This window comes from Paenibacillus taichungensis, assembly GCF_003287275.1.
Lineage (GTDB): Bacteria > Bacillota > Bacilli > Paenibacillales > Paenibacillaceae > Paenibacillus > Paenibacillus taichungensis_A.
Genome location: NZ_QEVW01000002.1, coordinates 1 through 57,671 on the forward strand (window position 1 = coordinate 1; position 57,671 = coordinate 57,671).

General features: G+C 46.3%; 56 protein-coding genes. 45 read left to right on the forward strand and 11 right to left on the reverse strand.

The features are described from left to right. Positions 1–105 precede the first annotated feature (105 nt). The 3 genes from DC345_RS02355 (at position 106) to DC345_RS31580 (ending at position 2,522) form a co-directional block, all read left to right on the forward strand. Positions 106–1,086: a glycoside hydrolase family 43 protein gene (locus tag DC345_RS02355; protein WP_113051749.1), complete on the forward strand. Its 981-nt coding sequence runs from the start codon at positions 106–108 to the stop codon at positions 1,084–1,086. A gap of 193 nt (positions 1,087–1,279) precedes the next feature. Then, a complete protein-coding gene (locus DC345_RS02360) occupies positions 1,280–2,128 on the forward strand; it encodes an EcsC family protein (protein ID WP_113051750.1) in 849 nt (282 codons plus the stop codon). 232 nt (positions 2,129–2,360) lie between these two features. Further along, on the forward strand, positions 2,361–2,522 hold the full coding sequence (locus DC345_RS31580; RefSeq protein WP_181586444.1) for a hypothetical protein: 162 nt from the start codon (positions 2,361–2,363) through the stop codon (positions 2,520–2,522). A 166-nt stretch (positions 2,523–2,688) separates the two neighbouring features. On the opposite strand, the gene DC345_RS02365 is transcribed toward DC345_RS31580, so the two are convergent. Next, the gene (locus DC345_RS02365; RefSeq protein ID WP_113051914.1) at positions 2,689–3,957 is read right to left on the reverse strand and encodes an MFS transporter; all 1,269 of its coding nucleotides are present in this window, start codon (positions 3,955–3,957) and stop codon (positions 2,689–2,691) included. A gap of 215 nt (positions 3,958–4,172) precedes the next feature. Here DC345_RS02365 and DC345_RS02370 point away from each other — a divergent pair, with 215 nt between their 5' ends. Continuing rightward, on the forward strand, positions 4,173–4,385 hold the full coding sequence (locus tag DC345_RS02370; RefSeq protein WP_113051751.1) for a hypothetical protein: 213 nt from the start codon (positions 4,173–4,175) through the stop codon (positions 4,383–4,385). Between the two features lie 150 nt (positions 4,386–4,535). On the opposite strand, the gene queF is transcribed toward DC345_RS02370, so the two are convergent. The 6 genes from queF to DC345_RS02400 form a co-directional block, all read right to left on the reverse strand. Further along, positions 4,536–5,027, reverse strand: coding sequence for a preQ(1) synthase (queF, locus tag DC345_RS02375; protein WP_062323912.1), 492 nt, complete (start codon positions 5,025–5,027; stop codon positions 4,536–4,538). Positions 5,028–5,180: 153 nt separating this feature from the next. After that, the gene (queE, locus tag DC345_RS02380) at positions 5,181–5,933 is read right to left on the reverse strand and encodes a 7-carboxy-7-deazaguanine synthase QueE (RefSeq protein ID WP_113051752.1); all 753 of its coding nucleotides are present in this window, start codon (positions 5,931–5,933) and stop codon (positions 5,181–5,183) included. Beyond that, entirely contained in the window at positions 5,926–6,417 is a 492-nt protein-coding gene (gene queD / locus DC345_RS02385) for a 6-carboxytetrahydropterin synthase QueD (RefSeq protein WP_113051753.1), read from the reverse strand. Before queD ends, queE begins: the two co-directional genes overlap by 8 nt. Beyond that, positions 6,414–7,103, reverse strand: coding sequence for a 7-cyano-7-deazaguanine synthase QueC (gene queC / locus DC345_RS02390; protein WP_113051915.1), 690 nt, complete (start codon positions 7,101–7,103; stop codon positions 6,414–6,416). Before queC ends, queD begins: the two co-directional genes overlap by 4 nt. Before the next feature lie 363 nt (positions 7,104–7,466). Beyond that, positions 7,467–8,171 (reverse strand): AIM24 family protein, encoded by a 705-nt coding sequence (locus DC345_RS02395; RefSeq protein WP_063564567.1) that lies wholly within the window; start codon positions 8,169–8,171, stop codon positions 7,467–7,469. Positions 8,172–8,189: 18 nt separating this feature from the next. Then, positions 8,190–8,645, reverse strand: coding sequence for a hypothetical protein (locus DC345_RS02400; protein WP_113051754.1), 456 nt, complete (start codon positions 8,643–8,645; stop codon positions 8,190–8,192). A gap of 340 nt (positions 8,646–8,985) precedes the next feature. Here DC345_RS02400 and DC345_RS31585 point away from each other — a divergent pair, with 340 nt between their 5' ends. From DC345_RS31585 to DC345_RS02410, 3 genes are all read left to right on the forward strand, one after another. Beyond that, a complete protein-coding gene (locus tag DC345_RS31585; protein WP_181586446.1) occupies positions 8,986–9,153 on the forward strand; it encodes a hypothetical protein in 168 nt (55 codons plus the stop codon). Between the two features lie 207 nt (positions 9,154–9,360). Continuing rightward, complete coding sequence (locus DC345_RS02405) at positions 9,361–10,065, forward strand: hypothetical protein (protein ID WP_146752093.1); 705 nt, start codon at positions 9,361–9,363, stop codon at positions 10,063–10,065. Positions 10,066–10,227: 162 nt separating this feature from the next. Further along, positions 10,228–11,193: a helix-turn-helix transcriptional regulator gene (locus tag DC345_RS02410; protein WP_113051756.1), complete on the forward strand. Its 966-nt coding sequence runs from the start codon at positions 10,228–10,230 to the stop codon at positions 11,191–11,193. A gap of 55 nt (positions 11,194–11,248) precedes the next feature. Here DC345_RS02410 and DC345_RS02415 read toward each other — a convergent pair whose 3' ends face one another. Next, entirely contained in the window at positions 11,249–11,920 is a 672-nt protein-coding gene (locus DC345_RS02415) for a 3'-5' exonuclease (RefSeq protein ID WP_113051757.1), read from the reverse strand. A gap of 443 nt (positions 11,921–12,363) precedes the next feature. Between DC345_RS02415 and DC345_RS02420 the strand changes: the two genes are divergently transcribed. The 4 genes from DC345_RS02420 (at position 12,364) to DC345_RS02435 (ending at position 16,967) form a co-directional block, all read left to right on the forward strand. Continuing rightward, the gene (locus tag DC345_RS02420) at positions 12,364–13,584 is read left to right on the forward strand and encodes an FAD-dependent oxidoreductase (RefSeq protein ID WP_113051758.1); all 1,221 of its coding nucleotides are present in this window, start codon (positions 12,364–12,366) and stop codon (positions 13,582–13,584) included. Next, positions 13,578–14,309, forward strand: a complete 732-nt coding sequence (locus DC345_RS02425; RefSeq protein ID WP_113051759.1) for an FAD-dependent oxidoreductase — start codon at positions 13,578–13,580, stop codon at positions 14,307–14,309. The genes DC345_RS02420 and DC345_RS02425 overlap by 7 nt, the downstream gene beginning before the upstream one ends. Positions 14,310–14,724: 415 nt before the next feature. Further along, a complete protein-coding gene (locus tag DC345_RS02430; protein WP_113051760.1) occupies positions 14,725–16,464 on the forward strand; it encodes a proline--tRNA ligase in 1,740 nt (579 codons plus the stop codon). A gap of 287 nt (positions 16,465–16,751) precedes the next feature. After that, a complete protein-coding gene (locus DC345_RS02435; RefSeq protein WP_181586447.1) occupies positions 16,752–16,967 on the forward strand; it encodes a hypothetical protein in 216 nt (71 codons plus the stop codon). A gap of 84 nt (positions 16,968–17,051) precedes the next feature. Here the strand turns inward: DC345_RS02435 and DC345_RS02440 are convergent, their stop codons facing one another. The 3 genes from DC345_RS02440 to DC345_RS02450 form a co-directional block, all read right to left on the reverse strand. Next, on the reverse strand, positions 17,052–18,851 hold the full coding sequence (locus DC345_RS02440; RefSeq protein ID WP_113051762.1) for a 5'-nucleotidase C-terminal domain-containing protein: 1,800 nt from the start codon (positions 18,849–18,851) through the stop codon (positions 17,052–17,054). A 191-nt stretch (positions 18,852–19,042) separates the two neighbouring features. Next, entirely contained in the window at positions 19,043–19,450 is a 408-nt protein-coding gene (locus DC345_RS02445; protein ID WP_113051763.1) for an ImmA/IrrE family metallo-endopeptidase, read from the reverse strand. Between the two features lie 42 nt (positions 19,451–19,492). Then, positions 19,493–19,939 carry a helix-turn-helix domain-containing protein gene (locus DC345_RS02450; RefSeq protein ID WP_113051764.1) on the reverse strand — a complete coding sequence of 149 codons (447 nt, stop codon included), beginning with the start codon at positions 19,937–19,939 and terminating at the stop codon, positions 19,493–19,495. Between the two features lie 1,020 nt (positions 19,940–20,959). Between DC345_RS02450 and DC345_RS02455 the strand changes: the two genes are divergently transcribed. From DC345_RS02455 to DC345_RS02610, 34 genes are all read left to right on the forward strand, one after another. After that, on the forward strand, positions 20,960–21,442 hold the full coding sequence (locus DC345_RS02455; protein ID WP_113051765.1) for an ArpU family phage packaging/lysis transcriptional regulator: 483 nt from the start codon (positions 20,960–20,962) through the stop codon (positions 21,440–21,442). A gap of 95 nt (positions 21,443–21,537) precedes the next feature. After that, complete coding sequence (locus tag DC345_RS02460) at positions 21,538–23,208, forward strand: GAF domain-containing sensor histidine kinase (RefSeq protein ID WP_113051766.1); 1,671 nt, start codon at positions 21,538–21,540, stop codon at positions 23,206–23,208. An 18-nt stretch (positions 23,209–23,226) separates the two neighbouring features. After that, positions 23,227–23,949: a response regulator gene (locus tag DC345_RS02465; protein ID WP_113051767.1), complete on the forward strand. Its 723-nt coding sequence runs from the start codon at positions 23,227–23,229 to the stop codon at positions 23,947–23,949. Positions 23,950–24,131: 182 nt separating this feature from the next. After that, entirely contained in the window at positions 24,132–24,707 is a 576-nt protein-coding gene (locus DC345_RS02470) for an NADPH-dependent FMN reductase (protein ID WP_113051768.1), read from the forward strand. Between the two features lie 18 nt (positions 24,708–24,725). Then, positions 24,726–25,196 (forward strand): VOC family protein, encoded by a 471-nt coding sequence (locus tag DC345_RS02475; RefSeq protein WP_113051769.1) that lies wholly within the window; start codon positions 24,726–24,728, stop codon positions 25,194–25,196. Continuing rightward, a complete protein-coding gene (locus DC345_RS02480) occupies positions 25,193–25,828 on the forward strand; it encodes a VOC family protein (protein ID WP_113051770.1) in 636 nt (211 codons plus the stop codon). The genes DC345_RS02475 and DC345_RS02480 overlap by 4 nt, the downstream gene beginning before the upstream one ends. Positions 25,829–25,975: 147 nt before the next feature. Then, the gene (locus tag DC345_RS02485) at positions 25,976–26,926 is read left to right on the forward strand and encodes a hypothetical protein (RefSeq protein ID WP_397333619.1); all 951 of its coding nucleotides are present in this window, start codon (positions 25,976–25,978) and stop codon (positions 26,924–26,926) included. A gap of 593 nt (positions 26,927–27,519) precedes the next feature. Beyond that, positions 27,520–29,373, forward strand: a complete 1,854-nt coding sequence (locus DC345_RS02490) for a DUF4127 family protein (protein WP_113051771.1) — start codon at positions 27,520–27,522, stop codon at positions 29,371–29,373. Positions 29,374–29,614: 241 nt separating this feature from the next. Beyond that, positions 29,615–30,775: a matrixin family metalloprotease gene (locus DC345_RS02495; RefSeq protein ID WP_113051772.1), complete on the forward strand. Its 1,161-nt coding sequence runs from the start codon at positions 29,615–29,617 to the stop codon at positions 30,773–30,775. 54 nt (positions 30,776–30,829) lie between these two features. Next, positions 30,830–31,189 carry a hypothetical protein gene (locus DC345_RS02500; RefSeq protein WP_113051773.1) on the forward strand — a complete coding sequence of 120 codons (360 nt, stop codon included), beginning with the start codon at positions 30,830–30,832 and terminating at the stop codon, positions 31,187–31,189. Positions 31,190–31,574: 385 nt separating this feature from the next. Further along, positions 31,575–32,480 (forward strand): hypothetical protein, encoded by a 906-nt coding sequence (locus tag DC345_RS02505; RefSeq protein WP_146752094.1) that lies wholly within the window; start codon positions 31,575–31,577, stop codon positions 32,478–32,480. 193 nt (positions 32,481–32,673) lie between these two features. Continuing rightward, positions 32,674–32,862: a YqzN/YkzM domain-containing protein gene (locus DC345_RS02510; protein WP_309304309.1), complete on the forward strand. Its 189-nt coding sequence runs from the start codon at positions 32,674–32,676 to the stop codon at positions 32,860–32,862. Continuing rightward, entirely contained in the window at positions 32,862–34,325 is a 1,464-nt protein-coding gene (locus DC345_RS02515) for a phage tail sheath family protein (protein WP_113051775.1), read from the forward strand. Before DC345_RS02510 ends, DC345_RS02515 begins: the two co-directional genes overlap by 1 nt. A 94-nt stretch (positions 34,326–34,419) precedes the next feature. After that, positions 34,420–34,827 carry a phage tail tube protein gene (locus DC345_RS02520; protein WP_064640174.1) on the forward strand — a complete coding sequence of 136 codons (408 nt, stop codon included), beginning with the start codon at positions 34,420–34,422 and terminating at the stop codon, positions 34,825–34,827. Between the two features lie 180 nt (positions 34,828–35,007). Next, the gene (locus tag DC345_RS02525; protein WP_053783415.1) at positions 35,008–35,442 is read left to right on the forward strand and encodes a phage tail assembly chaperone; all 435 of its coding nucleotides are present in this window, start codon (positions 35,008–35,010) and stop codon (positions 35,440–35,442) included. Positions 35,443–35,456: 14 nt separating this feature from the next. Then, complete coding sequence (locus tag DC345_RS31590; protein WP_162842432.1) at positions 35,457–35,600, forward strand: hypothetical protein; 144 nt, start codon at positions 35,457–35,459, stop codon at positions 35,598–35,600. Positions 35,601–35,625: 25 nt separating this feature from the next. Continuing rightward, entirely contained in the window at positions 35,626–37,419 is a 1,794-nt protein-coding gene (locus DC345_RS02530) for a hypothetical protein (RefSeq protein WP_113051776.1), read from the forward strand. A gap of 54 nt (positions 37,420–37,473) precedes the next feature. Beyond that, positions 37,474–38,103 carry a LysM peptidoglycan-binding domain-containing protein gene (locus DC345_RS02535; protein WP_113051917.1) on the forward strand — a complete coding sequence of 210 codons (630 nt, stop codon included), beginning with the start codon at positions 37,474–37,476 and terminating at the stop codon, positions 38,101–38,103. Next, positions 38,100–39,086, forward strand: a complete 987-nt coding sequence (locus DC345_RS02540) for an XkdQ/YqbQ family protein (protein WP_113051777.1) — start codon at positions 38,100–38,102, stop codon at positions 39,084–39,086. The genes DC345_RS02535 and DC345_RS02540 overlap by 4 nt, the downstream gene beginning before the upstream one ends. Next, positions 39,079–39,489, forward strand: coding sequence for a hypothetical protein (locus DC345_RS02545; RefSeq protein ID WP_079350979.1), 411 nt, complete (start codon positions 39,079–39,081; stop codon positions 39,487–39,489). Before DC345_RS02540 ends, DC345_RS02545 begins: the two co-directional genes overlap by 8 nt. Next, the gene (locus tag DC345_RS02550; RefSeq protein ID WP_113051778.1) at positions 39,482–39,937 is read left to right on the forward strand and encodes a DUF2634 domain-containing protein; all 456 of its coding nucleotides are present in this window, start codon (positions 39,482–39,484) and stop codon (positions 39,935–39,937) included. Before DC345_RS02545 ends, DC345_RS02550 begins: the two co-directional genes overlap by 8 nt. Before the next feature lie 4 nt (positions 39,938–39,941). After that, positions 39,942–41,081, forward strand: a complete 1,140-nt coding sequence (locus DC345_RS02555) for a baseplate J/gp47 family protein (protein ID WP_113051779.1) — start codon at positions 39,942–39,944, stop codon at positions 41,079–41,081. Further along, complete coding sequence (locus DC345_RS31430) at positions 41,074–41,337, forward strand: hypothetical protein (RefSeq protein ID WP_146752095.1); 264 nt, start codon at positions 41,074–41,076, stop codon at positions 41,335–41,337. Before DC345_RS02555 ends, DC345_RS31430 begins: the two co-directional genes overlap by 8 nt. Further along, positions 41,297–41,887: a YmfQ family protein gene (locus tag DC345_RS02560; protein WP_113051780.1), complete on the forward strand. Its 591-nt coding sequence runs from the start codon at positions 41,297–41,299 to the stop codon at positions 41,885–41,887. Before DC345_RS31430 ends, DC345_RS02560 begins: the two co-directional genes overlap by 41 nt. Next, complete coding sequence (locus DC345_RS02565) at positions 41,887–43,491, forward strand: WD40 repeat domain-containing protein (RefSeq protein ID WP_113051781.1); 1,605 nt, start codon at positions 41,887–41,889, stop codon at positions 43,489–43,491. Before DC345_RS02560 ends, DC345_RS02565 begins: the two co-directional genes overlap by 1 nt. An 88-nt stretch (positions 43,492–43,579) precedes the next feature. Then, the gene (locus DC345_RS02570; RefSeq protein ID WP_113051782.1) at positions 43,580–44,077 is read left to right on the forward strand and encodes a phage holin family protein; all 498 of its coding nucleotides are present in this window, start codon (positions 43,580–43,582) and stop codon (positions 44,075–44,077) included. Between the two features lie 123 nt (positions 44,078–44,200). Further along, positions 44,201–45,148 (forward strand): glycoside hydrolase family 25 protein, encoded by a 948-nt coding sequence (locus tag DC345_RS02575; RefSeq protein ID WP_113051783.1) that lies wholly within the window; start codon positions 44,201–44,203, stop codon positions 45,146–45,148. A gap of 832 nt (positions 45,149–45,980) precedes the next feature. Next, positions 45,981–47,633 carry an ABC transporter substrate-binding protein gene (locus DC345_RS02580; RefSeq protein ID WP_113051918.1) on the forward strand — a complete coding sequence of 551 codons (1,653 nt, stop codon included), beginning with the start codon at positions 45,981–45,983 and terminating at the stop codon, positions 47,631–47,633. Positions 47,634–47,788: 155 nt separating this feature from the next. Beyond that, the gene (locus DC345_RS02585) at positions 47,789–48,793 is read left to right on the forward strand and encodes an ABC transporter permease (RefSeq protein ID WP_024632912.1); all 1,005 of its coding nucleotides are present in this window, start codon (positions 47,789–47,791) and stop codon (positions 48,791–48,793) included. A gap of 24 nt (positions 48,794–48,817) precedes the next feature. After that, entirely contained in the window at positions 48,818–49,717 is a 900-nt protein-coding gene (nikC, locus tag DC345_RS02590; protein WP_113051784.1) for a nickel transporter permease, read from the forward strand. 1,076 nt (positions 49,718–50,793) lie between these two features. Beyond that, positions 50,794–52,674 carry a molecular chaperone HtpG gene (gene htpG, locus DC345_RS02595; RefSeq protein WP_113051785.1) on the forward strand — a complete coding sequence of 627 codons (1,881 nt, stop codon included), beginning with the start codon at positions 50,794–50,796 and terminating at the stop codon, positions 52,672–52,674. A gap of 640 nt (positions 52,675–53,314) precedes the next feature. Continuing rightward, positions 53,315–54,565 (forward strand): hypothetical protein, encoded by a 1,251-nt coding sequence (locus tag DC345_RS02600; RefSeq protein WP_113051786.1) that lies wholly within the window; start codon positions 53,315–53,317, stop codon positions 54,563–54,565. A gap of 580 nt (positions 54,566–55,145) precedes the next feature. Beyond that, complete coding sequence (locus tag DC345_RS02605) at positions 55,146–56,561, forward strand: deoxyguanosinetriphosphate triphosphohydrolase family protein (RefSeq protein ID WP_113051787.1); 1,416 nt, start codon at positions 55,146–55,148, stop codon at positions 56,559–56,561. 30 nt (positions 56,562–56,591) lie between these two features. After that, positions 56,592–57,587 (forward strand): MsnO8 family LLM class oxidoreductase, encoded by a 996-nt coding sequence (locus DC345_RS02610; protein ID WP_258530456.1) that lies wholly within the window; start codon positions 56,592–56,594, stop codon positions 57,585–57,587. Positions 57,588–57,671: the final 84 nt, after the last annotated feature.

Genomic DNA, 57,671 nt, shown 5'->3' on the forward strand with positions numbered 1-57,671 from the left:
CGGAGCGTCCGCGGTGCACCACCAATAGGTTTTACATTTTTCGCTCGAAGGTTTCCAAATCTCCACTCCGAGCCATACACACACATTTGAAAGGGGAGCATTCCCATGACTGATTCCATTACATTTACCAATCCCATCCTGGAGCAACGTGCTGATCCGTGGGTGTACCGTCACACCGATGGGTACTATTATTTCTCCGCTTCGGTGCCAGCCTTTGACCGGATTGAGATTCGTCGTGCACAAACGCTGGAAGAGTTAAGAGATGCTGAGCCGGTAACGGCATGGCACAAACGTGATACAGGACCGATGAGTGCCAACATATGGGCACCTGAAATTCATTTTATCGATGGAAAATGGTACATATATTATGCAGCAGCTCATACCAGCGAGACGAATGAAGGTCTTTTCGACCACAGGATGTATGTGTTGGAGAATGATTCTCCGAATCCACTGGAAGGTGATTGGGTGGAGAAAGGACAGATTCATACGCGCTGGGAAACATTTGCATTGGATGCAACGACTTTTGAGCATAAGGGAATTCGTTATCTGGTCTGGGCACAGAAGGATCCGGACATTGTGGGTAACTCGAACCTGTACATCTCCGAAATGGAAAATCCGTGGACACTGCGTGGTGAACAGGTCATGATCGCAACACCAGAGTACGACTGGGAGATCATCGGCTTCAAGGTAAACGAAGGGGCGGCAGTGTTGCATCGAAATGGGCGGATCTTCATTGGTTACTCTGCGAGTGCGACCGACTATAATTATTGTATGGGTTTGCTTACTGCGGATGAAGATGCAGACTTGCTTGATCCAGCGAGTTGGGTGAAATCGCCAAAACCAGTATTCCAAACGTGTGAAGCGAATGGTCAGTATGGTCCGGGTCATAACAGCTTTACGGTATCACCGGACGGCAAAACGGATATTCTGATCTATCACGCGCGAAACTACAAGGACATCGAGGGAGATCCTCTCTATGATCCAAATCGTCACGCCCGCGCGCAGGTCATTCGCTGGAACGAAGATGGCACGCCTGACTTTGGAGTCCCTGTTCCAGATGGGAATGCTGCGGCAGAAGCGAAATAATAATACTGCTAAAGTTTTAATATAGTAAGCCCTTAGTCAGCGAGCCATGCTGAATAGGGGCTTTTACTTATGTACACATTGAAAAGGGAGACATGAAGACGGATACGAGAGACAGCATAGAAGCAACCATCCCCTAACCTCTGCGTATGAGGAGTATACAATTCACTATACACATAATATTAGGAGGCCATATATGGATTCGCGTGAGACATTGGACCGGGAGCTGGAACAGATTTTAAAATGGGAAAAAGGGCAGAAGGACTTGTTTATTTGGGACAAAATTGGACGTTTGCCATTTGCCATGCTGGATAAAGTTATGCCCAAAGCGCTGAAACAGAAAATAGGAGACTCGCTGAACGAAGTCGGTCAGTATGTGCAGAATGGCGGGAAATTTCTCGTTCAGAAAAAGAAGGTGGCGGAGCTGCTGCAAGAGGAAGCAATCAAATCCGGTTATTTCATGAAGGCCGATATCTCTTACGAAGACCAGGATGGAGAGACAAAAGATACGACGAAAATTCACAGTGTGGAAGGCTTGCCGCTTGAAGTGCTGGATCGCACTGCTGATAACATTACGGACAGTCGAACGAGGTTTGCTGCTGCACAAGGGGCTGCAACAGGTATCGGTGGCATTGTAACGATTGCTGCAGATATTCCAATGGTCATGGGGCTTTCCCTGAAGGTGCTGCAGGAGATGGCGCTATGCTATGGATACGACCCTGACGAACCCCAAGAGCGCATATTTATCGTCAAATGTCTGCAATTCTCCTCCGCCGATATTGTGGGCAAGAAAGCAATTATTGATGAACTCGCCGATTACGATAATCCGGACAAGCAGGTTGAGGTTATCTCTCAAATGCAGGGTTGGCGGGAGGTTTTTAATTCCTACAGTGAATCGTTTGGGTGGAAAAAGCTGTTCCAACTCATTCCGTTTGCCGGTATGGTATTCGGTTCGGTGAGCAACAAAAATACGATTCGTGATGTTGCCGAAGCCGGAAAAATGTTGTATAAAAAGCGCCTGATTCTTCAGCGCCTTTCACAATAAGATCCATTAACCAGAAGGGCTGTACGGACACAGCCGCTGGACTATGACTCTGACGCTAACGAATCTATGACATTCTATTGTGGCTTATGGAAGGCTGCGCCGACTCTAAGGAATCCCATTATCGCTATTTGTATGATAATCAGGCAAAACGATGCCAAATCAGACTAAACATAAGGAATAGAGTGTCTGTGATTCGTTACATTGGCGGATTGCCAGAAAGGATGCCAATAACGTGCACTGGATTCGTTACACACATGTCATCCTACTGAATTCGGTTATTTTTGCAGGCTCGACTCAGCTGCCAAAGCTCTTGTTGGCTAATCACGCTTGTCATGAAGCAGGATACCGCACGGTTCACGCTAACGCTGCCGCTGACAACACAAAAACGGGATAAAGCCTATTCATACAAGGCTTTATCCCGTTGGTGCAAGAAGAGGTAACCATTCGAAGTGGATTAACCACCTGAGTTTTACATTTCACAAAGCTGCTTTAACAACTCTATTTTGTTTCGTTGAGCATCGAACATATAAACTTGTTAAATCTGTCAGATTAAAAATTAATTAATCTTCGCTCCCGTTCTCTTCCGCCCAGCGGTTCAGCAATTTATCCGATGGAAGCAGGAAGGTAAAGATACCGATCAGTGGCAGGAAGCTGCACATCTGCATAACTGGAGATACGCCGAACACGTCGATCCAGTTCCCCAGCACGAGTGCGCCCAGACCGCCCATACCAAATGCCAGACCGGTAATCAGGCCGGAGACGGTCCCAATTTTGCCGGGAATCAGCATTTGTGCATACACAACGGTCACCGAGAAGCTGGACAACATGATGAACCCAATAATACTCAGCAACACGGCTGTCCAGAACAGATTCGCATAAGGCAGCAGCAGCGCCAGTGGAGCGGCTCCGGCCATCGACAGGAAGATCATGTTGCGTTTACCGAAGCGATCCGCCAGTGGACCGCCAAAGAACGTACCAAGAGCCCCAGCCGCCAGGAACAGGAAGATATAGATCTGTGCGTCCTCTGTGGACAAGTTGAATGTATCCTTCAGGTTAAACGCATAGAAGCTGCCGATTGAAGCGACATACCACGAACGGACAAAGACGAGCAGAATCAAAATGGTTATGGCAGCAGCAATCTTTTTACGTAATGCTGGATTGGGAGCACGACGAGCTGCAGCCTGTCTGCGCAAATATCCTCCCGATTGCAGCATGCGTCCATACCAGCGAGCGATATAAATTTGAACCGCGATTCCCGCAGCAGCAATGCCCGTGAAGCCGATGGCACCGAACAACCCAAACGGGATGAAAATCCATCTGGTAAGCAATGGAGCCAGAGACTGACCTGCATTGCCACCTACCTGGAAGATTGACTGAGCGAGACCCCGACGAGGCCCGGCGGCCATATGGGATACCCGTGAACCCTCTGGATGGAACGCCGCCGAACCGAGACCAACAAAGATGACGGAGATCAGGACAGCCATATAACTGTCGGCGAAGGCAAGCAAAAGCATACCGGTGAACGTAAAGCCCATGCCGATGGGCAGAATGGAAGGTGTTGGTTTTTTATCAGCAAACCAGCCTACAACAGGCTGCATGATGGACGCAGTAAAGTTAATAGCAAACGAAATCCATCCGATCTGTGTATACGTGAGATGCATGGAGTCTTTCAGAATCGGAAAAATAGCCGGAATGACCGATTGGATTGAATCGTTGAACAAATGGACCAGACTGATGGCAATTAAGATCCGGTAAACGGTACCTTGTGCATCCAATCCGGGTGGAGCTTTCGAACGCGCAGCGGCGTCTTTGGATAATGAATTTTGCATGGACATGAACAGTTCTCCTTTGGTCGCGGTCACGAGGGATCAGCGCCTGATGATGTGATGTGCCTAAGCATATTGTTACATAATAGGACAGATTTGAAAGGTCGACAAGGGGAACAGGTGAAATTAACCTTTTCATTATAATGTAAACTATTGATATACTTTAAAGAATCTACTATTAAAGTTTACTAAATCAGAAATTAAAAAGACTGATCAATATGAAATCGCTATCACTATATGTTCTTGCCAAACGTAATTTGGCGATGACCATTCTATTTATGGCAGTCATGACTTTTCTGACTATCTATGTTGCCTCTACGTCTCTGTACTTTGCTATCGGATTTTTTGTGGTTGTTCAGTCTATTGGTGTACTTATGCTGAGACATTACATCAAAAAAGTGAAAGAACTGAAGGAAGATCATAGTACTTGAATGCTAGTCCAATCATACGATTGATTGCTAACGCTCACGTTCCATAGCATACAAAAAAACAAAAGCCGAACTTCTTCGGATAGAAGAGTTCGGCTTTTGTTTGTTCTATAATTTTATTTTGCACAAAGCATAATTGATGTATCTGCCAAATTAACGATTATCAATCGTCTCCGGGTACATATCATGATTCATCATGCGGTGTTCAGCCATTTGCTCATATTTCGTACCTGGTTTGCCGTAGTTGGTGTACGGGTCGATGGAAATGCCGCCGCGCGGCGTGAATTTGCCCCATACTTCAATATAGCGTGGGTCCATCAGCTTAATCAGGTCGTTCATGATGATATTCACACAATCCTCGTGGAAATCACCATGGTTGCGGAAGCTGAACAGGTACAGCTTGAGCGATTTGCTCTCCACCATTTTCACATCCGGAATGTAGCTGATATAGATCGTCGCAAAATCCGGCTGACCCGTAATCGGGCACAGGCTGGTGAACTCCGGGCAGTTGAATTTGACAAAATAATCACGGTACGGATGCTTGTTATCAAAATTCTCCAGGATTCCCGGATCATATTCAAACGTATATTTTACACCCTGGTTACCCAGTAATGTTAGATCTTGCATTTCATCAGGTTGTCTCATCGGTTCTTAAACGCTCCTTGTTTCCGTCAAAGCCCGAAGCCTCGCGGTATATATGAATAGGCGATTTTGCCTGTCTAATTCTTTTCTTTCATTAACTGAGGACAATTCATTCTCATCCTTACATCATGCCGCCCATTCCACCCATATAGCCCATCAGACGCCGCGTTTGTTGCCCCACACAAGGGTATGCAGCTGTGGCAGCACACGAACGTCGTTCAGATCAGCGGATGCACTAACTTGCTCAATCAGCCATTCATAACGGGCAAGCAGCGAAGATGCCAGATCTGGCGTATCGGCAGAAGTGACGTCCGGGTTCCCGGTCTGCAAAAATAAATCCGTGCCCGGATACCGTGCATGCACACGGCGGGCATAGTCCAAATCTATCCCATCGAAAATCACGATTTTCAGACTGTGGCTTCGTCCCACCGGGCGAGCAGCCAGTCGGTGGATCAGATCATCCAGCACGGCCCAATCGGTTTCCATGCCGGAGCTGGGAGGCTTGGGCGAGACGGTGACTTCGTCAATGTCCGCCAGCCAAGACTGCCAACGGGAGCCCTGCGTTTCTACCGCGGTGCGGATGCCGTTCTCCCGGAGCAGCTTAACCAATCCGCCCAGCGAGGCGAGCAGGGCAGGGTTGCCTCCTGAGATGGTCACATGAGAGAAGCGTGATCCGCCAACGCGGCGCAGCTCGTTCCACACGTCCTCCGGCGTAATCATCCGAATCAGATCCTTGCCGCTGCCGTCCCAAGTAAAGGCCGAATCACACCAGGAGCAGCGATAATCACAGCCCGCGGTACGGACGAACATCGTTTTCTGCCCAATAACCATGCCTTCGCCTTGAACCGTGGGGCCGAAGATTTCCATCACAGGAATACGAGCCTCTTTGATCTGTTCCACACTACTCATCGATCATCCACTCCCGTCTAGCCTCGGCGTAACTGGTTGGCGTCTCGTATAAGCGGACAAACTCTGTTCGACCACCCTCAGTTAATGTGGCATACGGTTCTGTCTGCAAGGCATGTTCCATCTGCTCGAACAACCAGACGACCATATTTTCAGCAGTTGTGTTCATGAGGGGAAGGGTTTCGTTCAAATACTGATGATCCAGATACCCTTCAATTTGTGTTTTCCATATCTCCTTGATATGTCCAAAATCAACCGTCAGTCCGGTCTCACCCGGGTAACCGCTAATGCCAAAAACAACTTTATACGTATGCCCGTGCAAATTCTTGCACTTGCCTTCATAACAATGCAGATGATGCGCAGCGTCAAACGTAAACTCCTTGCTGACAAGTACACGTTTACGATGATAGCGAAGCTGTGCAGGGAGGATGTCTTCACCAATCCGCTGCAATCGTTCCACAATACGAAATGTTCCGGGTTCTCTCATCGTACATCTGCTCCCGCAGTTCCAACTATAGCAGAATCATTGCGTTGCTCCAGATAGCGATCCAGTCCGGCTTTGCGCAGTTTGCAGGCAGGACATTCTCCGCAGCCATCGCCGATAATCCCGTTATAACAGGTCAGTGTGCGCTCCCGCACATAGTCGAAGGCACCAAGCTTATCCGCCATTTTCCATGTTTGGGCTTTGTCCAACCACATCAGTGGGGTGTGAATAACAAACGGGTAGTCCATGGACAGATTCAGAGTTACATTCATCGATTTCACAAACGAATCCCGACAATCCGGGTAACCGCTGAAATCCGTTTCGCATACACCTGTGACTAGGTGACGAGCCCCTTTTTGCTTCGCCATAATGGCTGCAAAACTGAGGAACAGCAAATTCCGCCCATCGACGAACGTACTCGGTAGTTCACCTTCTTCATGCGTAATCTCCACATCCGTACGAGTGAGAGCATTGGGCGCGAGTTGGTTTAACAAACTCATATCCAGTACCGTTTGCTGTACACCCAGATCGCGGGCGATCTCTGCGGCGCATTCAATCTCCAGCTTGTGACGCTGGCCGTAATCGAAGGTAACTACCTCAACCTCAGCAAATTGCTGTTTGGCCCAGAACAAACAAGTTGTACTGTCCTGACCGCCGCTGAATACAACGACTGCTTTTTCTTCGTTCAACATAAAAAAACCTCTCCATCTTCTTAAGATCAATCCATGCACATAGGCACAGAGTGTCGGAAGAACAGAGAAGTTCATGAACTGGCATCCATCAAAAAACACACCTTCTCGTATGCTGCTCAAAAAAAAGCAGGCACGATCTAGTGTCCTTAGTTTTTTACGTACGTTTGTTACCTAAAATGTACGCAAGACTTATTGACCTTATTAAAGGTCGAGTCTTATAGAGGGAGTTCGCGAACCTCTCCCATGCCATAGGCATGGATTTTCTTCTTCAATTGTCCGGTACAGTATAACACATTTCCAATACGGCGAGCATGCTTTCCATGAGAACCCATTTATCGCCGAGTATAACGTCATCTGGACTCATTTGATTAATACATTTCCAAAAGGAATGACTTCCTTCAGAATGCGCTTAAATAAGCCTTCATCATTCATATCCTGTTCCAGTCTATGGTTTTCACGGCCTGCCTGAAAGAGTACAGAGCCATGTCCTGTCATCTTCCAATGATAGTTCATATGCTGGCTGGCAAGGTTGTTCCCATATACGGTGAGTTCAAGCTGCGCGTTCTCGGGATAGGCGATAATACTGCCTGCATCCACGTACAGCGGTGCGGTAGGGTGCAATTCCTGCTGGCAGACCTGACCTTGTGTCAGCAATCCAATCTTGCCTTTGCCCGAAAATTTCATTTTCACTGCATCCCGAGTGATCAGCATGTTTTTGATTTTCTGAATTTTGGTGTGCATCGTAACGCCGTCAGAGTAGAAGAAAAGGTGGCGGAAGTCGTACAGCAGATCACTGTTCTCGCTCAATTCAACTTCCTTCATGGTGAATCCGGGAGGCAGGGCGGCCACAAATTGACAAGGCCCGGTAATTTCGGATTTGATGAGCTTTTTTTTACGATAGATACCCGAAATATTCATAAATTTATCATTCCGACTGCTGCTTGGGCCGCGAAAAGCGACAATTTGCTGGGGATGGAGAATATGAAGGCGGTCGTCCTGGATCAACGAGAACGTGACCACTTGTCCGGCTCCGCCAGCTTCGGCATTATTCAGGTGTATGTGCATGCGGTTGCTCCTGTTCTTTTATACTCGGCCTGAACGGCGACGCATTCCCCAGCGCATCACCCGAATCAGAATAAAGTATCCCAATATGAGTGAAACGGCTGTGATAATCATCGTTTGAATGCGTTTGGCAGTTGCCGTTTTGGCATCCTGATCATTTTGCAGCTTGCTCACCATGTCAGTCAGTTTTTCGTTTTGCGCCAGCAGCAACTCGTTCTGTGCCTTGAATGCTTCGACATTTGCCTGGGCTTGTCCCAATTGGGCAGAAGTCTGATTCAATTGCTCCAGCGTCTGTTTATAGCTTTCCTGCAAGGCGTTCACTTCTCCAGGAAGTTCGGAGACTCGTTCCCATCCACTATAGATATCGGAGAATATATTGGCATTTGCTGCACTGACTGTTGAAGTCAAAGAAACAGTAAACAATACACATGTGGTGAATAACACCCGAATGAAATAACCCTGAATGGATTTTGGCATGAAAGGCACCTTCTTTCGGTTACATAATCGTTTGCCGATTTCGTCATCATTTGTTGAAATACGGCTCTTACATTATACGTCAAAACCAGGACAATGGGTTCAAGATGATGTAGTTTTAATTACCCTATATGAGAATAAATCAATACATGCGGACAGCTGTTTAATTTTACGGGAGCCGGGGTAATAGAAGGACAGGGCGGCATTCCGGACGGTCCTGACATCACTCTTTTACTTCAGATCCGGGTGCTTGCTATTCATATTAACGAAATTTGTAATTTAATGAGTGAAAACAATATATCCGATTTTTATGAAGATCGTGAATACGAAGGAGTAGAAACGTATGTACACAAATAAACAAGCTGCAGCAACCAAAACGATTATGATCACTGTAAATGGTGAGCCAATCGGGCGTGAATTGATTATCGACAGTATTACTTATGCTCCAATCGCAGAACCTGATTCTATACAAAATTCACACAAACTGGGAATGAATACTTCTACGATTTAAGTTAGGACTTGTCATATAAAAGTGGTCTAAAAGCTTGGCATACTGCCAGGCTTTTTCGTCGTTTATTGTCGTAATTACACGGATTTAGGGACGAGAAACTAATATTATGGAAAAATTTCCTGCGAACATATGTTCCGTGACAATATAGTGTCCATTTACCCTGATAACTTAGAAGATAATACATATAAATCGGGGGAGAGACTACCAGTGAACTCAGTCTTTGAAGTATCTTATTCGTGGAATAGAGAGGCCATACCGACAGGGGGAGCGGACCCCGTATATATGATGGTAGAGTGGCGTAATGGTGCCCCTGCCAAAAGACTCAGGAAAATAGCACCCAAAATTGTGTCGCGAGACTTGGAACTTTTGCTCAAACCGGAATTCGGAATTAAGCTTAAAGGCATCTACGGTTGTCGTTCCAAAGAAACGGATATCGGTTGGGTTCTAAGACTTGGAGATGTATACAAGGGAGAGAGTAAACAAATTTTACTCGAATTCGCCATGGGACCTCGTGTATCGGGGAAAAGTGCCGTATGTTCAGCTTATTGGAGTACGCGAAAATTGAAACAAAGCCAGAGAGTACTGCTGCGCAGAGAACAGTTATACATTCAGTACACCAGTCATCTGGGGATGCTGCGCCAGCCGGAAGATCCTAAGGTAGAGAAGACAATCAAATTAAATGAAACAGTTCCTCTGATTAAACAAGCTTTGCGCGCTTATGAAAGAGGTCGTACACAAGAGGGCAGCGACATGCTGCGTCGTCACGCAGATGCTTTGTTAATTGAAGCGGCACGTAAACAGGATCTGGATTATTATGCGGAAGCCGAAATTGTGGAGAAACTTCGGCACCATTACGGGATTACTTTTGATTCCTTGGTTCATAATCGTGGAAAAACGATGTTAGGTGAATAGGGATAAAGAACTAGGGATGTTGGTTCAGAAAGGAATGTTTCTACATAAATTTTTGAAGGTGAAGTCAAGGAATAAGTCGAATGTACTAAACAACATAATAATAAAAAAATGGATGGAGTTGTATCGAATTTATTGAAACAACATCGTGGAGGGTCCGGCAAAATGACAGACCGACTGATCCGATTAATGCGCATTATAACTCTTGTGCAGGCCAAGCCGGGTATTCTGGCCCGTGAGCTTGCCGAGCGGTGCGAGACAACGGAAAGGACGATATACCGCGACATGGAGGCCCTCAGTGCAATGCATATCCCCATCGCCAATATGGGACACGGGAGAGGATACATGTTTATCAGCCATTTTGCTATGTATCCGCTGAATTGGTCTGATGAAGAAGCTCAAGCCTTTATGCACCTGGCAGAAGTCATGGAGAATATTCGTCCGTTGCTGAAGCCTGCTTTTGAGAGCGCGTATGAGAAAGTGGTTGCTTCGAGTCAGAAAAACAAAACAGAGCGTGTGGAATGGTCTGAGCAAATTAGCGGGTTGTTCAAGGTGGGTACTTCTGCTTGGCAAAATGAAAGTACCGAACTTCTGAATCATTCCCTGGTGACCTTGCTTCAGGCTGGAATTTCCCAGAACACTATTGAAGGAGAGTATCTGTTTCAAGGTAAAAAAGGGATTGCACGAATGGACCCCTACTGTCTTATTCCTCGTGAATACCGATTTGATCTGTTGGCGTATTGTCACCTGTCAGAGAAACTGAGAATATTTCAAGTGAACCGTTTGTACAGGGTTCGGATTTTGCCACGCACGTTCCGCAAAGATGATTACCTTTTACAATCTCACTTCCGCACGCCACAGGAACTTAGCGGCAGTACGGAGTGGACTGCATTCAAAATCAGATTCTCACCGCACGCTGTGGAGCGTGTCATGCAGGAGCAGTTTTTTGCACGCCCCATCTTGACGATTGAACCGGAGGGCACGTTGTTGTTTGAAGCCATATTGAGTGATGAAGAAGGATTTCTAACGTGGTTGTCTCAATATGGACCCGATGCCGAAATTCTGGAACCCGAGAAATGCCGTCTCATGATGAAAGAACGTCTGGAACGTTGGAGGGAGATCTACAACTGAACTTCAATGCAGATCATGGCTGGTCTGACTTTGTTCAACATGCAGTCGTATTCCATTATTCGTTGGACTTGAACAGGTGTGCAAGGTTACCGAAAGGAGAATCTTTCTCGTCATCTTCTACACTACTGGAATAGACCACTTTGGATGTGATGCCCTCATCATCTGCGGCGCAATTGGTTTCCAACTTGAACTGATCAAATTGATGTATGAATACTTTGGCTGTATTAATGGCATCATCCAAAGCGCGGTGCTGGGTGCCATCGAATTCAATACCGCACAGTTCAAGAGCCTGAGCGAGTCCAAGCTGACGGAATTTTCCTTCCTTGCGTACTGTGCGTGACCATTGCTGCTGAATATCATTGTGGTTGGTGATCCAGGCTACATCGAGCTGATGAGTGCGACAATGAGAGATCAGTTTGGTGCGGTCATCTGGTCCCCAGGAGCACATGTAATAGGATTCAGTCCCCATCCAGGCAATAAATTGATTCAGCGCTTCCGGAAAAAGAGGGGCTGCGTCGATGTCTTTCTGCGTAATCCCCGTAAACTGAATCGTATCGGCGGACAGCACCGATTTATTGGATGGACGAACATAAGTATGGAACGTGTCCGACACGAACAGGCCGTTCTCACCTTCCGTTACTTTGACGGCACCTATATCTATAATTTCAGAAGAGTAACGTGTATTGCGACTTACCGTGAATTCAAGATCATAAATAATATATGGCATAGGACAAACTCCTTTATCAATTAATACATGGTTTCTATTTCTCTATATTACAGGGAACGCACGGCCATGTCAGCCATCGCCCAGCAATTCATGGAGAGTGAGTAAAAACCGTTGGGGAGTGTTGAAGTCTCTTTTTATATGAAGTGTATAGGTTTACTATGCCTTTACATTGCAAAAAGGGGTCTTTATAATGGATAAAGTTAGGATGCAGTCCAAGTTTTTGTTGTCATTGTTATGCACAATCGTAGGATCTTAATCATGACATGAGGCCAATATAATCAACATTTCCTGACATGGTGAAAACCGTTGGGGAGTGTTTTTTTTATGGATATTTTTATGGTTAGAGAGGAGGACATAATAGCTTTTTGTTGGAAGAATATACGAGTTAGTGATACATTAATAGCTTTTATGAATTTACATTACATAGTGGAGGATTAATTATTTTGGTTAGCAAAAAAATGAAAGTAACAGTAATTACGGTCGCTGTATTTATTATTTTATTTAGTGTAGCTTATGCTGCCTTTTATATCTGGAACAAGAACTATAAATTCAATAATAATTATGTATGGCAGCCATTGGAGACTGTCCAATCGAGCACAACGCTGTCCGATTCTTATAACGTTATTGTTGCTGGAACTGATCCGGAGGGAATTACGGCTGCGTTATCTGCTGCCCGCAATGGGATGAGGGTATTGTTGGTTGAGGCAAGAGATCGCAACATGCTGGGAGGTTTGATGACCGAAGGGGGGCTTAATACGTTAGATTTGAATTACTCCCCTAATCAGCCACAATGGTTGAGCAGTCTTCGACAGCCTGATTTTCTGAATAAAGGGATTTTCCAGGAATGGTTTGACCAGATTGAGGGCAGTTCATTTGATACCCATACAGCGGCTAACGTTTTCTATCGAATGATTCATTCCGAACCTAATATTGATCTTCTGATGAATGTTAAACATTTGGAGCCCATTACTGAGTCTGTCTCGGGAGGGCAAACTACAATTATGGGAATGAACATAACCAAAGAAGATGGAACCATTATAAAAATTGCAACACGTTCAATCATTGACGCTACTCAGGATGCAGATATTGCAGCGGCTGCTGGAGTTCCATATTCCATAGGAAGACAGGACATTGGAGATGGCAAGTCCAAGATGGTCTCTACGCTCGTATTTAAGCTAAGTGGTGTTACAGATGAAGTATGGCAAAAGTTCAGGGAAAGAGAAGGTACGGGTGTTGATAAAATGAGTGCCTGGGGATACGGTGATGCGCGAAAATATGAATCGACTGATCCGCAACGCATCAAAATTCGCAGTCTGAACATTGGGAGACAAAACGATGATACCATCCTGATCAATACGATGCAGATCTTTGGAGTAGATCCGCTGGATCCGGCATCAGTGAAAGATGGGTTGGAAATAGGGCGGAAGGAAGCACCTTTGATCGTTGATTTTTTGAAGAAAAATTACGAGGAATTTGCAGGGCTTCAATATGCCGGAACGGCGGATGAGCTCTACGTGAGGGAATCACGTCACATCTATGGGGAGTATCGTCTGACACTTGCCGATGTTATGGAGAATCGTGATCATTGGGATGCTATTGGATATGGTTCATACGATATCGATATTCAGAGTACGAGTGTGGGCAATCCTGCACAATTATGCTGAGTCCGGTTCAATATGGCGTGCCTTTCCGTTCGCTTGTTCCGTTGAAAGTTGATGGTCTGTTAGTAGTGGGACGAGCAGCAAGTTATGACACGATTCCACATGGGAGCGCAAGGGTCGTCCCTCTGGGGATGGCTACTGGAGAAGCTGCTGGAGCAGCGGTCAAACTGGCATATGTGCATAAGGAGTCCTTCAGGGAAATCTCAGCTTCTGAGGAGCGTGCAGCCGAATTGCGTAAGATGCTGGAGAAACAGGGCATGGATCTATCGATGCACAGTTTTGAGAAGCCCGAGTACATGGAGCATAAGGATTATAGGGGGTTACTTGCTGCCGCGAGTATGTACATGGCCTCAGGTAATTATAATAATGATGGTTGGGATCTGGATACGGCTATGAATCCGGAACGCTACTTGAGTAAATTGAAAAGACTGCAAGCCATGTTTCCAACCTTTTATACAGGCAGTGCAGATAAAGTTGTTCTGAGTATGAAGAATGCTTCCGCTTTACCTTTAACTCTGGATCAGGCCGCGTATATGCTATGTTTGGCAATGGGAGTTACTGAAGCTGAAACTACACCTGAATTGGCACTTACTCAATTGCAAAAGCAGAACTTCTTAAGTGAGGAAACGCTTGCTGGGATAGCAAACAAAAACGAGCTTACGAATGGAGAAGCGTACATGCTCATCCGTGATGTGGTCGAATATTATTCGGGGGTAGTATTCGAGTGAATGGTTGACAATTTCTTGTAGATACACTATGTTGATCAAAATGATAACAGCGATCAACGAGGACATAATTACGTCAGCCAGCTTCTACAGAGAGGAAACCGCTTAGTGCAAGGTTTCTGTTGCTGTTTCGTTATTCCTACCTCGCGAGCTGCGGAGGAGAAGGCCTGAACTGGCCTGTAACCTTCGCCGGATGGGCCCGTTATGCCCTAAAGGACTGCACGTTCACGTTGCATAGGTTGCAAACGTAGAACCGGTTTATGGCCAATGCCTTGATGTTTTGATGGCAGGTCAGCCAGCAAAGTGCAGTTAAATAAGGGTGGTACCACGACACATTCGTCCCTTGACGGATGTGTTTTTTTGCTGTTTACAACCTGATTTACAATAAAATGATTAAAAGAATAAGGGGTGTGACAAGATGCGTCAAAGTGAAATGCTTGTTCCAACATTACGTGAAGCACCAGCAGAGGCAGATGCAGCAGGGCATCGCTGGTTACTGCGCTCAGGAATGATTCGCCAACTTGCTGCAGGGATATATAGTTACCTGCCCTTAGGACGTCGTATCTTGCTGAATGTCGAACGAATCGTTAGGGAAGAAATGGACCGTGCAGGATGTCAGGAAGTATTGCTGCCAATCATGCAGCCTGCTGAGCTATGGGAAGAATCCGGAAGATATACACAGTATGGCCCTGAGTTGATGCGTCTGAAGGATCGCCATGCACGAGAATTCGCCCTGGGTCCAACTCATGAAGAGGTTGTGACTGCACTGGCTCGTGACGAGGTTAATTCCTATCGGAAGCTGCCGTTTACACTTTACCAGATTGGAACCAAATTCAGAGATGAACGTCGCCCAAGGTTTGGGTTACTGCGGGGACGGGAGTTCATCATGAAGGATGCGTACTCTTTTGCTTCCGATTGGGAAGAATTAGACCGCACCTATCAGGCCATGAATACGGCGTATTCGCGCATTTTGGAACGTTGTGGACTGGAATATATTCGAGTGGAAGCCGATGCAGGCACCATTGGTGGTCAGGGGGAGACCCACGAATTCATGGCACTTGCAGATGTGGGAGAAGATACGATCGTAACTTGCAAACATTGTGGATATGCCGCAAATCTGGAGAAGGCGGGATATCAGACTTCTGGATCTTCTGCTGAGCTAGAAACGGTTGATCAAGCTGATGGGAATGCCGAAGGGGATACCTTGGTTCGTATCCAAACGCCAGGTGTACGAACAATCAATGAGTTAAGTGCCTTTGTGGGCAAGGATGCTCAGAACATGATCAAAACATTGCTTTATCAGGCCGATGGTGAACTGGTCGCTGCGCTTGTTCGTGGGGATCATGAATTGAATGATATTGCGCTGAAGCAAGTATTGGGTGCAGAGGAGCTGATTCTGGCTGATGAAACAGCCCTTGCAAGTCATCCGAATTTAACTGTAGGTTTCCTGGGTCCTATTGGACTGGATCTGCCGATTGTAGTAGATGCGGATGTAGCTGCAATGGAACGTGCCATTACAGGCGCGAATGAAGTTGATATGCATTATTCCAACGTAGTTCCAGGTAAAGATTTTGCTTTGGACAAAGTAGATCGAATTCGTTTCGCTGCTGAAGGTGACGGCTGCCCAACCTGTGGAGAATCGCTGGTATTCACAAAAGGAATAGAAGTCGGGCATATCTTCAAGTTGGGAACCAAGTACAGTGACGCTATGGGAGCATCCTTCCTGGATCGCAATGGACGGCAGTGCGCACCTGTAATGGGTTGTTACGGTATCGGTGTGTCTCGTCTGATGGCCGCTATTGCTGAACAATATGCCGGAGAGGATGGCATCCGTTGGCCGGCAGCCATTGCACCTTATCATATACATCTGATCCCAATGAGCTGGAAAGATGAACAGCAACGCGAACTCACGCTGGAACTGGAACAACAACTATTAGATGCCGGATACAGCGTATTGATTGATGATCGGGATGAACGGCCAGGGGTGAAGTTCAAGGACTCGGAATTGATCGGATTGCCTGTCCAGATTGTTATTGGCCGAGGTGCGGCCGAGGGACAGGTGGAATTTGGATCGCATGTTCTTGCAGCACGAGGTGAATCCAAACGAATCAGTATGTCGGCACAAGAGGCTGTAAGTCAGGTGAAGGAACAACTATAGTCCGGAATTAAAAACATATTTCCTTATGAAACCGTGCTACGTGTCTCTATATAATAGAACGATGTATAATAGGTCCGGATATTATGCGATAAGAGATGTTTGTGGTTATGTAACGGATTAAAGCATTAAAAAGAGGGCTATAGTCATGTAAGAATGCAACACTATTTGCGTATTGTCATACCAAATAACTAGAATTTGAAAAATTGTATTCTGTATACAGTCGGTTTGTTCATAAGAGCTTCAGATGTGGTGTGCCCGTTACGTATACGTGTGCAAATATGCAAAAGATGGACGAAAAGTATGTCGATTCAAATGTGAAAAATCCGCATGAGAGTGGCAATTATGTGGATTTCTTCTATAGTCCGAGGTTGGAGACAGGCAATAAAGTGGTTTCTCAAAGTGAACCCTGGGATTTATTTTTGCAGCAAAGCTATATTCAGGCAGGCGGGGAATGTTGCACATCTTTAGGTGACCGTTTGTTGATAGGAATGATTGGAAAATAGAAAAGGGTGTCCATCAGCTGTTATGGCTTGAGGGACACCCTTCCTTTGAATTTTAATGGTACAACTATCTGCTCGTCTCTGAACTTAAGAAGCTGCAGGCAGTTTCAATTGTTGACCTGGATAAATCCAGTGTGGATTTTTGATCTTGTTCAGCTTTTGCAGAGCTTGCCAAGTGGTGCCGTATTGTTTGGAGATGGAATACAGGGAGTCTCCGGATTTTACAACATGCACTTTGGCTGGAGCTGGTTTGCTTGGCGTCGGTTTCGACGGTGTTTCTGGTTTTGGTGTCTCTGGTTTCGGTGTAGTTGGAGCTGGTGTTTCCGTTACTGGAGCTTCCGGTTCAACCGCAGGAGCTTTTGCTTCCTTGATCCGACCGTCGGTTTTAATATCTACAGCGCCCAGTTTTTGCATGTATTCGATCAACGCTTCATCCATAGCACCGTACATGCCGGACGTTGTGTATTTCGCAAACATCGTGTACTCGTCACCGCCAACAGCAGTGAAATCATTCGTAGCCAATGTGTATGTTGCTTTTGGATCAAGGGCTTTATCTCCGATCATGACGGAGTGTACACGGCTACCTTTTTCAGCGGAAGAATCAATGCTGAAGGTCATGCCGGATACTTGTGGGAATCCGCCACTTGGTTCTGGATAAGATCCTACACCGTTTTCAAGGGCTGCCAGTACATCGGAGCCTTTTACTTCAAGCGTTACAACCTGATTGCCAAAAGGAAGGACAGTAATGATATCACCTTTAGTTACGATACCTTTTTCAATGGAAGAACGAATACCGCCACCGTTTGTGAGTGCGATATCGGCTTTGCTGACGTCACGGATGGCATCTGCCAGCAGATCACCCAGATTCGTTTCACCTGCGCGTACTTGTTCACGTTTGCCGTCCAGCAGAATCGCTGTATTGGCTACTTCTTCTTTCAAAATGGGTTCTTGTTCTTTTTGAATGGAGTTCACCAATGCGGCAACTTTCTCATTCGGCTTGATGTCTTTTGCTTCCGTTTCATCAATCAGTGTTGCTTGTTTTTTCGTTACTTTACCGCCATCAACCCACAGGTCGATCACGCCTACAAAGTTTGTATACTCACCGGCGCTTGCGATCAGTGTGCCGTTATCGGATACAAGTCCATCTTGCAGAACTGTATGGCTATGACCGTCGATGAAAACATCAATGCCAGGCACTTCTTTTACAACTTTGAAGCTAGTATCGGTGCTGGACGCGTCTTGTCCAAGGTGTCCCAATACAACAACAACATCTACTTTGCTGCGAATTTCGTTCACGAGAACTTTGGCTTCCGCAGTTGGGTCTGTAATATCAAGACCTTCCACATTTTTCGGATTTGTTTTGTACATCGTTTCCGGTGTAGTCAGCGCAATGATACCAATCTTCACGCCGTCTACTTCTTTAATGAGGTAAGGATCGAAGAGACGAGTTCCGTCTTTCTTTTTCACATTGGCACTGAGCATAGGGAAGTTCATCATATCCGCAAGTTCGATGAGGCGCTCGGAACCGTAGTTGAATTCGTGGTTACCCGGTACAATCGCCTGATAACCGATTTCGTTCATGACTTTGACAATGCTCTCACCGTTAACGAGTGTAGCAAAGGTTGTACCATGCACTGCATCTCCGGCATCCAGCAGAAGGGTATTTGGGTTTTCGCTACGGTATTTGTCCGCAATTCCAGCAACTTTGGCGAAACCCATCGCAGGTGAGGACTCAACTGCGCGTGCGTGCGTGTCATTCGTATGTAGAATAGTAATGTGCTTACCAGTGCCTGGATTGGTATCCGTTGCAGCAGCGGCAATGCCTACACTGCCGAACAGCAAACAGAGTGTTAGCACAAGTGAAACATAAGTCTTCCAGATTTTCATATGAATCAGTAACCTCCCCGAAATAATAATCTACGTGAGCGTTTGCACAACTCATGTTGTATTTTACCAGACTATTATTAGGAAATCTCGTGATTCACGTAAAAATAGGTAACCTGAATGTGACATCTAATTTTCATAGTGGAAGATTAAGAGAGAACTTCACTTGTAAGGAACGTATGTTCTTAAAATGGCTAAAAAAAATGCCGCACTTCACGTGGCAGTCCAGTACGCAAACAAAATTTCTCCAGTGATTCATCCGGCTCTGGCATGACCCCTGAAGTTAGGAGCTGTATGGCAAAGCGATTGGCCTGTCTTTCCAGCTTGCCTGGGGCAAAATAGGAGTGTTCCTCCAGAAAGAAACGGTTGATACCTTTGTGCAATCGGTCATGTCCAAGTTCATGGGCACACACGAAACGCTGCCATTCCGGCGGTAAATCATTGTGAATGACGATAAATCTGCGACGGAGCTTTCGGAAATACAGTCCTTTGGTAGACTTGCCCAGATTGGTGAACCGGATCTGTATTCCAATGGCTCTGGCAATGCTGAAAGGGCAGTTTGTCCGGTGTTTTCGAATCAGCTTTGTTACAATGTCATCCATATCATCTCACCTGCTGCTTTAGTTTGTTCAGCTTGAAATGCTTCATGGGCGCTCGTCCGGATCGTTCGTTTTTTTGCGCTTGTTCATCTGTTTGGCTTCCCAGAACAGACCTGTCAGGACATCCTTGATTCGTTTCTTGTCCTCATCATCCAGCGGGATGCCGTCAAACATCAGATCATCCTCGTCCTCCAGCATCTTCTTAAAGTCTCGACGGTCCTTGTAAGTTGCCCATTCTGGAGCGTCATGGAGCTGACTTGCTGTATTTCCGTTTTCAAGATATCCGGCCTGTTTCATCATATCCGCGTAGGGAATCGAGAGTGCGTCCGAGATTTTGCGGATGGTAGCAGGCTTGGGAACTCCGCGAACCCCATTCTCAATGCGTGAAATTTGCGAGTTGCTGATTCCTGCTGCTTCGGCGAGCTGATTAATGCTGTATCCCTGTTGCTCGCGCAGTTGTTTCAGATAAGGACCAAAAGCGTGCTCCACAATTCATGCCACTCCTTTGATTCGTACAAGTGCTTGAATTATAAAGAAGATAGTTGGATGGGGGAGGTAGATGTGCGTTCTATGCCCGTTCCGGATTCGGATCGTTCTTTTGATCGCTGTTATTCCCGGATTTCCTATTTCATTTTCTAAAGGGAGAAATCCGGGGATAAAGGCGAACGCTTCGCTTCTTCAGAATCGATTCCGTCTCCTTCACTACGTATGCACGTGAACATACATCTAGCCCATCGTCCAAAACGGAGTAGCTTCTTTATAAAAATCAAATGACTTATACGAGGATCTTTAATTATCTGTACTATATCGTATATATACCATTAGGTAAAGGGATATGAAACAATTATGCCAAAAGGTAAAGAAAATGAGAGCGCGGGTTTTATTTTATAGTTAAAACGACCCAAAATGAAGGTTTACGCCGATCCCCAGAAAGTGGTATCCTCAAATAGAAATACGAACAAAATACGAACAAAATGTAAAGTTGAGACAAGTTGGATGAGTGAGAAATGAATTATTTCTGCTTCATAGCTGACTTAAATTGATTCCAAAAGGCAACAGAAAAAACTTGAAAAATGCCGTTACTATTTCAGAGAACTGGATAACTCTAATAAAAGGAGTAGTTTGTATTAATCCAAAAAGCGGTTCAAATCAGCAATAGGTAGATCGAAAAGCTTCTATTCGTCTATTTATTGTACCCGTAAGCGACTGGAACCGAATAATACAAAATACTAAAGATGAGATGTATGCAAGTTTAACTTTTATAGAATGAACTTTAAGTTACGCAAACGAAGAGGACAGAAAAAAGCTGGAGACGCGAAGCTAAAAGCTTTCTGAAAGAAAGCTACTTCGGAAGCATATGCTTCGCATTTATCATCGGATTTTTACATTAGAAAATATAATCAAAAAAATCTGGGGATAACAGCGATCGTAAGATTTTTCTGTCATCGGAGTAGAATATGCGAAGCTAATAGACTTTCATTCTATAACTAATGTTAAAGGAGGAGAATGAATATGGAACTGATGCTGCCCGAATTGGACCGACGCAAAACGCAGACTGCTGTTGAAGCCGCGCTGGAAAAATACCGGATTTATAAAACGATTGCTTTTGAAGAACGAGAGGTAATGGTGACGGCGAGTTACGCCGAGCGTTTCCATGGTGCAACGAATGTGACCGGGGATTCCACGGCCAGAACGGCAATCTATAATGTGGATGTACAGCGCGCACGTCAGGCGTACTGCGATACGATTGATTTTGTGGTATCTCGACTGAGTGAGAAGGAACGTGTACTTGTGAGAGAACGTTATCTGAAGGATGACGATGTATTTGACTATAAAGTGTATAACCATGTGTTTGACCCTCCTGTCAGCAAGGATACGTATACGAAGATTCGGACACGTGCTTTCTATAAAATGGCGCTGGCTCTGTCGGATCGGGGCCTGATTAATATGGAGCCTTTATCTGCATCACGCAAAGAGCGAAAGAAGTTGGGCTAAAGGGGAAGCAAGAAGTTCATCCTTTTATATCCTTCGCTGATTGTATACAATAATTGAAAACAACACTAAGGATCAGTCAAAGGAGAGGAATCCGCATGACGGAACAAGCCGGAATGCAGGAGATGTACACACTGAAGACGATCGCGGAAACGCTCAACACATCCAACGACCTGAATCTGATGCTGGATACGGTACTCGGAAAGTTGTTGGAACTGACGGGATTGACTACGGGCTGGGTGTTCCTGATCGATGCTCAGGGAGATTACTCCTGTGTTGCTGATTACAGTCTGCCTCCTGCTCTGCTGCATCATGACAAGGAGCCGATGCGCTGTGGGTCTTGCTGGTGCGTGAATCGCTTCCGAGACGGGAGATTGGATAATGCCGTCAATATTATTAATTGCAAACGTCTGGAGGATGCCGTCGATCATCAATGGGGAGATACCCATGACATCACCCATCATGCAACGGTTCCGCTTCGCTCGGGGGAGAAGATGCTGGGTCTTCTGAATGTTGCTGCTCCAGGAAAAGAGCATTTCAGTGATAGTGAGCTGGCGCTTTTGCAGGCTGTAGCTTATCAGATAGGTAGTGCAATGGAGCGGATGCGATTATATAGCGCAGAGCAAAGGCGAGCGGATCTGTATGTCAGACTGGGGGAGTTCAGCCGATCGCTGGGCGTGACGGTCAATGATTGCAACAGTGGGGACGATATGGCCAAGACGGTTGTAAAGCTGCTCGGACTACATTACGACTGGCCTTTTGCTGCACTGTTATCCCAGAAGAACGGAAGCTTTATGGTACAGGCGGCTCATGCTCATGGCAAGTCCGAAATGATATCAACATCTGGACTCTCTCCAGAGGTGGAGAATCGCATGTATCGTGTAATCGATTCTCATCGGGCTATGGTATTGTCGACAACGGATATTCAAGATGTTTCTGCCATTTGCAATAATCAGTTCCCTATGTCCGTTTTGGCTTCGGGCTTGGCTGCCCCCATCCCATTAAGTTCTCCTGGCGAAACGGCAGTACTGGTGGTTGGATTGGGCTCGGCCAATGATTTCCTTCAGGCAGATCGTGAAGTTTTCGATGCACTCGCTGAACATATTACAGCCTCGTGGGAGAGTCTGAGACTGGTATACAAACGCCGGGAATTAACCCGACTGGAGGAACGAAACCGACTGGCTCGAGATTTGCATGATTCGGTGAACCAAATTTTGTTCTCCCTGTCCCTGACAGCCAAAGGGGCGGAGAGCATGTTAGCCGGATCACCACAGCTGCATCCCGCTGCGGAAGCGATGAAGGATATACGTTCCTTGTCACAGGAAGCATTGAAGGAAATGCGTGCCTTGATAATGCAGCTTCGTCCGGCCGGTTTGGAGTCCGGTCTGCTCAGTGCATTGCAGGAATATGGTACAGGACAGGGATTGCAGGTTGTTGTACATCGGACGGGGATGCGCTCCTTGCCTCAAAGTATTGAGGAAGGCTTATGGCGTATTGGACAGGAAGCGCTCAATAATGTACGTAAACATGCGGGAGTCCCTTCCGCTGAGATATCCCTCCAGTTAAGCGATCAGGAAGCGGCATTAATCGTTACGGATCGCGGAAAAGGGGGAGCCAAAAGGCGTGAGACTTTGCCTTCCAATTCACTGGGTCTGTCCATCATGAGGGAACGGGCCCAATCGTTGGGCGGCAGACTTGAACTTGTGAGTTCATCCCGTAAGGGAACATCGGTAACGGTCGTCATTCCACTTCCGTCCGAATCTGTATAAAATCAGGGGGAAGAAGACATGCCGATTACGATTTTACTCGCTGATGACCATGCAATGGTGAGGCGCGGGTTGCACGTTTTTTTGTCCACACAACCAGATATGGACGTCGTCGGAGAAGCGTCGAACGGACAGGAAGCACTTGAACAAGCAGAACAATTGCATCCGGATGTGGTATTAATGGATCTGCATATGCCCGTGCTTGACGGGATTGAGACGGCGAGGAGGCTTCGTTCGATCTTGCCTGGAATCCGTATTATCGTACTTACGTCCTTTTCCGATCAGGATCATGTCGTACCAGCCGTACGCGCAGGAGTGAAAGGGTATCTGCTGAAAGATATTGAGCCAGAGGATCTTGCCGCTGCCATTCGTAATGTGCATGCAGGTCAGGTAGAACTTCATCCAGCGGCAGCAGGACAATTAATGCATGTGATGGCTTCGTCTGAACTGTCGATGAATGAAGCGCATGGGCGTGCCAATCCACATACGTCTACTCGGCTTCCAGAGCAAGAGCGGGTTGGGCTGGGAAAGGAAACTTCTCATGGACCGGACATGCTCACCCGTCGGGAACGAGAGGTTCTGGGGCTGATCGCACAAGGATTGAGTAATAAGGAGATCGCCATCAAACTAATCATTACCGAGAAAACGGTGAAAACCCATGTCAGTCATCTGTTGGACAAATTGGGACTGGCAGACCGCACGCAAGCTGCGCTTCATGCCGTTAGAAATGGTTGGGTCGTCTGATCCATTCCGACATATTCTCAGACTAAAGTCGTAGAAACTCAACCCAAAGGTTGAGTTTTTTTGTACTGCAAGTTAAGTCTATCTGCCGACGATTCCGAGGTGTAAGCAAGGTAAGATGAAAGTAGAGAAAGTTGAATCGAAGAGATGGAATGTTTTTATAAAATCGAAGGAGAGTGACATAGATGAATATTATCATTTTGGCAGGCAGTAATCGGAAAAATGCAACCAGTACACGTTTGGGGGAATATGCCGCGGAGGTAATCAGCGGTCAGGGGCATGAAGCCAACTTGTTCGATTTATATCAGACACCTCTCCCATTCTATGCACCGGATGAAAAACAGAATGAAGATCAGAATCTGTCAGATCTGAACACACGGATGCTCGCCGCAGATGCCATTATTCTGTCAACGCCAGAGTATCACGGCAGCATCAGCGGTTTACTCAAAAACGCATTGGATCACCTGAGCCAGGCTCATTTCAGTGGAAAACCGGTATTGTCCATCAGCTCAGCAGGAGGTGCGGTGGGCGTAAGTTCACTTTTGCAGCTGCAGGCAATTATTCGCAATCTGCACGGGATTAACGCACAGGAGTGGATTTCCATTGGTGGTGCACAGCGCAGAAGATTTGAAGCAACGTATGACGGATACGAAGAATTTGAAGGCAGTCAGGACATTGAGGATCGGATCAAACGTGTGATTGGTTCATTTTTGTACCTTGCCGAGACGTTAACTGCAGTACGGAAGTCGTCCGAGAGTTAAGAGAAAGAGGTTTTCATCATGATTAAAGGCATATTTGAGACTCATCTGAACGTAACGGATCTGGAGAGATCCCATCATTTTTATGAACAGATCGTTGGATTGCAGCACGCTTATGGGCAGAAGGAACGTGGGAACTCCTTTTATTGGATTGGCGATGAAGGCAATGCGATGCTTGGACTTTGGCAAAAGGACCCTTCCGAGGTGCAGCGACAGCATTTTGCTTTTCAAGTATCGTTGGAGGATATGAAGCAAGCTGTCACTTATTTGGAGGATAAAGGGATCAAGACGCATAACTTTTTGGATGATGATATTGGTGATTTGTATGTATTTGGGTGGATGCCGGCTGTGTCCGTGTATTTTACCGATCCGGATGGTCATTCCCTGGAATTTATTTCGATGCTACCGGATGAAGCGAAGCCGGAACTTGGCATGGTGCCATGGAGTGAGTGGGAGAAGATGCACGGTCGGGTGAAGGAGGACACAGCATGATTTTTGAAGAAGTCAAATTATATACAGCGCAATTGGAAGACATCAAGTACTTTTATATCAACACTCTGGGGTTGAACATGGCTGAAGAGTCCGAGCATTCCTTCACGCTACAGATTGGATTGACGAAGATGATATTCATGCGAAGTGAAGCAGACCAGAATCCGTTTTACCACTTCGCCTGGATGATTCCAGCGAATCGTTTTCAGGAGGCCAAAGCATGGGCAGCGGCACGTGTCCGTCTAAGTAGGCATGAAGGTGAGGATGAGACTTATTCAACCAGTTGGAACTCGAATTCGCTCTATTTCGAAGATCCTGTCGGTAACATTCTGGAGCTGATTGCTCATCATACCGTTCTTAACGAGAGTGACCGCGCCTTTTCCGAGAAAGATCTGCTGCAGGTGTGTGAGGTGGGACTTGTCACGGAAGATGTGCTTTCTGCGGTAGATGAACTTGAGCAGATGGGATTGAAACGATGGAGAGCGATTAGCGATACCTTTGCCCCTGTTGGGGATGTAAATGGTCTGTTTATTGTGGTGAAGAAGGAGCGAACCTGGTTCTTTTCGGAGCAAAAAGCAAACATATATCCGCTGGAAGTGTTCATTCGTGAAGTCGGGAGACTTCGAATCGGCTAAAATACGCGGAACAGCAGGCAAAACGGTCATATGTACACCATTTGAATCATCTTATAGAAGTAAACGCTTTATAAGGAGTGTTTTGCTAAAAAACTGTTGCTGGTCGTGTGTATATCAGGATTCGCATCGATGAAGGGTGGTGGCATGTTGGATCGACGTTTGTTGGAAGATGGGCTGGCTGTTATTGTGTCCAGTCGGGAGCGTACAGGAGATTTGTGGCACGCCCACTATGGGGCGGGAGCTATTGCGGCTTATTTTTGGGTGCGGGAAAATCGTCTCACTGCCCTTGCGGCGGGCAGTGTTACGGCTGAAGCAAAAGCCATGCTTCGACAGCACGGATTAAATGATGGCTTGACCTCCGGGAATGGAGAGGTTTTGCCAAGGGAAGAGGCCGAAGCGCGTATTACAGCAGCGCTGGATCGAACCATCGGAGAACTGCACTGGGTTGGCCATCAGGCCATCTATGGTGCCCTTAGTTTAAAAGCCATTCGGGAATTGGATGGTTGGGGCACGGAACATGACATGAATCAGATGGTTGAACTTATTGATTCTTTTGAACGAACCATTCCAGGTAGATCCTGGGTAAACACAACGGTGAAAGAAATTCGCAGCTTGAAGTTAAGTGAGGCAGACGGTTTCCCTGATATAGAACGACCGGAACAATTGTCCCGGCTGATTCTGGATGAGCTTGGCGCATTTCGTACCATCTATCAGGCGGAAGCACATCATGATCTGATCGGCCACATGTTAACCTACGGGCACGCGCTTAATATATTATTTGAACTCGATTATCCTGCTTTGTTCCATAAAGGAATCCCGCCTTTTCTCAGGATGGTCAAGGCGCTGCGACTGAGCCGGGATGTGGATGTTGAACAGGAGATGCCAACGCTGCAATCTCCAGTTGACCGTCTGCCATTGATCCGTGCAGAACGCTCTGTTGCACTTCCACACGAACTGGAATACTGGCTCACCGACAGACGTTCCCGCGATTGGCATGGAGGTCATGTGTTCAAATTTCCATTCAGCTTCTACCATCATGCCAGAAACGGAAATTCGGTTCCGGAAAGCTGGGAAAACTTCCGCTATATTATCGCGTGAGCAAATACTTTTAAGAGAGCACAGCCTGAGAAGGTTGTGTTTTTTTATCTTTTAAACCGGGCCAAATTACAATGATAAATAGCATCAGAATGACTATGGATACCAGCATACGTGTGAATTAATCGACCCTTGCGTGGGTGTAGAGTTATTTCACATTAAACAGACATTTAACCGCCGTGAGAGCAACAACAAATAGACATAATCCATACGGATAACCGTCAGCACGACCGATTTAAACATGTAAGATTGTATTATCGGATCAGTAGCAAGTGACATATCCCGATAAGCACATACGCTAATGTACATGCCGGCCAAGGGCCGGTTTTTTTATGCGGTGATTGCACCCCTGCTCTGATCGGGTACTAAAGAAAGACTGAATATATCATTATAAGTTGAATTTAATTTTTACACCAAAACGGAGAGTGCAGAACCAATCTGAAGAAGCGAAGTGTTCGCCTTTAGCACCGGATTTTACCCTTGAACTAAGGGATCAAGAAAATCTGGGGATAAGAGCGATCGGAAGATGGTACTGCAATCGCAGTGACAAGGTGTAACATCTCTAGTTCAACTTATCTAACAGGAGGTTTTAGGATATGAAAACAGTATTGTATGTTCCACTGGATGATCGTCCAGCGAATCTGGATGACGTCGTTGTACAAGGAAAAGCAGCCGGTATCCATATCATTACACCGCACCTGGGTGACATTCAAAATCGTCTGGATTCCGAGAAAACGGTAGAAGGCACCACATTGCTTGGAACGTCTACCCCTACGTATGGGAAACCGTCCAACATTCATGATTTCATTTTGAAAAATGCCGCCAAAGTGGATGGATTCATCATCTCTTCAGATATGTTGGCTTATGGTGGTCTGATCGGCAGTCGTCAGCTTCGTGAAGATGGAGGTGGCACATATCCTAATTATGATCAGGACACCACCCGTTTGCTCGATGTGATCAAAGCGATTAAAGGGAAATATCCACGCAAACCGGTGTTTGTGATGGATACCATTATGCGACTCGCGACCACCTCATTTGCAGATGGTCTCGCATTGGATGCCTACAATGAGTCACGTGCACTGATGCAGCAACCACGCCAGTCTTTTACGGTATTCGAGGATATTGTGAACGGGTACAACCTTTCTCCAGAGTCTACGGAATATGGGGCAACGACGTATTTTAATAAAGAACAGTACTACAACACCAGACAACATAAATTCAAAACCAATCTGTACATTCTGGATAAGCTTGCTCGCAAAGGATATATTGATTTCCTCGCTGTAGGCGTCGACGATGCGAATACGCAAGGCGTTCAGATTAATGAGATTAATTATGTGGAAGCACGGATCAATGAATGGCTCGGTGGGACGGATGGACAAAATCCCGATCGGGCGATTATTCTTCCCGACGCGGATGGCCTGGGTCATGCTCTGGTGGCGCGTATGGCGAATCAACTGCTTCGTGGTGGGAAGAAGACGCGTTATGCGGTGAAATATTTTGGCCCTCATGGTTCCACGATTATCAATACCTACGAATATATGAATGTGCACGAGAATGTAGTGCGTCATGTGGATATTGTTGGTGGTGTGGTTGTAGCGGATTCTGCTTATCCAGAGCCTGATGTGGCAACGGATACAACTTCCGATGTGGAAAATGAAAATAAATTGACGAATGCTACATCTGTAGATGAAGCTTCTTCGTTTGATATGGCGTCTGAGCTGGATCGCATGACGAACCGTCATCCAGGCAAACCGGGTAAAAAACCGGTGGACATTGAGATTATTGCTATTACTGCCCTGGATCAGGTGCAGGCGGCTGTGGCGCAATTGACGAGTAATAGTGAGAAGGGTCTTCCTTCGGTGCTGATTGATTTTGTAGGAAAAGGTCCGGCCAACGTCGATGTAGCTGAAGCACTCCTGAACAGTCCGTATACGGTCCGGGTTCTGGGTTACAGTGCATGGAATACGCCGGGGAACAAAATCGGTATGGCTGTGGGTATGGGACAATCCCGTTATGCACTAATTACAACAGAAACACATGCCCATGCGTTGCGAGATGCCATGAATGCACAGGGTTCGTTGTTGTTCAAACGTTTCCTGAAAGATTATTACTATAAAGCAGTAGCGATTGCAGATATCCGTACGTATTCCAGAGCGCATGCGCTGTATACCAATGTGGCCACCCTCGCGGATCAGAATATGGTGTTGTTTAACTCAGAAGAAGATTATGCTCATTTGCAGACTTTACTCAGAGATCTGATGCAGACCCACACCACGGCACTGGCGGGAAAACCAGCTTTTGCCCAAGGGAACATAGCGATCAAACAAATCTGTAATGGCAAAGCAGCTTATGCGGAGTATTGCAGTTCACTGCTGGAATATGCGAATCCCGATTTCATCTGGGGACGTGCGTTTGAGATTACGTTGAATCCGAAAGTTACGCTGAAATAATCTATTTTTTTATTTGTGTTTTAGGAAGTGAAATGTGGCGAGTCTCATAAATATACTCCGCATTGATCAGTCCATCGTTTAGAAAGATAGGATGTTATCTTCTGTATGATATGATCAGATATTTAGGAATTAATTCATTCTTTTGTTTAAATTAATAAAGAATAGCACTTTTCTACTGAATTTCAATCCGAAAAAATCAGTATAAAAGTGCTATTTTTCTGGATTACGTTGACATATTTACATGTTCAAGGTATGGTTTTTTTGTGGAAAAAAAATCCAACAAAGAGATGGTGGTTGTATGAAATATTTTAAGAAAGCGTTATTAATATGCGGCTTAGGAGGATTATTGTTTAGTAACATACAAGCTTATGCGACTCCAGTAACTGGTTATTCTTGGGGAAGCAGAAATATAACTTATCAAAACAATGGTTCTAATAATTTCTACATAAACATATGGACAAATGCTAGAGATGAATGGAATCTATCTACTGATGTTTTTCTGAAAGCTGGTACGAATTCTAAATTTACTGCGGGCAATAAATCTGACAGTGGCGTTACTTGGGACGGTCTTGCGGAATGGACATTTAGTATTATAACTGGGAACTATTCCACTATGAAAACATGGGTTAATACATACTACACAACGCAAAGTCATTACAATACAGACAATGTAGAGGGTATCGCAACTCATGAATTTGGACATGCCCTTGGGTTGGATCATGCTCCATATGGTAATCCTACAGTTATGACTCCAAATACATTTGAACGTAAATCTTCTGGAACTTTGGTAGATGGGCGTCCAAACAAGTCACCAACTTCATGGGACATAAATACCGTTAATGTTCTTTATGACAATAACTTTGCTAAAGCCCAGAATCCAGAACTTGTGCTAGATGTTCCCGAAAATATTCTTCAAAAGGCTCTGATAACACAAAAAGAGCTGAAAATAAATCATTATTCCTGGGCTATTGGCTATAGCACACTCGAAGCTCGTGCATATGATGCTGATCTTATTGTGAGTGGGATTGTTAAAAACAAACTTAGTCCTCTCATAAAAAATGATGGTGAAACCGAAGAAGCATTTCACCAATCAGAGGTAGCTATAGAAAATGTCATCAAAGGGGAAGGTTCAAAAGGAGATACAATTATTTTACGCCAAATTGGCGGAGAAACGGATACGTCTATTATTTACCATGAAAATTCAACCGAACTCCAAGAAGGTACAGAAGTATTGATGTATCTAAAAAAGATCGATGATAATGTATACATTCCAATTAATGAGGATGAAAGTATCTTTATTAAACAGGGTGTACAATCGCTTAAACCGGGTGACAGTTCGTTTAAAAACCTGTACGATAATCGTTTAGTTACTCTTGATGAAGCTTCGGCTTCTATTAATTAATAGCCAAGTCAAGGCCTCATCAATTGGGGGCCTTAATCTATTCCTGGAGGTAATATGAAAAGAAAATTTTTATATATACCGGTCGTTTCTTTGATTTTACTTTTGATTGGTTGTTCATCTTCCTCAGGAAGTTTTGCTTCAGATAAAATGATAAAACTAAAGGAAGAAGTCTATATTACAAGCAATGACATCATCTCAGAGGAGGAACTAGCTGAACAAGTAGGTGAGATAGAGGTATCCTCGACCAATGAGAGTGATCACGGTGATGGGAACGTTATTAGTTCCAACACCTACAATGTAGGTACAAAACTATTTAAAATCAAAAACGAAAACAGTAAAGATATGATTGCTGTGGAAGACTCTACAGAGAAATACCTCATTGCCTATAATACCAAATACAAAGAAATAAAATAATGTTAATAAGACGTCTTATACTTCAACCAAATGATCGTCTTTTTTCCACCCCAGATGCACCCTTAATCGCACCGAAGTCGTACGAATGACCATCCGCGCTAGGAATGAAAGGGTGTAAGATTATATTATCGGATCAATAGCAAAGGACACACACCGAAAGCGCATACGCTAATGTACAGATCGGCCACAAGGGGCCGGTCTTTTTGTTGCGGTGAATGGTGTCCAGCTATGGCGCCGGTGGAGAACCGTTAGCACAGAGACGTACTGACGATGATTTCCTTTTTCCATTAGCAGATCGGTTAAAGGGGGGGAGTTCGTTGCTGCCAAATTGTCGCTGCACAATGCGGGCAGATCGAAACTTGCAGCTGAAGGGGGCGAAATGAATGTGTCTATGCGTAGTGGGTTAAACAACACCGCCAGCACAGGGCAAATGAGCAACGTCATCAGGCGAACGCTGAAGCAGAAGCTGGAGGCTCTTGTCCCGGCATGGAATGGCCGAGTACAGGATATTCCTGCACCGGGAGAGGTGTTAGCCGGACCCTGTGCCGTGATTGCTTTTGCAGAAGAAGTACCGAAGTCTGCTTGGGCAGGTTATAGGAGGATCATCAAAATCTCTCCATATGCACGTGCAGAAGATGGAGGTGCTGAACAAGTAGAAAATTGGTCAGCAGCGCTGATGGAAGGACTACATCAGGTCAGGCTGGAGGATGAAGAGGGCGGGGCATTTACCTGCATTTATCTGGGTTCTTCGGATGGTGATCGTGTGGATACCGGTTCTGGACTGGTTACCCGCAGCCTGCGGTTCGGGGTGTATGTTCCGGAACCGGTGGAATACATTCAGGCTGAAACCACAGATTCGTGGATGGCTGCACTTCAGGGCTGGACACGAACCCAGCTCGGACAGGAATGGTCCATATATGGGGATGTCTGGCCTGGAGGTTATAAGGCCAAGTCCGTCCTGTGGCGATTGACGGGATGCAATACATCCACCGCAGGGACTTCGGCGCTGGAGGTTCGTAAGCAATGGATTGGGCATGTGCTGGCTGCGAATGTGACAGAGGTGCGTCAAACGGTCACACATCTGGTTGAACAACTGGCTATGCAGCCCCGTATTGCTCTGACGGATACAGACGGTACGCGATATGTGACGGTGGATGAAGTTTCGGCCGACTTGCAGGCAGATGCTTACTTGAACGGACAGATTCGTCTAACGCTGCAGCAGCGTATTCGCCGTCCGGGTACAGAAGTGCCATTGATCCGTGAGATTCACCATAGCAAGGGGTTAGAGTAAGCGCTAGTCGAGAGGAACTCTAGATGGAGTTCCAGATCAGAAAGTCGATATCATACTTTAGCTTCAAAATCATAGGTTCATAGTTTCGTAGGTTCATAGGGACAAAAATTCATAGGTCAAAATTATGGTGCAAAGATCAGGTTCAACGAATTCAGTAGTCAAACAATGAGGTGAGATGGTCATGGCAAGCTCAGTGAAAAAAAACAAACAGGCTGCTCCGCAATATACGCGGGCCGAGCTGATGAATCATGCCGAAGCCCTCTTTGCCGTTAAGGCAGAGGTGCTGTATGGTGCGCTGTATGAAGCAGCGCAAGAGACGTTTTCCATTGAGGAAGCGAAGGAACGCATCAACCAATTTATGAAAGCGAAGGTGAAGGGATAATGGCAGGCGGAACTTGGGAGCAAACGAATCGTCCGGTACTTCCGGGCTTATATATGAATTTTCAGGCGGCAGCGTCTTCGGCCATTCAGGCTGGTAATCGGGGAACGGTGGTTGTGCCGATCAAGGCAAACTGGGGTCCGGTAGGTACTTTTGTTGAAGTTGGCAGTGAAGCTGCAATTGAGCGTATTTTCTCGGCGAATGCCCTGGATAACGGGACAGCCTATACATCCTTGAAACTCGCCCTGCTGGGAGGACCGAAGAAGCTGCTCGCTTATCGGGTAGCCGGAGAATCGGCGAAAGCAGCGACTCTTACGCTGAAAGACAGCAGTGATGCAGCCGTTCTGCAACTGGACGCCAAGTATCCGGGTGACCGAGGTAACGGGTTCTACGTCACCATTCAACCTGGTGTCATTGATAATACAAAGCATGAAGTGCGCTTGTTTGAAGGCAACCGGATGCTGTATGCACTGCTGACTGCGGATATTTCGGCAGCGTCGCTGGCGAAAAAGATCAACGCGGATGAAAGCAACATTTGGATTAACGCGCAGGCGATTGGCGATGGTACAGGTGTCGTTGCAACCGTTGCGGGAGCGGCGTTCAAAGGTGGTGCAAGTGGCAACGATGGACTGACCAATGCGGAGTATATCGCCGTGCAGGGCGCGCTGGAAGGTGAGCAATTTGACGTTTTGGCACTGGATCATGCGGCGGATGCGCCTTTGCTGGCGAGCTTTGCAGCATGGGTGAAACGTGTACGCAATGAGGGGAAACCCGTGATGGCTGTATTTGGCGGTTCTACGGCGGATGACACCTCTGTTACCGCAGCACAGAAGGCGGCGGCACGTTCACTCACATTGAATCATGAGGGTGTAATCAATGTTGGTACGGGTGTGCGCTTGGGAGATGCATTCTACAGTTCGGCGGAAACGTCTGCTTATGTCGCGGGTCTAATTGCCGGACAACGTCTGAATGAATCCACCACATACGCACCTTCTCCGTTCGATGACGTGACGCGTCGCTGGACTCGTGCAGAACAGGAGCAGGCGGTTCAAAACGGCGTATTTATTTTCTTCCATGATGGACGTCAGGTGAAGGCGCTTCGCGGAGTAAATACACTCGTGACCCCTGCTGCAGGACAGAATAATGCCTGGAAAAAAATCCGTTCCATTCGTGTGATGGATGCAATTAATACGGATTTGCAGCGCTCTGCTGAAGATACGTATATCGGTAAAGTGAACAATACGGAAGAGGGCCGTCAGGCGCTAATCGGTGCGATGAAAGCCTATTTGGCGCTGCTTGCACAGGGTAATGTCATTGAAGCTGAGGGATACGATGTCGCTCTCGACCCGGCTTATTATGGTGCTGCACCAATTCTCAAGCCAGAGGCAGATCAGGTATTCCTGCAATGGAACGTGAAGCTGACGGATGTAATGGAGCAGCTGTTTGGAACGTTTTACGTGCAATAAGGTTTTTGTAGGAGAAAATGGTGTTTTAAAAGAAACTACTGTTCGTTGAACGGATGCTATATACGATATTTTCTAATCTCAAGGAGGAATTGTCATGTTGGATGCGTCAAGAGTCATTCTCGGTACTCATGGTCAGCTGCATATCGATGGTGTGTGGCAGACGAATATTAATAAGCTGGAGGCCAGCGTTGAAATTGAGAAGCGTGAGCTGAATCTGGTCGGCAACGACTGGAAAGTACACAAGAATGGTGCGAAAAAAGGAACAGGTACGATGACGGGTTACAAAGTCACTTCGGACATGATCCAGCGCGGTTTTACCAAGTTCCAAATTATCTCGAAGGTGGACGATCCAGAATCCTACGGACATGAGAGTGTCCTGTTGAAAGGTTGCATGGTGGACAAAATCCAACTTGCTAACTGGACAGCGGGTGAGGAAGTACCGGAGGAAACAAGTTTTACATTTGAAGGATTTGAATTGTTGAACCCGATTGTAGCGAATTAAAATGGAATGACTTCAAATTTCGGAAAGGCCTCGTAAGCTACTTGTCTAATCAGGCGAACGGGCAACGTGACTTAACAGAAGCAGGATACACAGGCAGGCCGAGAAATTCTCGGTCTCTTTGTTGTCCCTGAATATGGAGATATTTTAACCAATTGTGAAATGAGAAGGAGATCGCACCCCATGAGTATGAACGAGAATATGTCTGAAGAACAAATTTTGGATCAGTTGTTTGAAGCAGCAGAACGTTTGCCGGAAGAGAATGTACGCATTCAACGTTTGGATCTGTTGCTGACCCTGCGTGGATTGACGTCCTCCAAAGTGGATCAGATTCGCGAACGCTGTACGATTCGAAAAACAGTCAAAGGCCGCACTGAGGAAAAGGTGGATACCGAAACATTTAACGCGCTGCTGATCTCTGAAGCAACGGTGAAAATGAATGTACGCGGACTCGAACTGTCCGGCTGGGGAGACAACCGTATTACTGGACGCATGAAACTGTCCGGTGGGGAACAGGCAGTTCGCCGCATGCTACTCGCGGGTGAGCTTGATGCCGTTGGCGACAAGGTACTTGAGCTGTCCGGCTTCGGTGTGGAGATTGAAGACCTAAAAAACTGATTCACTCCGGCGGGATGACCACGTTCCTGTACCACATGTGGGTTCGTCATCATCTACGGCCCGGAGAATTCTGGTCTTTGCCACGCGGGGAGCGCTCGCTGTTGATTGCTTTCTCGGAAGAGGAAATGGCAGCGATCACCTCGCAAATGAATCGATAACTAGATCGGACAGGAGGTGAGAGAAATGGCAGAAATGATTGTGGGTTTGTCCAAATCAAACGCGGAAATGCGAACGACCATCCGGTATCTGGATCAGATCCAGCGTTCTACAGAACGGCTGGGCAGAGTACGCTATCAGAGTTTAATCAGGGTGAACAATGAGCTTAGAACAACTGGGCGCAGGTTGGAAAGCATCTATAGCACGGCTGTGCGATTGAGTAGGTTGCGGATTACGCCCAAGATTGGATTGGATGATCAATTGAGCCCGGCACTGGACCGTGCATTAGCGAAACTGAATAGTTTCCGTAACCAGATGGTGAAGGCTTCGGGAACGGTTTCGGTAGAGGTGAAGCAGAAGGTTGAAGTGGCGATGGGGAAATTGAGTCCGGCATCGAGCGGGCCTTCGCTGTCTCTGAACATTGGGAACAATAATAATACGGTAAAGAATGTGGCGAAGGAAGAAGATGCTAAGGGATTCTGGGGGAAAATGCAAGAAGTAGTACAGAACGTAAATGATTATCTAGATGCAGCAAATAATGCAACTGATTTGATTGGAAAGCTTAAAAATAAGTTCGGAGGATCCAAGGGAGATAAGGGCTCTGCCTCCCAATGTTGCTGCTGCTCCGGCGGAAGTTTGGTAGGAAGGCTTTCAAAAGGCGGAGCTAAAGGTGGTAAAACCAAAAGTGCAGGTGGCAGTGCTAAAACTGTAGCCGCAACAGAGGGAGGAAAAAAAGGTCCTTACAAGAGTGGTTCCAAGTCCTACCAAGAACGTGCGACTGCAACTGTGAAAACGCCTGCTTCCGATCCTACGAAAAAAATCATAACCAACATCTCTGATGCTGAACAGAAGAAGCTGAAAGTGGACTTTGATCAAAAACTAAATTCTAATCGATTCGGCTTCAGCGCAAATGCGCCCTCAGGGTCGCCGATGTCCAATATGTCTTCGGGTAATGGTTTGTTCAGCAAACTGAGCGGGGGACTCGCGAAGGGAGCGGGTAAACTTCTTGGACCAATTAGCATGCTAGCCGATGTAGCGAATGTTGCCACTGCTCCTCCAGAGGAACGGAGCAGAGCAGTCGGATCCATGATCGGTGGAACTGCTGGTACCGCGATTGGTAGCGCCATAGGCAGTTTTATTTTACCTGGGATCGGCACGTATATTGGCGGTGCATTAGGTGGATGGGCCGGCAGTTCCGCGGGAGGCTGGATCGGGGATAAGGCCAAAGATATTGGAAACTTCATGTCTAAGGCCACAGAAGGTGCAGGCAAAGCATTGTCGACTGCAGCAGATTTTGTTTCTGAAAAAACGAAGAACATGGTGAGTGGCATATCCAATTTCTTCGGTTTTGGTTCCAAGAAAGAAGAAAAAACCGTCTCAGCAACAACGGTTGCTAACCCAACTCCAGTGCCTACTGGTCCATCGATGCCCCCGGCTCATATTCCATCTGCGCTCACCATAACTGGGCCTATGGCTTATGCGAACAGCATGGGCGGTCAATCCACGACTGCCGCTCTTATGGGAACAAGTGTGATGCAGTCCCAGGCGATGGCGCTCGGCAATGGAGCTCAGACGAATGGCAAATCGTCCACGATGACGGTACAAATATCCGAAGACCAGATGAGTAGTCTGTCCGGTTACCTAAAGGATTTTAAAACCGAGACGACCAACCAGATCTCCGTAAACGTACCACAAGGAGCTGTGCAGGTGACCGTCCGTGAAAATGCCATTGATTACGATGCCATCTCACATCAGGTTGGAATGAGATTTGCAGGTGAAGTGCGCCGTGCGATGGAGAATCGCAAAACCATTATGGCCTAAGCAGAAAGGAGGCCGTTGATGACTGTATTTAAAGATAACGTGGAAGGTGTCAAAATGGAATTTACCCTGATCGACGGGAAAACGAAGTTTCAATTTCCGGTGAAACCGGAAGAACTGACGATCTCCCGATCCAAGGGATACGAAACGATTAATATGCTGGAGTATGGCGAGTTTGATTTTGCACAGGGGGAGAAGGTGAAGGAGATCACCTTCTCTTCTTTTTTTCCAAAAGAATATGATGCGTCCTATTGCATGTACGAGCCTTTGCCTGATCCGCGTGTAGCGATGAATATGCTGAATACGTTTCTGGTATCGAAGAAGCCGCTGCGCTTCATCATTACTAACACGGGGGTGAACGTGCCCGTGTATCTGATCTCGCACAATACGACCTTTCGAGGCGGTGAGAGCGGGGATATTTACTTTGACATTACGCTGCGAACGTGGCGGGATTCCAAAGTGGAGAAGGTTGGCGGTGCAACATCTGCGAGCAAGTCGGGTTCTCGTACGGATCTGAAAACGAACAGCAAGACTTACACCGTCAAATCTGGCGATTCTCTGTCCAAAATAGCAAAGCTTGAGCTGGGCAGCAGTTCCAAATGGAACGAGATTTATAAGCTCAACACAAAGACCATCGGCAGTGATCCAAACCGGATTAAGCCAGGACAGAAGCTGGTGATGCCATGACCTACAAAGTTATTGTCGACGACAAATATGACATCACCAAGCTGGTGGAGACGATTACGCTGAAGGACTCGCTCGACCAGATTGCCTATCAAGCCAACATCCGGCTGGCGGTGTCTGTATCTTCAGGTCTGCCTGCGATATCACCGGGTATGGCGGTGCGGATCAGCGGGATTCCTTTTGGCGAAAAATCAATGGTCCACTTACTGCACCCCGCCGTCATCTGGGAAGTAGAAAGCTCGAACAGCGGCACCAAGCGACTGTCCCTGACCGTCTACGATCGGATGATTTATCTGGAAAAATCGGAGGATGAGTTCCTGCTTCCGAAAGACCAGACTGCCACGCAGCGTCTCAAAACGTACGCCAAGGAATGGAAAATTCCATACGCCGCGCTGCCGGATACTAAAACGAAGCTGAGCAAAGCGGTGTATCGGTCGCAGACGATTTTTTCGATGATGTTTGCCGATCTGAAGGAAACGGTGAAGACCGGTGGGGATATGTATCATCCGCGGATGACGCCGGGCGGGTTGCAGTTGTTCAAGGTGGGCAGTAATGCGAAGTTGCACGAGCTGGATCGGCTGATTGATCTGACCCAGATGCGTACGCTCGAAGGCGCGGTCACCAAAGTTAAAGTGATGGCCGCCTCCGAGTCCGGCAGCGGCAAAGATGTTCCTTCCAAAGTGCTCGCGATTGAGCAGGCTGGTGTAGCCGAGCTGGGCACGCTGCAAAAGCTGATCGAGGACGATCAGGTCAAAACGGCGACTGCCGCCAAGAAGCTGGCGAAAAGCCGTCTGACGGGTATTCAGGAGACCTTTACCGTATCTGCACCAGATGTGAATACGATCCGTGCCGGAGATGCGGTGCTGCTCAAAGGGCTGAAACTGATCGTCATGTCGGTCAGCCGTGATCTGTCTGCCGGACCTGGAAAGATGACGTTAGAGCTGGGGACAGCCGAGCTGGTGAAAAGGAGGTTTTACCTTGAATAAAGATGATCCGTATGGGCATTTTGCCGAGGTCATGCGCGGCGCGATGAGTACCCATACCCGTCAGGCCGTGAGCGGCATGGGCGCGGTGCTGGGAACGATGACTTCATCCGGCGTAAAGCTGGATGACTTCAAGCACGAAGTGCAGGACTATCTCGTGGCCGAGTTACCGGGCACGCTTGGGTTGCCGGAGCGCGAGGCTGCTGGCGCGATTTCCGGTATACCTGACGTGGCAAACGGCGGAACGACGGGCACGGGACGGTTTCTTTTGCAAGAAGAGGAAGTGGAAGAAGCAGTGTGGTCTCTGGGGAAAGGGTTGAAGGCTGGAGATCGTGTGCTCGCGATGCGGGTGAATGGCGGTAACGACATTGTGGTGCTGTGTAAGGTGGTGAGTGCGAATGCCTAGTTTGTTCCCGGAAACGGGTGTGGTCTGGGGAGATGAAGAAGATCTGTCGGAGGCGACCTCGGAAGAGATGCAATTTGGACGGAGCTGGCGATTCGATTACGATGCGGGGGATTTTGTGCTGACTCCAAGTGGCAAGGTCGCTGTAGCAGATGCGCATGAGGCCTGGGTGCAATGGTGCATCAAAGCTGTGAAAACGCCGCGGTACAGACATGTGATTTACTCCCGAAACTATGGCTCGGAGCTGGATGAGCTGGTGGGTCAGGGTGACAGCCGGGGCGTGATGGAAAGTGAGATTACCCGGATGGTTACGGAGACACTGCTGGCTGATCGGCGCACGGATTCGGTGGACCAGTTTACGTTTGATTGGGATCGGGAGCAGTGCGTGTTCACATGTCGTGTGGCGAGTGTGCAGGAAGAGATGTTTATTCTGGAAAGTGAGGTGATCTGACGGGATGGCTGAGATTCCGCGCTATTTGGAGGACCAGACGGAGGAACAGATTATGCAGCGGTTGCTGGATCGTCTGCCCGCGGATCTGGATAAGTCGGAAGGTTCTTTTCTGTGGGATGCAGAGGCTCCGGTTGCGTTTATGCTGTCTGAGGCGGCTTTGTGGGCGCAGGAATTACTTCGGCGGGGGTTTGCAAGTACCGCGGCGAGCAATGATCCGAATTTCCGTTCGGAAGAGTTGGATCTGCGGGCGGGAGAGCATGGCCTTACGCGTCGGGCTGCGGTGGCGTCACAAGGTGCAGTGAGGTTCATGGGTACTCCGGGTAAAGTGGTGCCTGAGGGTACAGTTGTGGCTACGTTGGCCGATGAAATCTCTGGCGAGGCTTCGCTCGAATATGAAACCGTTGGTCGTGTGGAGCTGGGAGAAGATGGTCTGGGTAGTGTTGGCGTGCGTGCGCTTGTTGCCGGAAAAGAGAGCAATGTGCCTGCGGGCACGGTAACTGTGCTGTCCACGCCAGTGAGTGGCGTTACGTCTGTAATTAATGTTGAGGTGATCAGAGGCGGTGCGGATATTGAGGCAGATACGGCGCTGCTGGAACGCTTTTATGCCAAAGTCCGCAATCAGGGGACAAGCGGCAACAAATCGCAATATGTGCAATGGGCCAGTGAGGTACCAGGTGTGGGTGCAACGCGGGTTATTCCCTTATGGCAAGGGCCGGGTACGGTGGGGTTGTATTTGCTGGATACGGACAAACGTGCTGCGGGTACCGATTTGGTAGCCGCCGTGCAGAAGTACGTTGACCCCACGCAGGATGGACAGGGTGAAGGCGTTGCACCGGCGGGGCCAGTGGTGTCTGTGATGCCGGCAGAGGAAGTGCCGATGAACGTTCAGGTGAAGCTGACGCTGGCAAGTGATGCGACTCTCGTCGATGTGCAGGCATTGATCGAACGCGGGGTGACTGCGTATCTGAAACAGTTGGCTTTTGCCGATCCGCTTGTGCGCTACACTCGAATTGCCGCAATCCTGCTCGACATTCCGCCCATTATCGACTATTCGGAGCTGACCGTGAACGGTGTGAGCGATCAGAATATCGAGATGACAGCGAGTCAGGTGGCGGTGCTGGGGACGGTGGATGTGCATGAGTAGTGTTGTTGAGCAGATGTTGGATACGAAGTGCGGATGTGGGGGCAGAGGTAATGTGGGACATTGGGAATGTTCTGACTATGCAGCATCCGGTTCAGCTGGAAATGAAGTAAGTGGTGGGCCAGAAGAGTGCTTGGGTCGTGAGGTAAGCGGCTCGGGAACTGAGCATTTGAGCGAAGCGGTTTGCATCGATGTGGAAGGAAAGGAGGATGCAGGTCATGAGTGCACCTTCTGCTGTACATGTTGGACTGACGAGTGAGAAAGGGCGGGAGCTGTTCTCGTATTTGCCGGGCTATTATGAGACTTCCCGCGTGATGCAGTCCGATATGCAATCCAAAGGAACCGAGATGGATCTGCTGTATCAGGCGCTGGATGAAACATTGGATCAGTTCTTTGTTCGTACGGCGACGTGGGGACTGGACTTCTGGGAACAGGAGCTTGGTATTGAGACGGATCGTCTCAAACCTGTTGAACAGCGGCGTGCCGTGGTGGAATCGAAACTGCGCGGGGCAGGAAAGTTCTCGGGCAGGCTGGTTGCAAATGTGGCTGAGGCTTATGCCGGGGGCAAGGTGGATGTAACTTTTCAGCTGGAAGCATGGAGTTTTACGGTGAGCTTTGTGGATACGATGGGCATCCCGCCGAATATTGATGATCTCAAACGCGCAATTGATGAACTGAAGCCAGCCCATATGATCGTGGAATATGAGTATCGCTATATGATTTGGGACGATCTGGACAAGAAGCAGAAAACATGGGATGAACTGGACGCCGCGTCCTTGACGTGGAATGAACTGGAGGTGTGGGCGTAATGCCACAAGAAACAGATCGATTGAAATTGCCTCTGCCCTTGGGGAACGAGAATGTGACCCGGGAGAGTATTAACGGGATTTTTGAAAAGATTGATGCTGGTGTTGCTACAGAAAAATCTCTAAATGACGTTAGGTTAAGCATCTTATCAGATTATATTCGGCAACCTGCATATGCAGTAACGACAGGTGTTGCGTCGGCCTATATTGTAACCCTTTATCCTACGCCCGATATGTTGCCTGATGGATTTGGAATAACTATTGTACCGCACGTAACGAATGAAACAGGAGTAACACTTAATATTAACGGACTAGGAGCAGTTCCTCTTAGAAAACAGAATGGAACCCCTTATGCTTCAGGAGATCTGCTTAAAGGTAAACCTTACAGTTTCAGACGTGTAGGGCAAGATTTTTTAGCAGATAATGGCGAGCAGGAGGTGATAAACAGAACAACTCGTGTTGAGGTTGAGTACAATGCAGATGTAAAAAAAGGTGATGTTCTAGAAATAGTCAGTATACCTACACTCTCAAAAGTGGAGACTGACCCCATTGTAAACCAGGGAGGATATTCACAGGTAAGCAATGATAGAAAAACATTTATGACTTATGGGTTTTATAGTGGACCATTTTATGGGCTTTACGGAATTGGGGAGAACGGATCTTTATCAACCTCGTATAATATTTTACCACCCTTAGCTTCTAGTGAGACAATAGCGGAAGCTTCTCTTTGGGGGAATTACCTTGCTGTAACACTGTATGCGTGGAAATTCGCTATATATAAAAGATCTGGGGCTACTTATACTAGATTAGCAAATTTATCAGTACCACCTGATGATTCTTATCAAGTACCGTGTTTTTCCGAAGATGGGAACTTTCTAGCTGTTTCTACAGCAAGGGGCGGTTGGTATATCTACAATAGAACCGGGGATAACTTCAATAAATTGGAAGATAATAATGATATTCTAAGTATAGGGCATAGTTCGAAGATGCGGTTTTCACCTGACGGTAAGTTTTTTATCATTGCGAGAAATAATCGACAAGGATTTTACCTTTTCTCTATAACTGGGAACACTTTCTTACGTACTCACTCATGGGATTGGACTGGTGCTGATGGTACTATAAGTGATATTCGATTTACTCCAGATTCAAGATATTTTGTCCTTCTCACTAGCTCTGCTGATAATGGGCCATACGTATTTTCAATCTCCAATGAGGGTAGGGCTGTAAGAGCCCAAATTGATACAACGTTAGCCAAATACATGAAAAGTTATCGAGGTGATATATCACCTAATGGGAGAATGATGATTTGGGATGCTGTAAATAGTACAGGTGTTGCACAAATTATGAATATCAACGGTTCTAAATTTAATGTTTTTCCTGCTATAAAAACGCCTTCTTACATCACTGGTATAAGTTTCTTAACTGATGAATTAGTAGCATTAACTCATTCTGAGCAACGAGTAACGTTCTATAGAATAGGTAGTAAACGTGTTGCACAACCTGTTTTAAAATATGATAGTTTACTTAGTGCTATGAGCTCTGGTTTGGCTTATGCGTTAAGTGAGGGTAAAGCTGGGGAAATACACACAGTCATGCAAATACTTTAATTGTTAATGATTTATTATTATTCTGATTAAAGGGGCTTTTTAAGAGAATATAAAGTATTTAATTTCTATACTCAAAGGAGGTGAAACCATGGAACGATGGGATACCTTATGGAAATGGCTCCTTGCACTCCTAACCAGTTCAGCAACCTACTTCTTCGGTGGCTGGTCAGGCGTACTGGGTGTACTACTTGTTTTCGTCATCCTCGATTACCTAACCGGCATCGCGGCAGCGGGGATGACTGGCAAGTTAGAAAGTAATGTCGGCATGTTCGGCATTGCCCGAAAAGTATTTATATTTGCAATGGTATCGGTGGCTCATCTGGTGGACGGTGTTCTGGGAGACGGACATTTGTTCAGGGATGCGGTCGCTTTTTTTTATATCGCTAATGAGCTGTTATCTATTATTGAAAATGGAGGCAAACTGGGAGCACCGATTCCGCCTGCGATTCGGCAGGCCATTGAAGTGCTTAAGGGTAAGGGAGGAACCGGGGACCTGCCCGGTAACTTCTCCCCGAGTACCAAAGACTCTTTTTCACATGTAGATCCAAATGATACAGATCCACAAACAAGAGATGGCACGAAGTAGCTCACCATAGCCATCCAAACCTACCTTTTACCATCAACAGGGGACACGCACACAAGCAACCCCTGACCCCCAAGCATTAACTATATACAAACGGCAATTTGCCGCATAAAGGGTGTGAGAAACATGCAAACGAGAAGCTCGGGCAATACGCAGGGCATTGACGTCTCGCGGTATCAGGGTAATATCGATTGGGCCAAAGTGAAGGCGAGCGGCATGACATTTGTGTTCATCAAGGCCACCGAAGGGCAGACGTATACCGATCCAAATTTCCAAAAAAACGTAACTGGCGCATTGGCGGCGGGCATGCTAGTGGGAACGTACCATTTCTTCCGTGCGACAACTACTGATGCTGCCAAGGTAGAAGCGGCACATTACGCCAGTACACTTAACAAAGTTGGAGGCGCCAAGGCGCTGCAATTACCTCCTGTCATGGACTACGAGAATAATCCGGGTAACCTGAGCAAAGCTCAGATCAACACGGTCGCTAAGGTTTTTTTAACGGAATTGCAACGTCTCACGGGTGTGAAACCGATCATATACACGGGCAATTCATTTGCAGGCAATTTTGACACTTCGATGAGCTCATACGATCTATGGATTGCGCGTTACAGCAACACGCGTGTGCCAGAGGACCAACCTGCCTGGAAACGTTGGACATTCTGGCAGTATACGGACTCGGGCAAGGCGAACGGGATCAGCGGCAACGTGGATATGAACGAGTTCGAAGGATCGGCAGCGGAATTGAGAGCAAGATATGCAACAGCAGCACCGAAGCCGCCAGAGCCATCCGAACCAACCAATCCTACGAATCCCACAAATCCAACCGAACCACCGAAAGGGGGCGAACCGATGACAGCCGAAGAGAAAGCAGCATTTGATGCGCTCAAATCCCAGGTCGATAAACTGCAGGCGCGCCAGCAGATGGAAGTTCCAGTCTGGGCAAAAGCTGCCGTTGACGCAGCACTGGCATATGACACCAAAAATCCATTGTTCAGCATCGATGGTGGGGCGAGTTATGATTTTTACCGTTTTATCACGGTCATGTACCGCAGAGGTTTATTCAAAAAATAACCTGACCTAACTTAAAATATATGTTGGACCCGGTTTTAGAATAGAGAACACAACAAGGGACACACGACGCTTTTTGTCGAAAGGTGTTCCTTTTTTGTGTTTTATGTAAGTGATATTAACATATATAATAAAGTTGAAGACTTATGTCCGTAAATCTCTTGTCTAATTGATGAATGTGATGTAAAGTAAGTTACACGAAATCGATTTTCACCACTGTTTATTTACATAATCCTCCTCATCATGACAAGACTTTAACATCAAAAGTTATTGTAATGTCTCCCTGTTGTATAATCCAACATCGCTAGATTAATTTTACAATGTTATGAAACAATCCAATCCAACCTGCTTGAGAAAACGCTAGAATGTTCTGTTTACCAACTTTCTGTTTCAGTTAATGGCCATCATTATACCCTTGCCAATTACACTTTAGCCATGACGTTTAACTCCCAGTCAAATTTTAAGCCAAACTCCACACCAGACAACACTACCGTTCTCTCTAAATCAGCCTTTGTCGCCGTCACAAGGTCAGTACCATTTTACTGTTGCTTATTGACCAAAGTTCAATTGTTACGCAACAACTCTGATACAACAATCACAGGCTTTTATAACGTAGCACAACATTCGAAAAATCTAACAAAATGTGCGCGGTTACATCCCGTTTTACATCTTATATACGTCTCAAGTTATCCAAAATTCCATCACAGGTATCGCAGGCATCTTAAGCCTTTCATATGATACAAAGCACCAAACCGATCGATTGTAATCATTGGAGTTTTTTTCATGCCAGTATCACACACATTATGAGACAGGGAAGGGTGTTGTACGTATGCGAATGAGGAAAAGATGGTTATCCGGGGTCATGGCAATGGCCATGAGCACAGTGTTGATTCTATCCGGCTGCTCCAGCGCGAGTAACGAAGGTACAGGCAATTCCCCCGCTCCGGCGGAAGGTAGCGAGCCTCCGGCAGAAGTGGCTGCACAGGATACGATGATTATGGGACGCGGCGGAGATTCCGTGGCGCTGGACCCGGCAATCGTTACAGATGGGGAGTCGCTGAAGATTGGCCATCAGGTATTCGACTCGTTGCTGGATTACAAGGAAGGTGGAACCGAGGTTGTTCCTGGACTGGCTGAGAGCTGGGAGATTTCGGCGGATGGACTCAAGTATGACTTCAAGCTGAAGTCTGGCGTGAAATTCCACGATGGTACCGACTTTAACGCAGAGGCTGTGGTGTTCAACTTCAATCGATGGAGTGATCCGGCCAGTGAATATAAATTCGAGGGAGATTCCTTTGACTATTATGATTCCATGTTTGGTCCGGAAGACGGACGCGTCATTAAGGAAGTAAAGGCGATTGACGAGACAACGGTCGAGTTTACCCTAAACCAGCCACAAGCGCCTTTCCTGCAAAACATTGCGATGACGCCATTCGGCATTGCAAGTCCAACTGCGATTCAGGAGAAAAAGGAGAATTTCAAGAGCGAGCCCGTAGGCACAGGCCCATTTGTATTCAAAGAGTGGAAGCGGAACGACTCCATCACTCTGGAGAAGAATCCGAATTACTGGAAAGAGGGACTGCCGAAGCTGAACAAAGTGATCGTGCGCTCCATTCCGGATAACACGGCTCGCTTCAATGCGCTACAAAACGGCGAGATTGATATTATGGAAGACTTGAACCCGGATGATCTGTCCATCCTTGAAGGGAATAGCGAGCTGCAAAAAATTGAGCGTCCACCATTTAACGTGTCATACATTGGTTTCAACTTTAAGAAAAAACCGTTTGATAACGTGAAAGTAAGACAAGCCCTCAACCATGCGGTAAACAAGCAGGGCATTATCGATGCTTTCTTTGCGGGACAAGCGCAGGCAGCGGTAAACCCGATGCCGCCAACGCTTTGGGGGTATAACGACAGTATTGAGGACTATGCTTACGATCTGGAAAAAGCAAAAGCATTACTTGCCGAAGCTGGCTATCCTGATGGATTGCCTGACCCGGTAACGTTCTACGCAATGCCGGTATCCCGACCGTATATGCCTGACGGCAAGAAGGTAGCCGAAGCGATCCAGGCCGATTTTGAGAAAATCGGAGTGACCGTAAACATCGAATCACCAGAATGGGCAACGTATCTGGATGATGCCAAAGCCGGAGAGAAAGACGATATTTACATGCTTGGCTGGACTGGTGATAACGGTGACCCGGATAACTTCCTGTACACACTGCTCGATAAGGATGCAATCCCGGGCAACAACCGCAGCTTCTATGTAAACGAAGAATTGCATACGTTGCTGACGAGTGCACAGAAAGAAACGGATCAGGACAAACGTGCGGAACTGTACAAGCAGGCGCAGGTGATTATTAAGGAAGATGCTCCATGGATTCCACTAGTGCACACCACTCCTATTTTGGCTGGGAAAGCGAACCTGAAAGATTTCGTACCGTCCCCATTGGGCACGGAATCCTATGCCAATGCTTATTTTGAATAACTTATATATGAGCTGAATTTAGTACTAAATACGATCCATTAGTTCAAAGCGCTGGCGTACACGCAATGCTTGGCAGAACCCACATCAGGATGTAACGATCTAAAGCATGCATGTCTGCCAGCGCTTTTTATACGTTAAAGGCAGGTGAATGAGGAGTGAACAGTTACATCGTCAAACGTGTACTCGTGTTACTGCCCGTGCTGCTGGGCATGACCCTGATCGTCTTTTCCATTATCCACGCCATTCCGGGTGATCCGGCCGAGACCATACTCGGGCAAAAGGCAACCGAACAATCCAAGCAAGCTCTGCGTGACCAGCTCGGACTGGACAAACCATGGTTTCAACAATATTTCGCTTATCTGGGCGACCTGTTTAAGGGAGATCTGGGCACATCCATCCGCACCAAGGTTCCCATTGCCCAGGAAATTGTGCCCTATCTGACAGCGACCCTCGAATTAACGATGGCGAGTATGCTTTTTGCGATCATTATTGGCGTGAATGCCGGGATTGTCAGTGCGTGGAAACATAACTCGTGGTTCGATTACTGCTGCATGGTCATTGCATTGGTGGGTGTATCAATGCCGATCTTTTGGCTTGGGTTGATGGAACAGTGGCTGTTTGCGAACAAACTGCACTGGCTGCCGTCCATCGGCAGAATGAATGCGCGAGATCCGATCGAAGCCATTACGGGCTTGTATGTGTTGGATACGATGATTGCCGGACGATGGGATCAGCTGTGGACAGTAACAAAACATTTGCTGCTGCCAAGTATAGCACTCGGCACGATTCCGATGGCCGTTATTGCCCGGATGACGCGTTCCAGCATGCTCGAAGTAATGAGTTCGGATTATATCCGAACCGCGAAGGCGAAAGGACTCGGCCCGTTTTTCGTCGTATATGGACATGCGTTGAAAAATGCGTTTATTCCCGTGCTCACCGTCATCGGCATACAGACCGGATCTTTGCTGGGTGGAGCCGTGCTGACCGAAACGATCTTTGCTTGGCCTGGTGTTGGGCGCTATATATATGAAGCAATTAGTTCGAGGGATTATCCGGTGATCCAAAGCGGCATTCTGATCGTGGCATTCTTCTTCGTAGTGATCAACCTGATTGTGGACTTGCTGTACGCCGTATTCGATCCGCGTATTAGTTATAAATGAGTATGAACAGAAGGGAGACGCCGCATGGCCAAATTATCGACTAATACCGGAGCATCTATTGACGCCGCGTCAGCACGTGCATCAGGTCCATGGCGGGAAGCCTGGAGAACGTTTCGGAAAAATCGGCTTGCGCTGGTAGGCTTGATCATTATCGTTTTTTTTATCCTATTGGCCTTTGCTGCCCCGTACATTGCCCCGTATGATTACAAAGAGCAGGTACTCACGGATCGTCTGCAAGCCCCTTCGGCAGAGCATTGGTTCGGTACCGATGATCTCGGGCGTGACGTATTCTCCAGAGTGCTGCATGGAGCGCGCATTTCATTGTGGGTTGGTTTCTTTTCTGTTATAGGCTCTATTATTGCGGGGGCTTTGCTTGGTCTGATTGCCGGATATTATGGAAAATGGGCAGACATGCTCATCTCACGTTTGTTCGATATCTTGCTCGCTTTCCCGGCGATACTACTGGCAATTGCCATTGTGGCGATTCTTGGCCCGTCCTTGCAAAATGCATTACTCGCGATAGCGATCGTGAACATCCCGACCTACGGACGACTAGTGCGTTCAAGGGTACTTAGCTTGAGACAGGAGGAGTTCATTACGTCAGCGCGTACGCTGGGGGCTGGCAATATGCGAATTCTGTTCCGGCACATCTTGCCCAATAGTCTCACCCCGCTTATCGTTCAAGGCACACTGGGGATTGGAACAGCGATTATTGAAGCGGCTGCGCTCGGATTTCTCGGCATGGGGGCCCAACCACCTGACCCGGAATGGGGCAAAATGCTGTCGGATTCCCGCCAGTTTCTGCAAAAAGCACCGTGGACGCTTATTTTCCCAGGACTCTCTATCATGTTCACCGTGCTTGGTTTCAACTTGTTGGGCGACGGCCTGCGCGATACCCTTGATCCAAAGATGGCCAAAAAATAGAGGCTTGCATCTCCAACCAACCGTAACCGTAACCGTAACCGTAACCGTATCTCGGTAACTCTAACTTTTGCGGTAACGCCGCTTGAGCGCCAACGCTAACCGTAAGTGTAACTTGTAGCTGTAACGCTAACTTTTGCTCCAAGCTAACGAACCTAGGAAGCCGTATTCTGCAATTTCCTGCCCATTTGCCAATCTAACGAATTTCACACACGCTATGCTGTGAAAAACCTGAGGAAAATCTCAAAAGGTCGGCTTAAGAAGAGTAATAGCGTGTCTGCGATTCGTTAGATTATGAAATCATCCTATAAAGGCTGATTAACATCGATGAGGTTCGTTAGCGTGTGACTTGCGAATGCTGCCTATACTCATTTCAATCTGTCTCCAAGCCGGTTCGAACTTTGGTTCGAGGCGGCTTTTGTATTGCATGATGTATTGAGCTAAAATGGTTAGAGATGCGCAAAACTTAAAGTGTTACTCGATGATTTTGTTAAAATAACCGCCATCGTATTGACACCCAATTTTCCCATATGTTATATAAAAGGAAGGGTTTAGCACTCCGGTCATCAGAGTGCTAACAAATGATGTTTTTACTACACGACTACATATGGAATGATTGGCTTTTTGAATATGGATTAAGTTAACTTTGAATAGGACATGCAGAGTGGAATGAGCTAGAAAAGGCCTCGACGCGAAAGATGGATCACTAGATTTTCGATTGATAAAAATTTCAATGTTTAAAATCAGTTCCTGATCAGATGCAAAAGTAGTGGAGGGGACGAAATCGATTTGGAGGAAAGCGAAGCGTTCGCCTTTATCACTGAATTTCTCCCTTTTTAAAAAGGGATCAAAGAAATTCGGGGATAACAGCGATCCGAAAAACGATTCGTAACCGGAACGGCTACATTGCAGAACGTCATGCACTTATTTCTACAATGAGTCATTAGAGTCAATCACAATATCTGTGGACCAGCGCGATTAAAGGTTTTGGAGTCTACTAATCGCCCAAGGATTATTTCAGTTACTTTCTATATTTAACCAAATCATTCTATACCCAATTTGAAAGGAGACACCTATTCATGGCTAAAAAAGAATTCCAGGCTGAATCCAAACGCTTGCTGGATATGATGATCAACTCCATTTACACCCAAAGAGAAATCTTTTTGAGAGAACTGATCTCCAACTCCAGTGACGCCATTGACAAAATATATTACAAAGCACTGACTGACGATACACTCGTTTTCAACAAAGAGGACTACTACATCAAGCTTACCATCGACAAAGAAAACCGTACGCTTACGCTCACTGATACAGGAATCGGGATGACTCAGGAAGAGCTGGAGAACAATCTGGGGGTTATCGCGAAGAGCGGCTCGCTGGCGTTCAAGAAAGAGAATGAAGCCAAAGACGGCCACAACATCATTGGACAATTCGGGGTTGGTTTCTACTCCGCATTTATGGTGGCAGACAAGCTGACGGTAACGAGTAAAACGTTGGGCAGCGACGAAGCATGGAAATGGGAATCCGAAGGTGCGGATGGGTACACGATCTCGCCAGCCGAGAAAGATTCCGTGGGTACGGAAATCGTCCTGACGATCAAACAAAATACCGAAGAAGATTCGTATGACGAATTTTTGGAAGAGTACCGCTTGAGATCCATCATCAAGAAATACTCCGACTTCATTCGTTACCCAATCAAGATGGATGTGACAGGTCAGCGTGCAAAAGAGGGTACGGAGAACGAATTCGAAGAGTACAAAGAAGAGCAAACCGTGAACAGCATGGTGCCGATCTGGCGTAAAAATAAAAGCGAACTGACCGAAGAAGATTACAACAACTTCTATATGGAAAAACGCTACGGTTTTGACAAACCGCTCAAACACCTGCACATCAGCGCAGATGGCGCAGTGGTATATAATGCGATCCTGTTTATCCCGGAGAACACACCATTCGATTATTATACAAAAGAGTATGAAAAAGGGCTTGAACTGTACTCTAACGGTGTATTGATCATGGACAAATGCGGTGATTTGCTGCCAGATTACTTTGGATTTGTAAAAGGTATGGTGGACTCGGAAGATCTGTCCCTGAACATCTCCCGTGAAATGCTGCAACACGATCGTCAGCTCAGCCTGATCGCGAAGAACATCAAGAACAAAATCAAGAGCCAACTGCAAAGCTTGCTCAAGGACGAGCGTGAGTATTACGAGAAGTTCTATCAAGCGTTTGGCCGTCAGTTGAAGTATGGTGTATACAGCGACTATGGCGTGAACAAGGACACTCTGCAGGATCTGCTTTTGTTCTCTTCTTCCAAGGAGAAAAAGCTGGTTAGCCTGGACGAGTACGTTTCCAGAATGCCTGAAGATCAGAAGTACATCTACTACGCATCCGGTGAATCCATTGAACGAATTGAGAAGCTGCCACAGATCGAGGGTGTACTCGACAAAGGTTATGAAGTATTGTACTTCACCGATGACATCGATGAGTTTGCAATCAAGATGATCACAAACTACAAAGAGAAAGAATTCAAATCTATCTCCAGCGGTGATCTGGGCATCGAGGACAGTACAGACAAAGAAGAAACAGACGCACAGGACAACGACAACAAAGAGTTGTTCGAAGCGATGCAAGCACAGCTTGGCGGCAAAGTAAAAGCTGTTAAAGCTTCCAAACGCTTGAGAAGCCATCCGGTATGTTTGTCCACCGAAGGTGAGCTGACGATTGAGATGGAGAAAATCCTGAAAGCCATGCCGAACAGCGAAAATGTACAGGCAGACAAAGTGCTTGAGATCAACGTAAATCACGATGTCTTCAAATCCCTGAAAGACGCATTTGCACAGGATAAAGAGAAATTGAGCCTGTACACAAGCTTGCTGTATCATCAAGCACTGCTGATCGAAGGACTGCCGATTCAAGACCCGGTAGAGTTCACCAACGATATCTGCAAGGTCATGGTCTAAATTCTCAATACTGTAGTGATATAATTGTTTAACAAGAAAGCAGGGTTACAACATTTTATACAACGTAAGGGTTCGAGGTACGATTGATTTCTTCTGAAATCTGCAACGTCCTAAATCCAACATCTCCACTCCGACAGGGCAAAAATGCCCTGTCGTTTTTTATTTTTACTGCCTTACCCAATATCAAGGAGGGGATGGGGGAGACATGGATTATTGAAATAATATATTTCATCAGGAGTGGTTAATAAGAAACAGTGGAATAGTGTAGGAGGTGGAATTGATACTGGAGACAACAGTGATAGGAATAAGAATGCGTAACCACGAAATTATAGGTTGGAAAATCCGCGGGCAAAATCTTATGGAGGAACTATCGCACCTGATTTTAAATTAGTTGTAAAAAGTGGTAAGTCATTTGTTATAGATAGTGGTTCCTCCAGATGTAATACTCAAAAAAATGAATGAAACTATAGTTATTGAAAAATTTCCTTTGGTATTGATACATATTATTCTCCGTGATACAATTTGTATCAAAAGCGATCTTGAGAGGTGAAAGTATATTAAAGCATTATCCCCACCTAAACCTTTTGATAATTATTTTAAAATATGGGCCATTGTGTTACCTATAAATTCTTGGGTTTTAATGCCTTCAAATCCAGGGACGACGCCTGGGCTACTTTTATCCTTGTTATCAGTTGCTTTTGTGCTTTTATTTGCTATTAGTCTAAAACTCAAAAACAATATGGAAGTTAAACAGGTAACCAATTATTTCTATAGAGACCTAATTATTTTCGTTTACGTGTTAACGCTATTTAACGGTTTAGCACAATTAACTGTCTTATTCAAAATGAGTGGAGGATATGACTACGATTTCGTGCACAATGTTATATTAGTTAACGAAAATGGGCATGTTTTTTTAAGATCTAGCCTATTTACTCAATCCATTTATCTTATTGCTGCTTCAATAATTTGCTTTTACACTAAATATTTTTACAAGAAAGAGTGGAATAAGTACATATTCATAGGTACTTCTATATTTCTTATTTATGGGTTTTACGAATGGATTTATTATTTACTATTTGGAACAACTGGAGACTTTTTAAGTAACAGAGTATTTGCTTTAGATATTAACGGTGATCCTAGATTGGGGAGCATGAGTCAGAGAACTGATGCTTTTGGAATAGATACACTAAGAATGAAGAGTCTAACAGGAGAGCCAAGTGCTTTCGCGCTTACTGTATTACCTCTCTGGATATTCGCAGTACATTTACGCAAACCTTTTTTTCACATTCCCATGCTAATAGCATTAATTTTATCTACCTCTTCAACCGCATTTTTAGGAATATTAATTTATTTCATGTATAGAGTTTTGCGTTATCATTTAAGAGATAGGTATTGTCAAATATTCATTTATTTCTCCACAATTTTAGTTATCCTAAATTATAAAAGAGTTGCATCTGTTCTTGAATTCTTACTATTTAATAAGATTGATTCTCACTCTGGAATTCAAAGATCCTCTTCTATGTTCAAACATCTAGAATATTTTTCACATATGCCATTTTTCAATAAGTTGTTCGGGGTTGGATTTGGATATGTTCGCTCAACCGATTTTTTCTCTACGTTATTAGTAAATAGCGGTATTATTGGATTCATTTTCTTTAGTATATTTTTCTTATATCCAATATTTAAATTAAAGAGAAACTATTTTAATGATGGTCTTAAAATTTCTTTGCTAATAATTTATGTATCCTTAATGTTATCCGTTCCGGAATTTTCCTACTTAACTACATGGTTATTTTTGGGGATAAGTTACAATCAGCTAGCTAGAGAAAAAAAATCAACCATTCTTCACAATTTAAATCCCGTGAAATTTAAATCATCAAAAGTAATGTGAGTATGTAGGGAATTAGAATTAAATGTTCGGTAAAGTAGATTTCTCATTCTTTGAGGGATACTTTACCGAACATTTTTTTTAAGAGAATTTAATCAATGGAATGGAATACGTTGTACTTTAACTCAGCTTTCGTACCTAGAATATTAACTTAAACCTTTAAAGGCGTAAGTAAGAATTCAATATAGTTTCTCCTATTTACAAAAAAACTAGCTTATTGGAAGTCTTGAGCAACCATGAAAAGAATAGTGTATAACCCTATGTACAAGAACATTCCTTGGCCAAACAACCGTTTTTCACATCGGGAAAGCTCTTAGGCATGCAGGTATTACCAAATCGTTTGGCCTTTCGATTTTAGCCATTTTTAGATCTGAGAAAATTTGAGTAAATTATAATTTCATTTTATATCATTATCATTTAGGTGCACGGATGATAGTCTGGCGGGGTATAATAAGAGAAGACGACTGTGCATCACAAGTTGATGTGAGAAGAGATGACAATCGCAGACAGGTTTTGCTTTTCGAAACTGTAGAATATGTGTATAATCACTCAAAATAGAGACAGTTGGCTAGGAGTGATCAACATGCAATGGAACGATCTGAGAGAACATAGACAATATCCTGAACTAACAAAACTGGATGGGGCTCGTGCAGCCTATGAGCGCGACTATTCCAGACTGATACATTCACCGACTTTTCGTCGGCTGCAAGGCAAATCGCAGGTGTTTGGTGCAGGAACGGGCGATTATTATCGCACACGATTGACCCACTCCCTGGAGGTGGCGCAGATTGCCCGAGAAGCGGCAAGAAGCTTGCTTCGTCGCTACCCGGAGGTGGAGTTGAATCAGGCGGACAACCCCGGACTGATTATTGATTCGGAAGTGGTGGAATGTGCCGCGATTGCGCATGACTTCGGTCACCCGCCTTTTGGGCATAAAGGGGAAGAAGTGCTGGATGGCATCCTCGATGATCTCATTAACACTGAGGTCAAGAAAATCATGAAGAAAAATCGCGGGGCCAAATCACCTCAACCGGAACCGGAGATTCGTGCAGAGCTCAAGCGGAAGTATGAGCACTTTGAAGGCAACGCGCATAATTTCCGCCTCATTATGTATTTGGAAAAACGGGAAGATATCGATGGGCTGAACCTGTCGGATGCAGTGCTGCTCGGCATTAACAAGTACCCGTATCCTGGCACGGAGAGCAAGAAAGGCATGTATCATCATGAATGGCAGTATATTCGCGAAATTCGTGATCGTTGGCACATTCCTGCTGGCAAAAAGACGCTTGAAGCGCAGCTGATGGACCTTTGTGATGATATTGCGTATTCCGCACATGATCTGGAAGATGGCATCAAGGCAGGCAAAATCGAAGTACACGAGCATTTCCTGCAAGATCCGCATATCAATCGATTGATTGTGGATAAGATTACGACACTGGAGGATCTGTTCTGGAACGGATGGACAAGGGAAGCGATTGGCAAAAAAGTTGAAGAAGTCCTCGCTTCGTTCCTACGCATCTGGAATGAAAAGATGCCGTTCTGCGAGCATGATTACTCACGAACCCGCCGTGAGGTCAAGGCTTACTGGGTCAGCCTTTTTGTCGCTAGCCTGGGGGTTATTGATAACGGAGACTGGAAAAAGGTGACGTTTGTCCGTGAAGGTGCCGAGGATCTCGATATGTTGCGTACGGTGAGTGTGCTTAAGAGCTTTGCCTGGGTGACCATGATTCGTGACCTGCGTGTGCAGAGGCTGCAAAAGCGTAGTGAATGGATGATTAAGCGTCTGTGGGATGCTTTTCTTGACCCGGAAACGTCCAAATCCATTATTCCGTCCGATTGGCTGCAACGCTATGAGAAGGATCAGGCGAAGGCGAATCCGATCTGGACTTGGGAGCATATGGTGATTGATTATATTGCAGGAATGACGGATGCTTTTGCCGAGAAAATTTACAATGAACTATACGGCCTCAAGGTTGGTTCCATCTACGATCTGGATTAGAGATAAGCAATACGAAGGGAGATGAGACGCTTGGGCGCGAATATCAGTGGAAAATACAATCTGGGCGTACTTGACCTTGTCCCAAGGTTGAACGGCGCCACAGCAGAGCAGGCGCTTCAACAATCCGTTACACTTGCCCAGCATGCTGAAGCATGGGGCTATTCAAGGTACTGGACGTCGGAGCACCATGATATGGACGAACTTGCATCAGCATCACCGGAAGTGCTGCTTGCTCATATTGGTGCGCGAACGAACACGATCCAGCTTGGCTCCGGTGCCGTACTGTTACCACATTATAGCCCGCTTAAGGTAGCGGAGTCGTTTCGACTATTGGCGGCGCTCTACCCGGGGCGAATTGAGTTAGGCTTGGGACGTGCGCCTGGAGGTGGCCCCCATGCTACGATGGCCTTGAGTGGCAATTATTTGCAGCATGTGTCCAAGTTGCCTGAATCGCTCGCGGCACTGACCGAACTACTGGAAGATCGTTATACCTATGAAGAACATCCGGTGACGGCCCGCCCGATTCCGGAACTTCCATTATCCTTATGGATGTTGGGTACCAACGTGAAGAGTGCTGAGTTTGCTGCTCGCTTCGGTATGGGGTATGTATTCGGACAATTCATGAGTGATGCGGATGGTACGGAGGCTGTGCGGCGTTATCGGGAGGGTTTTATCCCCAGCGCCAATAGGAAAGAGCCGGAGGTTATGGTTGCTGTAAGTGTGCTGTGTGCGGAGACGCAGGAAGAGGCGTTGTCCTGGAGCCGCGAAATGGCGGAGAGACGTAAAGCCGCTGGAAAAGAAAACTCAACGCAGTCTGACAATGTCATCACAAGTACCAGCACCGACGACATGAACGATGCCAATGAGAATGAGGTACAACGGCATTATGCCGGTACACCTGAACAAGTCTCGAAACAGTTGCAGCAGGTGTGCCAAAGGCTGAATACGGATCGGCTGCTTGTCGTGACAACTGGACCAGATTACGAGAGAAGGTTGGCTTCATACAAGTTGCTGGTGAACGCATAAGAGGGCGGCTGCTAGCCGTTCTGATACAAAGAATGGCGGGTTCCATACCGCCATCTGCATGGATTCAAATCGTAAGAGCTGCAG

What these genes read in the sequence shown, in the direction of transcription:
- DC345_RS02460 (WP_113051766.1), top strand. Translation starts at nt 21,538, where the DNA reads ATGACGGAACAAGCCGGAATGCAGGAGATGTACACACTGAAGACGATC.
- DC345_RS02475 (WP_113051769.1), top strand. Translation starts at nt 24,726, where the DNA reads ATGATTAAAGGCATATTTGAGACTCATCTGAACGTAACGGATCTGGAG.
- queD (WP_113051753.1), bottom strand. Translation starts at nt 6,417, where the DNA reads ATGAGAGAACCCGGAACATTTCGTATTGTGGAACGATTGCAGCGGATT.
- DC345_RS02570 (WP_113051782.1), top strand. Translation starts at nt 43,580, where the DNA reads ATGGAACGATGGGATACCTTATGGAAATGGCTCCTTGCACTCCTAACC.
- DC345_RS02575 (WP_113051783.1), top strand. Translation starts at nt 44,201, where the DNA reads ATGCAAACGAGAAGCTCGGGCAATACGCAGGGCATTGACGTCTCGCGG.
- queF (WP_062323912.1), bottom strand. Translation starts at nt 5,027, where the DNA reads ATGAGACAACCTGATGAAATGCAAGATCTAACATTACTGGGTAACCAG.
- DC345_RS02445 (WP_113051763.1), bottom strand. Translation starts at nt 19,450, where the DNA reads ATGGATGACATTGTAACAAAGCTGATTCGAAAACACCGGACAAACTGC.
- DC345_RS02550 (WP_113051778.1), top strand. Translation starts at nt 39,482, where the DNA reads ATGCCTAGTTTGTTCCCGGAAACGGGTGTGGTCTGGGGAGATGAAGAA.
- DC345_RS02490 (WP_113051771.1), top strand. Translation starts at nt 27,520, where the DNA reads ATGAAAACAGTATTGTATGTTCCACTGGATGATCGTCCAGCGAATCTG.
- DC345_RS31590 (WP_162842432.1), top strand. Translation starts at nt 35,457, where the DNA reads ATGACCACGTTCCTGTACCACATGTGGGTTCGTCATCATCTACGGCCC.
- DC345_RS02365 (WP_113051914.1), bottom strand. Translation starts at nt 3,957, where the DNA reads ATGCAAAATTCATTATCCAAAGACGCCGCTGCGCGTTCGAAAGCTCCA.
- DC345_RS02555 (WP_113051779.1), top strand. Translation starts at nt 39,942, where the DNA reads ATGGCTGAGATTCCGCGCTATTTGGAGGACCAGACGGAGGAACAGATT.
- DC345_RS02370 (WP_113051751.1), top strand. Translation starts at nt 4,173, where the DNA reads ATGAAATCGCTATCACTATATGTTCTTGCCAAACGTAATTTGGCGATG.
- DC345_RS02530 (WP_113051776.1), top strand. Translation starts at nt 35,626, where the DNA reads ATGGCAGAAATGATTGTGGGTTTGTCCAAATCAAACGCGGAAATGCGA.
- DC345_RS31585 (WP_181586446.1), top strand. Translation starts at nt 8,986, where the DNA reads ATGTACACAAATAAACAAGCTGCAGCAACCAAAACGATTATGATCACT.
- DC345_RS31430 (WP_146752095.1), top strand. Translation starts at nt 41,074, where the DNA reads ATGAGTAGTGTTGTTGAGCAGATGTTGGATACGAAGTGCGGATGTGGG.
- DC345_RS02425 (WP_113051759.1), top strand. Translation starts at nt 13,578, where the DNA reads ATGCTGAGTCCGGTTCAATATGGCGTGCCTTTCCGTTCGCTTGTTCCG.
- DC345_RS02395 (WP_063564567.1), bottom strand. Translation starts at nt 8,171, where the DNA reads ATGCACATACACCTGAATAATGCCGAAGCTGGCGGAGCCGGACAAGTG.
- DC345_RS02480 (WP_113051770.1), top strand. Translation starts at nt 25,193, where the DNA reads ATGATTTTTGAAGAAGTCAAATTATATACAGCGCAATTGGAAGACATC.
- DC345_RS02410 (WP_113051756.1), top strand. Translation starts at nt 10,228, where the DNA reads ATGACAGACCGACTGATCCGATTAATGCGCATTATAACTCTTGTGCAG.
- DC345_RS02520 (WP_064640174.1), top strand. Translation starts at nt 34,420, where the DNA reads ATGTTGGATGCGTCAAGAGTCATTCTCGGTACTCATGGTCAGCTGCAT.
- DC345_RS02600 (WP_113051786.1), top strand. Translation starts at nt 53,315, where the DNA reads ATGCCTTCAAATCCAGGGACGACGCCTGGGCTACTTTTATCCTTGTTA.
- DC345_RS02605 (WP_113051787.1), top strand. Translation starts at nt 55,146, where the DNA reads ATGCAATGGAACGATCTGAGAGAACATAGACAATATCCTGAACTAACA.
- DC345_RS02500 (WP_113051773.1), top strand. Translation starts at nt 30,830, where the DNA reads ATGAAAAGAAAATTTTTATATATACCGGTCGTTTCTTTGATTTTACTT.
- DC345_RS02515 (WP_113051775.1), top strand. Translation starts at nt 32,862, where the DNA reads ATGGCAGGCGGAACTTGGGAGCAAACGAATCGTCCGGTACTTCCGGGC.
- DC345_RS02560 (WP_113051780.1), top strand. Translation starts at nt 41,297, where the DNA reads ATGAGTGCACCTTCTGCTGTACATGTTGGACTGACGAGTGAGAAAGGG.
- DC345_RS02565 (WP_113051781.1), top strand. Translation starts at nt 41,887, where the DNA reads ATGCCACAAGAAACAGATCGATTGAAATTGCCTCTGCCCTTGGGGAAC.
- DC345_RS02360 (WP_113051750.1), top strand. Translation starts at nt 1,280, where the DNA reads ATGGATTCGCGTGAGACATTGGACCGGGAGCTGGAACAGATTTTAAAA.
- queE (WP_113051752.1), bottom strand. Translation starts at nt 5,933, where the DNA reads ATGAGTAGTGTGGAACAGATCAAAGAGGCTCGTATTCCTGTGATGGAA.
- DC345_RS02580 (WP_113051918.1), top strand. Translation starts at nt 45,981, where the DNA reads ATGAGGAAAAGATGGTTATCCGGGGTCATGGCAATGGCCATGAGCACA.
- DC345_RS02435 (WP_181586447.1), top strand. Translation starts at nt 16,752, where the DNA reads ATGGACGAAAAGTATGTCGATTCAAATGTGAAAAATCCGCATGAGAGT.
- DC345_RS02400 (WP_113051754.1), bottom strand. Translation starts at nt 8,645, where the DNA reads ATGCCAAAATCCATTCAGGGTTATTTCATTCGGGTGTTATTCACCACA.
- htpG (WP_113051785.1), top strand. Translation starts at nt 50,794, where the DNA reads ATGGCTAAAAAAGAATTCCAGGCTGAATCCAAACGCTTGCTGGATATG.
- DC345_RS02535 (WP_113051917.1), top strand. Translation starts at nt 37,474, where the DNA reads ATGGAATTTACCCTGATCGACGGGAAAACGAAGTTTCAATTTCCGGTG.
- DC345_RS02540 (WP_113051777.1), top strand. Translation starts at nt 38,100, where the DNA reads ATGACCTACAAAGTTATTGTCGACGACAAATATGACATCACCAAGCTG.
- DC345_RS02455 (WP_113051765.1), top strand. Translation starts at nt 20,960, where the DNA reads ATGGAACTGATGCTGCCCGAATTGGACCGACGCAAAACGCAGACTGCT.
- DC345_RS02440 (WP_113051762.1), bottom strand. Translation starts at nt 18,851, where the DNA reads ATGAAAATCTGGAAGACTTATGTTTCACTTGTGCTAACACTCTGTTTG.
- DC345_RS02430 (WP_113051760.1), top strand. Translation starts at nt 14,725, where the DNA reads ATGCGTCAAAGTGAAATGCTTGTTCCAACATTACGTGAAGCACCAGCA.
- nikC (WP_113051784.1), top strand. Translation starts at nt 48,818, where the DNA reads ATGGCCAAATTATCGACTAATACCGGAGCATCTATTGACGCCGCGTCA.
- DC345_RS02525 (WP_053783415.1), top strand. Translation starts at nt 35,008, where the DNA reads ATGAGTATGAACGAGAATATGTCTGAAGAACAAATTTTGGATCAGTTG.
- DC345_RS02470 (WP_113051768.1), top strand. Translation starts at nt 24,132, where the DNA reads ATGAATATTATCATTTTGGCAGGCAGTAATCGGAAAAATGCAACCAGT.
- DC345_RS02495 (WP_113051772.1), top strand. Translation starts at nt 29,615, where the DNA reads ATGTTCAAGGTATGGTTTTTTTGTGGAAAAAAAATCCAACAAAGAGAT.
- DC345_RS02355 (WP_113051749.1), top strand. Translation starts at nt 106, where the DNA reads ATGACTGATTCCATTACATTTACCAATCCCATCCTGGAGCAACGTGCT.
- DC345_RS02465 (WP_113051767.1), top strand. Translation starts at nt 23,227, where the DNA reads ATGCCGATTACGATTTTACTCGCTGATGACCATGCAATGGTGAGGCGC.
- DC345_RS02415 (WP_113051757.1), bottom strand. Translation starts at nt 11,920, where the DNA reads ATGCCATATATTATTTATGATCTTGAATTCACGGTAAGTCGCAATACA.